Origin of the sequence: Ensifer adhaerens (genome assembly GCF_001270265.1) — a bacterium.
GTDB classification, from domain to species: Bacteria; Pseudomonadota; Alphaproteobacteria; order Rhizobiales; family Rhizobiaceae; genus Ensifer; species Ensifer adhaerens_B.
Window position 1 is genome coordinate 1 of the sequence record NZ_LGAP01000044.1, and the last position, 43,793, is coordinate 43,793.

At 56.4% G+C, this 43,793-nt stretch carries 40 protein-coding genes, 4 pseudogenes and 1 riboswitch; of the genes and pseudogenes, 30 read left to right on the forward strand and 14 right to left on the reverse strand.

The features are described 5' to 3' along the window. Window positions 1–340 precede the first annotated feature (340 nt). The 7 genes and pseudogenes from fcl to AC244_RS32415 form a co-directional block, all read left to right on the forward strand. Window positions 341–1,285 carry a GDP-L-fucose synthase gene (gene fcl / locus AC244_RS32385; RefSeq protein WP_053252932.1) on the forward strand — a complete coding sequence of 315 codons (945 nt, stop codon included), beginning with the start codon at window positions 341–343 and terminating at the stop codon, window positions 1,283–1,285. Window positions 1,286–1,345: 60 nt separating this feature from the next. Further along, a complete protein-coding gene (gmd, locus tag AC244_RS32390; RefSeq protein WP_053252933.1) occupies window positions 1,346–2,323 on the forward strand; it encodes a GDP-mannose 4,6-dehydratase in 978 nt (325 codons plus the stop codon). Between the two features lie 27 nt (window positions 2,324–2,350). Next, on the forward strand, window positions 2,351–3,313 hold the full coding sequence (locus AC244_RS35960; protein ID WP_082367308.1) for a GDP-mannose 4,6-dehydratase: 963 nt from the start codon (window positions 2,351–2,353) through the stop codon (window positions 3,311–3,313). Window positions 3,314–3,500: 187 nt separating this feature from the next. Continuing rightward, the gene (locus tag AC244_RS32400) at window positions 3,501–5,540 is read left to right on the forward strand and encodes a glycosyltransferase family 4 protein (RefSeq protein WP_234717101.1); all 2,040 of its coding nucleotides are present in this window, start codon (window positions 3,501–3,503) and stop codon (window positions 5,538–5,540) included. Continuing rightward, window positions 5,537–8,212, forward strand: coding sequence for a glycosyltransferase (locus AC244_RS32405; protein WP_053252936.1), 2,676 nt, complete (start codon window positions 5,537–5,539; stop codon window positions 8,210–8,212). Before AC244_RS32400 ends, AC244_RS32405 begins: the two co-directional genes overlap by 4 nt. Before the next feature lie 112 nt (window positions 8,213–8,324). Further along, window positions 8,325–9,029, forward strand: a complete 705-nt coding sequence (locus AC244_RS32410; RefSeq protein WP_053252937.1) for a class I SAM-dependent methyltransferase — start codon at window positions 8,325–8,327, stop codon at window positions 9,027–9,029. Window positions 9,030–9,051: 22 nt separating this feature from the next. Beyond that, window positions 9,052–9,267 (forward strand): annotated as a pseudogene (locus AC244_RS32415) (integrase core domain-containing protein); the annotation flags it as partial. A 157-nt stretch (window positions 9,268–9,424) separates the two neighbouring features. Here the strand turns inward: AC244_RS32415 and AC244_RS32420 are convergent. Beyond that, window positions 9,425–10,075, reverse strand: a complete 651-nt coding sequence (locus AC244_RS32420) for a class I SAM-dependent methyltransferase (RefSeq protein ID WP_053252939.1) — start codon at window positions 10,073–10,075, stop codon at window positions 9,425–9,427. Window positions 10,076–10,143: 68 nt separating this feature from the next. Beyond that, window positions 10,144–11,283 (reverse strand): hypothetical protein, encoded by a 1,140-nt coding sequence (locus AC244_RS32425; protein WP_152976207.1) that lies wholly within the window; start codon window positions 11,281–11,283, stop codon window positions 10,144–10,146. A 719-nt stretch (window positions 11,284–12,002) separates the two neighbouring features. Between AC244_RS32425 and AC244_RS32430 the strand changes: the two genes are divergently transcribed. The 6 genes and pseudogenes from AC244_RS32430 (at window position 12,003) to AC244_RS32450 (ending at window position 17,160) form a co-directional block, all read left to right on the forward strand. Further along, a complete protein-coding gene (locus AC244_RS32430) occupies window positions 12,003–12,830 on the forward strand; it encodes an ABC transporter permease (protein WP_082367309.1) in 828 nt (275 codons plus the stop codon). Window positions 12,831–13,278: 448 nt separating this feature from the next. After that, a complete protein-coding gene (locus tag AC244_RS32435) occupies window positions 13,279–14,493 on the forward strand; it encodes a hypothetical protein (RefSeq protein ID WP_152976208.1) in 1,215 nt (404 codons plus the stop codon). A gap of 2 nt (window positions 14,494–14,495) precedes the next feature. Further along, a complete protein-coding gene (locus AC244_RS32440) occupies window positions 14,496–15,149 on the forward strand; it encodes an ABC transporter ATP-binding protein (RefSeq protein WP_053252943.1) in 654 nt (217 codons plus the stop codon). 21 nt (window positions 15,150–15,170) lie between these two features. After that, on the forward strand, window positions 15,171–16,439 hold the full coding sequence (locus AC244_RS32445) for a hypothetical protein (RefSeq protein ID WP_053252944.1): 1,269 nt from the start codon (window positions 15,171–15,173) through the stop codon (window positions 16,437–16,439). A 20-nt stretch (window positions 16,440–16,459) separates the two neighbouring features. Beyond that, a pseudogene (locus AC244_RS35965) lies at window positions 16,460–16,600 on the forward strand (transposase domain-containing protein); the annotation flags it as partial. Continuing rightward, on the forward strand, window positions 16,597–17,160 hold the full coding sequence (locus AC244_RS32450) for a UPF0149 family protein (RefSeq protein ID WP_053252945.1): 564 nt from the start codon (window positions 16,597–16,599) through the stop codon (window positions 17,158–17,160). The pseudogene AC244_RS35965 and the gene AC244_RS32450, both read left to right, overlap by 4 nt. Before the next feature lie 125 nt (window positions 17,161–17,285). Here AC244_RS32450 and AC244_RS32455 read toward each other — a convergent pair. Further along, a pseudogene (locus AC244_RS32455) lies at window positions 17,286–17,615 on the reverse strand (IS3 family transposase); the annotation flags it as partial. Between the two features lie 25 nt (window positions 17,616–17,640). Between AC244_RS32455 and AC244_RS36970 the strand changes: the two are divergent. Further along, window positions 17,641–17,772 (forward strand): annotated as a pseudogene (locus AC244_RS36970) (YecA family protein); the annotation flags it as partial. Between the two features lie 231 nt (window positions 17,773–18,003). Here AC244_RS36970 and AC244_RS32460 read toward each other — a convergent pair. Both AC244_RS32460 and AC244_RS32465 read right to left on the reverse strand, forming a co-directional pair. After that, a complete protein-coding gene (locus tag AC244_RS32460; RefSeq protein ID WP_063934185.1) occupies window positions 18,004–18,975 on the reverse strand; it encodes a glycosyltransferase family 2 protein in 972 nt (323 codons plus the stop codon). Next, a complete protein-coding gene (locus AC244_RS32465; protein WP_152976209.1) occupies window positions 18,975–20,177 on the reverse strand; it encodes a glycosyltransferase family 4 protein in 1,203 nt (400 codons plus the stop codon). The genes AC244_RS32460 and AC244_RS32465 overlap by 1 nt, the downstream gene beginning before the upstream one ends. A 507-nt stretch (window positions 20,178–20,684) precedes the next feature. Then, a riboswitch (TPP riboswitch) is annotated at window positions 20,685–20,787 on the forward strand. A 142-nt stretch (window positions 20,788–20,929) separates the two neighbouring features. On the opposite strand from AC244_RS32465, the gene AC244_RS32470 reads away from it, so the two are divergent. The 8 genes from AC244_RS32470 (at window position 20,930) to AC244_RS32505 (ending at window position 28,818) form a co-directional block, all read left to right on the forward strand. Continuing rightward, window positions 20,930–21,673 carry an ABC transporter permease gene (locus tag AC244_RS32470; RefSeq protein WP_053252948.1) on the forward strand — a complete coding sequence of 248 codons (744 nt, stop codon included), beginning with the start codon at window positions 20,930–20,932 and terminating at the stop codon, window positions 21,671–21,673. A 37-nt stretch (window positions 21,674–21,710) separates the two neighbouring features. Beyond that, window positions 21,711–22,655: an ABC transporter substrate-binding protein gene (locus tag AC244_RS32475; protein ID WP_053252967.1), complete on the forward strand. Its 945-nt coding sequence runs from the start codon at window positions 21,711–21,713 to the stop codon at window positions 22,653–22,655. Then, window positions 22,652–23,389: a hydroxyethylthiazole kinase gene (locus AC244_RS32480; RefSeq protein WP_053252949.1), complete on the forward strand. Its 738-nt coding sequence runs from the start codon at window positions 22,652–22,654 to the stop codon at window positions 23,387–23,389. The genes AC244_RS32475 and AC244_RS32480 overlap by 4 nt, the downstream gene beginning before the upstream one ends. Then, window positions 23,376–24,038: a thiamine phosphate synthase gene (gene thiE / locus AC244_RS32485; RefSeq protein WP_053252950.1), complete on the forward strand. Its 663-nt coding sequence runs from the start codon at window positions 23,376–23,378 to the stop codon at window positions 24,036–24,038. The genes AC244_RS32480 and thiE overlap by 14 nt, the downstream gene beginning before the upstream one ends. Further along, a complete protein-coding gene (thiD, locus tag AC244_RS32490; protein WP_053252951.1) occupies window positions 24,035–24,844 on the forward strand; it encodes a bifunctional hydroxymethylpyrimidine kinase/phosphomethylpyrimidine kinase in 810 nt (269 codons plus the stop codon). Before thiE ends, thiD begins: the two co-directional genes overlap by 4 nt. Next, window positions 24,834–26,720: a TRAP transporter large permease subunit gene (locus AC244_RS32495; protein ID WP_053252952.1), complete on the forward strand. Its 1,887-nt coding sequence runs from the start codon at window positions 24,834–24,836 to the stop codon at window positions 26,718–26,720. The genes thiD and AC244_RS32495 overlap by 11 nt, the downstream gene beginning before the upstream one ends. Window positions 26,721–26,741: 21 nt before the next feature. Next, window positions 26,742–27,743, forward strand: a complete 1,002-nt coding sequence (locus AC244_RS32500) for a TRAP transporter substrate-binding protein (RefSeq protein WP_053252968.1) — start codon at window positions 26,742–26,744, stop codon at window positions 27,741–27,743. A 151-nt stretch (window positions 27,744–27,894) separates the two neighbouring features. Then, the gene (locus AC244_RS32505; protein WP_053252969.1) at window positions 27,895–28,818 is read left to right on the forward strand and encodes a nucleotidyltransferase and HEPN domain-containing protein; all 924 of its coding nucleotides are present in this window, start codon (window positions 27,895–27,897) and stop codon (window positions 28,816–28,818) included. A 49-nt stretch (window positions 28,819–28,867) separates the two neighbouring features. Here the strand turns inward: AC244_RS32505 and AC244_RS32510 are convergent, their stop codons facing one another. The 4 genes from AC244_RS32510 to AC244_RS32525 all read right to left on the reverse strand — a co-directional run bounded on the left by AC244_RS32510 (window position 28,868) and on the right by AC244_RS32525 (window position 31,007). Further along, window positions 28,868–29,200, reverse strand: a complete 333-nt coding sequence (locus AC244_RS32510) for a hypothetical protein (RefSeq protein WP_210168149.1) — start codon at window positions 29,198–29,200, stop codon at window positions 28,868–28,870. Beyond that, complete coding sequence (locus tag AC244_RS32515; RefSeq protein ID WP_053252954.1) at window positions 29,194–29,790, reverse strand: mobile mystery protein B; 597 nt, start codon at window positions 29,788–29,790, stop codon at window positions 29,194–29,196. Before AC244_RS32515 ends, AC244_RS32510 begins: the two co-directional genes overlap by 7 nt. Continuing rightward, window positions 29,787–30,248: a mobile mystery protein A gene (locus tag AC244_RS32520; RefSeq protein WP_053252970.1), complete on the reverse strand. Its 462-nt coding sequence runs from the start codon at window positions 30,246–30,248 to the stop codon at window positions 29,787–29,789. The genes AC244_RS32515 and AC244_RS32520 overlap by 4 nt, the downstream gene beginning before the upstream one ends. A 420-nt stretch (window positions 30,249–30,668) precedes the next feature. Further along, window positions 30,669–31,007, reverse strand: coding sequence for a hypothetical protein (locus AC244_RS32525; RefSeq protein WP_152976212.1), 339 nt, complete (start codon window positions 31,005–31,007; stop codon window positions 30,669–30,671). Between the two features lie 182 nt (window positions 31,008–31,189). Between AC244_RS32525 and AC244_RS32530 the strand changes: the two genes are divergently transcribed. Together AC244_RS32530 and AC244_RS32535 are read left to right on the forward strand one after the other, a co-directional pair. Beyond that, a complete protein-coding gene (locus tag AC244_RS32530) occupies window positions 31,190–31,912 on the forward strand; it encodes a response regulator (protein ID WP_053252956.1) in 723 nt (240 codons plus the stop codon). Continuing rightward, window positions 31,909–33,300 (forward strand): ATP-binding protein, encoded by a 1,392-nt coding sequence (locus AC244_RS32535; RefSeq protein WP_063934186.1) that lies wholly within the window; start codon window positions 31,909–31,911, stop codon window positions 33,298–33,300. The genes AC244_RS32530 and AC244_RS32535 overlap by 4 nt, the downstream gene beginning before the upstream one ends. A gap of 89 nt (window positions 33,301–33,389) precedes the next feature. Here AC244_RS32535 and AC244_RS32540 read toward each other — a convergent pair whose 3' ends face one another. Then, window positions 33,390–33,785 carry a hypothetical protein gene (locus AC244_RS32540; RefSeq protein WP_053252957.1) on the reverse strand — a complete coding sequence of 132 codons (396 nt, stop codon included), beginning with the start codon at window positions 33,783–33,785 and terminating at the stop codon, window positions 33,390–33,392. Between the two features lie 163 nt (window positions 33,786–33,948). On the opposite strand from AC244_RS32540, the gene AC244_RS32545 reads away from it, so the two are divergent. The 3 genes from AC244_RS32545 to AC244_RS32555 all read left to right on the forward strand — a co-directional run bounded on the left by AC244_RS32545 (window position 33,949) and on the right by AC244_RS32555 (window position 37,568). Then, a complete protein-coding gene (locus AC244_RS32545; protein WP_053252958.1) occupies window positions 33,949–34,503 on the forward strand; it encodes a hypothetical protein in 555 nt (184 codons plus the stop codon). 110 nt (window positions 34,504–34,613) lie between these two features. Further along, on the forward strand, window positions 34,614–35,510 hold the full coding sequence (locus AC244_RS32550) for an FTR1 family iron permease (protein ID WP_414735986.1): 897 nt from the start codon (window positions 34,614–34,616) through the stop codon (window positions 35,508–35,510). A gap of 342 nt (window positions 35,511–35,852) precedes the next feature. Then, window positions 35,853–37,568 carry a GMC oxidoreductase gene (locus tag AC244_RS32555; protein ID WP_053252960.1) on the forward strand — a complete coding sequence of 572 codons (1,716 nt, stop codon included), beginning with the start codon at window positions 35,853–35,855 and terminating at the stop codon, window positions 37,566–37,568. Between the two features lie 290 nt (window positions 37,569–37,858). Here AC244_RS32555 and AC244_RS32560 read toward each other — a convergent pair whose 3' ends face one another. Beyond that, on the reverse strand, window positions 37,859–38,266 hold the full coding sequence (locus tag AC244_RS32560; protein WP_053252961.1) for a type II toxin-antitoxin system VapC family toxin: 408 nt from the start codon (window positions 38,264–38,266) through the stop codon (window positions 37,859–37,861). Further along, entirely contained in the window at window positions 38,266–38,520 is a 255-nt protein-coding gene (locus tag AC244_RS32565; protein ID WP_053252962.1) for a type II toxin-antitoxin system Phd/YefM family antitoxin, read from the reverse strand. The genes AC244_RS32560 and AC244_RS32565 overlap by 1 nt, the downstream gene beginning before the upstream one ends. 386 nt (window positions 38,521–38,906) lie before the next feature. Here AC244_RS32565 and AC244_RS32570 point away from each other — a divergent pair, with 386 nt between their 5' ends. The 3 genes from AC244_RS32570 to AC244_RS32580 all read left to right on the forward strand — a co-directional run bounded on the left by AC244_RS32570 (window position 38,907) and on the right by AC244_RS32580 (window position 42,243). Then, a complete protein-coding gene (locus tag AC244_RS32570; protein ID WP_053252963.1) occupies window positions 38,907–39,422 on the forward strand; it encodes a tyrosine-type recombinase/integrase in 516 nt (171 codons plus the stop codon). Continuing rightward, window positions 39,422–40,861, forward strand: coding sequence for a DUF6880 family protein (locus AC244_RS32575; protein WP_053252964.1), 1,440 nt, complete (start codon window positions 39,422–39,424; stop codon window positions 40,859–40,861). The genes AC244_RS32570 and AC244_RS32575 overlap by 1 nt, the downstream gene beginning before the upstream one ends. Window positions 40,862–41,019: 158 nt before the next feature. Continuing rightward, window positions 41,020–42,243, forward strand: coding sequence for an NAD(P)-binding domain-containing protein (locus AC244_RS32580; RefSeq protein WP_053252965.1), 1,224 nt, complete (start codon window positions 41,020–41,022; stop codon window positions 42,241–42,243). 225 nt (window positions 42,244–42,468) lie between these two features. Here the strand turns inward: AC244_RS32580 and AC244_RS32585 are convergent, their stop codons facing one another. Together AC244_RS32585 and AC244_RS32590 are read right to left on the reverse strand one after the other, a co-directional pair. Next, complete coding sequence (locus tag AC244_RS32585; RefSeq protein ID WP_161807930.1) at window positions 42,469–42,804, reverse strand: transposase; 336 nt, start codon at window positions 42,802–42,804, stop codon at window positions 42,469–42,471. Window positions 42,805–43,011: 207 nt separating this feature from the next. Next, complete coding sequence (locus AC244_RS32590; protein WP_053252966.1) at window positions 43,012–43,620, reverse strand: hypothetical protein; 609 nt, start codon at window positions 43,618–43,620, stop codon at window positions 43,012–43,014. Window positions 43,621–43,793: the final 173 nt, after the last annotated feature.

The following is a 43,793-nucleotide window of genomic DNA, read 5'->3' on the forward strand; positions in this document are numbered from 1 at the left end:
TGGTGATGCGTCCGCCGTCGAACGCGGCGGTGATCTTCTTGCGGCCAACGGCTGGAAAAGCAAACGGCAGCAATGTATCGTCGGTCATGGCGGGTGTGGCTCGCAAGATGTGGTCGACAGGACTGGCTTTGACAACCGAATCCTACGCCAAATCAATCGCTTAAGCTACACCCGTCAGCCCATCACAATGACCGTCGTGCATAAGACGGGCTAGGTTGTGTTTTCACTAAAGCGTCAGAGAGAGAAGACGCTCAGAGCGCGTTCTGCGCTTGCATAAATGCCCGACATTGCATAACAACTGGCCCGAAACGCGTTGTTGAAACAAATCTGAGTTGAGCAGATGATAGATAACAGGATATGGATTGCCGGACACAACGGCATGGTAGGCTCAGCAATAAGGCGGCTTCTCCAGGAGCAGGGCCAGGAAGTCCTGACAGTGGATCGGGCAGAACTGGACCTGCGGGATCAGGGCGCGGTAACAAGCTGGCTTAAGGCGAATAGACCGACCTCTATTATATTTGCCGCCGCCAAAGTCGGCGGAATTTACGCGAACGATCAGTATCCGGCTGATTTCATTTATGACAATTTGGCGATCGAATCCAACATAATTCACGCGGCTCACCTTGCGGATGTTGACCGATTGGTTTTTCTCGGCTCATCCTGCATCTACCCGAAATTTGCTCCTCAGCCGATTCCGGAAAGCGCTTTATTGACAGGCCCACTTGAGCCCACGAATGAGTGGTACGCGATAGCCAAAATCGCCGGCATAAAGCTTTGTCAGGCTTATCGCAAGCAGTACGGGCGGCGCTATATTTCGGTGATGCCGTGTAATCTCTATGGCCCTCGGGACAACTATAATTTGCAAACCAGCCACGTTATTCCTGCGCTGATTCGGAAGTTTCATGAGGCGAAGCTCACTGGTGCGGCAGAAGTTGTTGTTTGGGGAAGTGGAAGTCCGCTCCGCGAGTTTCTTCATGTTGACGATCTGGCTAAAGGTATCGTGTATTGTCACGATCACTATGACGAGTATGAGCACATCAACTGTGGTGCCGGATCTGAAGTTAGTATTCGGGAGCTCGCTGAGTTGATAAAGGACGTTGTCAACTACGGAGGGGAGCTTACGTTCGACGTGAGCAAACCCGATGGTACCCCCAGGAAGTTGATGGATTCGTCAAAGGTTACAGCACTGGGTTGGCGTCCGGAAATCGATCTTCGTACGGGACTCGTAGATTCTTATAGGTGGTATATCGAGCATGCTGCGGGTAATGTCGCACGATCGGTGTAGAATAAGTCGCAGCTCGCTTAACTATAATTGCCGATACAAAAGGCATTTTCTGGAGTAAACATGTCAAAGAAAGCATTGATCACCGGTGTTACCGGGCAAGACGGCGCATATCTGAGCGCCCTCCTTCTTGAAAAGGGTTATGAAGTCTTCGGGATGGTGAGGAGATCGTCTCATGCCGGTGTCGCTGATCATAGGCTGAGGTGGTTGGGTGTAGCAGATGATGTGCAACTGGTCGATTGCAACCTGCTTGATGCTGCCGCCCTCATTCGCTTGATGATGGATATAAAGCCAGATGAAGTCTACAATCTCGCGGCGCAATCGTTTGTTGCGACGTCTTGGGCGCAGCCCAGTTTGACGGGACAAGTGACAGCTCTAGGGGTCCTTAATGTGCTGGAAGCAGTGCGTACGGCCGCGCCTGGTGCGCGCTTTTATCAAGCGTCATCATCGGAAATGTACGGACTGATTCAGGAACCTGCGCAGAGCGAGCAAACGCCATTCTACCCACGTTCGCCGTACGCTGTTGCCAAGCTGTTTGGGCATTGGGCAACTGTCAACTACAGGGAAAGTTTTAATCTTCACGCCTCGTCCGGCATTCTGTTTAATCACGAGAGTCCGCTACGCGGCGTGGAGTTTGTGACGCGCAAAGTCACCGATGGAGTTGCAAGAATCAAACTGGGCCTGGCAAGCGAGCTTGCCCTTGGTAACATTGACGCCAAGCGCGATTGGGGGCATGCAAAGGACTACGTCCGTGCGATGTGGCTGATGTTGCAGCAGGAAACCGCGGATGATTACGTCGTAGCTACGGGACGCACCACGACCGTCAGAGATATGTGTGCTATAGCGTTCGCGCATGTTGGCTTAGCAGTGGAGGATCATTTGCGAATTGATCCGGCCCTCTATAGGCCGGCTGAAGTTGATATACTTCTTGGCAATCCCGCGAAGGCGAAGCAAAAGCTTGGTTGGGAACCAGTGATTGGTTTGGAAGAGTTAATTGCGGAGATGGTTGAAGCGGATTTGACGCGCTTGGCGCGCCGCTAATTTTGAGAATTAGCAGGCGCGGGCAGGATGACTAATAGCTCTAATCCCACCATACTCATGACTGGAGGCGCGGGGTTCGTTGGCCGCGTATTATGCGGAGAACTGCTCGAGTCGTTTGCGTCGTCACGTCGCGTGCTACTAAGTCGGAATGCCGAATTTATCAGCAGCGGCTGGGAAACAGCCGCTGCTGATATTACAGACTTCGATGCTGTCGGGAAGTTGGTTGCCGACGTAAAGCCTGATATAATTCTGCATTTGGCTGCTCAAGCGTCGGTAGCGAATGCACAGAACCAGGCAGAGCAGACTTGGCGAACGAACGTCGTTGGGACGATGTCGATAGGGTCGGCCGTCGCGCGATGGGCGCCCGCCGCCACCGTTCTTTCCGTATCCTCAGGCGAGGTCTATGGGGCGAGTCTCAGTGCGACGCCTGCAACGGAGGCAGTTCAGCCTAACCCTCAAAATCCATACTCATGGTCAAAATTAGTAGGTGAACGAGTTCTACGCGACATACTAACACCAGAAAATAGGCTTATTATTGCTAGGCCGTTCAATCATTCTGGTGCGGGTCAAGATCGCAGATTTGTGCTGCCAAGTTTTGCTGCGCAAATTGTTGAGGCGGAATTGGGTTTGCGCGAGCCTCAACTTCACGTGGGGAATCTTGAGGCGAAGAGAGACTTTCTGCACGTTAATGATGTGGTTGCTGCCTATGTCGGTTTGCTGCAACTGTCTCCGGGGCTCCCACGTTTGACGGTAGTGAATATCTGCTCCGGCAACGCGCTTCCGGTAAGTTATTACCTGTCTGAAATGCGAAAGCTGGCAAACTTGGAAGTGGATATAATAGTCGACCATGAGAAAATGAGGCCTTCTGATATTGCTTGCTCTTGTGGAGACAATTCATTGCTTCGTTCTCTGATAAATTGGTCGCCTACGATATCTGCGACCGCGCTAGTTCAGGAATTGCTTACAAGTTGGCGAAATAAATATGGCTAAAATTAGTAAGATTACTAATATAAACTTCAGAAAGACCACTACTATATTTAACATGAGGCCTATCCGGGGGGTGAGGATAGTCGATAGAAGTAAAAACATTTGGGTCGTTACGGAAGATGATCCGCAATTCGCTCTCAAATCGCATTTTAGATCAAGCATACCGGCCGGTCACTACCGATTGAGTTTTGTGGGTGGTCGACATATCAACCGGCTCGACAATGCGTCACTGTATTATGACGCCGGTCGCGGACTCAATGAGAGAGACCGATCGCGTCTTGTTTTTAGAGAGGATGCAACCGGTAACCATGCAGCCTATATCAAGATCGATGAAGACGTCCGCAACCTCCGCTTTGATCCGACGGAAGGCGGTAGGCTCACGTTCGCTGCCCAAGCTATTCTCCTCGAACGCCTGGAAAAGAGGAACTGGGACGCAGCGGTGGCCCAACCGATCGTTAAACGTGAGCTGAAGTTGGGTGCAGATGGGAAATTGAGATTGCTCGTCAATCTTTTCCGGCTTCTGCCGGCCCACAAAGGCGCAGGGGGGGCGGGACGGCTTGCGTTGGCCTTCTTAAGGTATCTGCCGGAGTTCGCGAATGTTCGAGTAATCATCGCTGACCACAATCAGACCCTGGTCTCCGAATTTCCCGACGTCGACTTTGTGTTGGCAGGCGCGGAAAGCTACTCCGAATTAGAAGATCACTTTAGGTGGTCCGATTGCTACTTTGATTTTTTGAATGCGCTGCGCCCCACTTTCATACCGAGCCACGTTGTTGTTCTGAGCTGCCTCTTAGATTTGCAACATATGCGGCTTCCAATGTTATTCTCTAGTTCTGAACTGTCCGCGCGATTGCGAGAATATGGGTACGCGGTAGACAGAGCTGATCGCCTAATAGCCATCTCCGATTACGAACGTGAGAATCTTGAGTTCTTCTACGGTAAGAAAAATGTTAGCGTAGTGCCACTTAGCGGTTTTGCCGCTGAGGACTTTGTAGAAAATAACAGCAAAGTGGTCGCACGCCGAGCGCCTAACGTTCAGACCTACCTGCTCTACCCAGCCGTTCCTTGGGCTCATAAGAATCATGAAACTCTAATCCAAGCGGTTGCCGTTCTTAAGAGAACTGGCCGGCACGTCCGGTTAGTGCTTACGAACACGGATTCCAATCCAGGAAACAAACGTAAGTTGCAACGGCTGTGCGAGAACTTTGATGTTAGCGATTGCATCGAATTGAAGGGATATGTGTCGGAGCCGGAACTCATTGACTTGATGCGTGAAAGTTCGGGGCTCGTTTTTCCCTCGCTGTACGAGGGTTTCGGTATTCCGCTGGCAGATGCGATGAAACTGGGTGTGCCAGTGCTTGCCAGCAAGATTCCGGCGATCCTTGAAATCTGCGGGCCGGCCGCCGCGTATTTTGCGAACCACAGAAATGCTCTCTCGATGGCTGATGATATTTGGAGCTTCTGGTGTTCCAGGGATGAAAAAGTGGAGGCGATTGCAGCTGGTACAGGCCGTGGCGAGCTCTTCTCGAGTCGCCGCATGGCAAGGGAGGTGGTAGAGGCTGCCGGTTTGGCAGTGGCGTCTCGAAACACGAGGTTAAACCCAGTTGGTTTCCCGCGTCCACGCGAACCGCAAAAGAACGTGCTGTCGCTCCTTCTCTTGATCGAGAAACGCGATGTTTGCGCAGTTGGTGATCTGGCGCGCACGATCGAGCAGATCGGATCCGTATTGGGTGCTGAAGTTGACCTCACCGTAGCTTTGGACGCTGCAGTGATTGAGCATGAAGACTTTCTACCGGCGCTCAAGCGTGTATCTAAGCTGATTGTTTTCGATGCTAGTTGGCCGACATCCAGGCAGGCGGCGGTAGAAGAATTCGCGAGAAGATACAATAGTAGTGAATTTCACATGGTTGTTGATTGGGTAGATCATGAAATGATCTCTCCGGCGCAAATTATCGCGCTGGTCCATGGCCTTCGCCACAATCCAGAGGCAAAGTACGCCGCTCCGGAAGCGGATCTAAGAGAAGTAGCGGTTGGCAATGTCTTTTCAGAGCTGGATGTAATTGCTCGCTTTGAAAAGATGCGAGCAAACGACAATGTCATCACGGGCGTTATGTTTAGAGCTGAAGGCAATTTTCGCGACTCCCATCATGGCACCACGCAATTCTTAAGCGCCTATTGTTCTGAGAACTCATTTGTGCGCGTTCCGGCAATCAGGGCGGACTATGTATGAATACCAAGGCTATTAAACGCTTCGCTCAGTTTGTTCAGGGCAGAAAGGCGAACTTTGGATCTGTGAAGCCTAAAGCTTTGGCTGCAAAGTTCTCGGACACCATTTCCCCTCAAGATACTCTGCCTATGTGGCAACGGGGCCCCCTTCCTGTGGTTGGGGTCGTCACGCCCGTTCGCAACAGACTCACGTGGAGTGTTTCGTTTGTTCAGCAGATGTTGGCGCAAACATACCCGTTTTTGCGGATTTACATCGTGGACGCGGCGTCAACTGACGGCACTGCACTTGCCATCAGGACGCTGGGGCATTCTGCTGTCGAAGTGCTCCCGGTTGATTCCAGCAATTTTTGGACCGGTGGGACGAATGAGGGAGTGCGGCGTGCTCTCGAGGATCGCTGTGATTATATTTTGACCCTGAATGATGATGCAGTTGTACCTTCTGAATTTGTTGAGCGGCTGGTGTCTGCAGCTACGGCAAGTAAACGCAGGATTGTCGGCAGCATGATCTCTTACGCGGCCGAACCTGGCCGCATTTGGGGCGCTGGTGCATATAACGACTGGTCAACAGGAAACTTCCTTCAGACGAAGCACGCGAATGTTTGGGCTGATTCGGTTGATGAACTCAGAGAAGATCTCGTTGAAGCAGAATGCTTGTGCGGTAACGGCACCTTGATCGAGGCATCAGTTTTCGATGAAATTGGCCTTTATGATGTGAAGTTCACTCCACACTACCACGCGGATACAGAGTTTACGCTGCGGGCAAGGCAGCACGGAATAAGCTCATATGTCGCTACCAACGCTTGGATATACAACCGGTTCTATGAGGCGACGGATGGAGCGATGACCGCTCGTAATCGCCGCTATTTCTCGCTTCGATCGGCAAACTATCTCAAGCCAATCCTGTATATCTTGGCTAATTATTGCCCAGAGAACCTCCGAGTTATTGCCTTTTGCCGATATATAGAAAGGTATTTGTTCGACGCCAATGAACGAACGCTGTCTCTATTCGCGAGGATTGTGTTCTTATCGGCGGGATTGCTAGGCGAAGGAGATCTTAGAACCCAATATTTCTATACCTCGGGAAGTCGGGAGCTCGACCTTTGCCGAGACCTGAGTTTCGCTTTGAAACTCGAAGGACGTTCGTTCCTGATGGTAGCAGCCATGCTGCTCCTCCGGCGCCTGCTGAACCAGATGGAGGAGGATCACTATCTTCAGTATGTTGGAACAGAGGATTCGCGCCGCATAGTTCTACTCGATCTGATGAAGCGCCCGGAGTTTGCTGCGTTCAGAACGAAGGCACCTGAGATTTCGCTGTTGTTGGGAGAATGGACTCATGAGGTTCCGCATCAGCTTCTTCGTATGTGCTCAGATTCCTCTTTCGCAATCAGCGTCTTTCTGATCACCGAGAAGGAGCTACCAACTACACGACGCTTCAAGCAAAGCCTATCATTATTGGAAACGCAGTCCAGGGGAGAAGTGTATCCAAGCCTGGAGTTGGGTGAGGGTCGTCAGAGCCTAGCAAGTGAGAGTAAGGAGAAATCCGTACGGGTTTCAGTCACAAGCGGAAATGAAAAGCCGACAATTTATGTAAACACTGACGTTTTGTGCATGGCCCAACTCGACAATCGTGCCAAGACAGGGGTCTTTCGATACGTTCAATCATTCGTAGAGCGTGTCCGCGATGATGGGAGAGTGGCGACAAGGCTGTTTCATTCGCCGAGTTTGGAGGGTGCCTGGGAAAGTGTGATCCAGAAGTACTCAGATCTAGCAGAACTTTACGTGGATGGCCCTATGCAAGCATCCGCCGAGGGCGGTAAAGACATTGCGTTTTACCCATATTTTCCATTTGAACCGTTCGACGCGCGCTTTCTCAAGTTGAGGAGCGTCTTTACTCTTTGTGATCTTTTTCCGGTCACAAATCCCGAATGGTTCACCAGTGAGGCGACAACGAATTTTAGGCGCCAGCTACGTCATCTGACGTCCGCACGGCACATATTCTGTATCTCAGCGGAAACGGAAACGAAGCTAAAGACGTATGCACCAACACTGAGGGGAACGACTTCTGTTGCCCATCTCGGCGTTGCTGTTCCTGCGCTTCAGCCGGCTGGGATGGGTTCACGGATCTTGAAACCACGACCTTCGCAGCGATACATGCTTTGTATCGGCACCCTCGAGCCTCGTAAAAACCTCGCGACCGTTATCAAGGCGATGCGGCGCCTTAAGGGGAGTGAGTTTAGTGATGTACAACTCGTTGTTGTCGGTGCTTCTGGTTGGAACGTTGACTTTGCAGAAGAGGCTAATGATCTTGGTGACCGCGTAAATTTCCTCGGGCACGTTGAGGACCATGAACTTTGGTCTCTTTATGAATCGGCCATTTGCACGGTCTTCCCATCTCTGGCTGAGGGATTCGGCTTCCCCATTGTGGAGTCTTTCGCAAGTGGCACTCCAGTGATTACATCAAATCGTTCAAGTATGCGGGAAATCGCAGGAGATGATGCGCTTCTGGTCGATCCATTGGATGACAACGCAATTTATGACGCGATGACGAAGATCTTGCGTGCTCCGGATTTTCGGGAAAAGCTCTCAAGGCGAGGGTTGGAGCGGGCGAAAAGCTTTACATGGGAGAAGTGTGTTTCATTGCACGTTGAGGAGTTTCTAAGTATCTATCACCATTGATATTCGGTTCGGTCTAGATGGAGTGAAGATCTAGGCGGGTGGCGAGGAAGAATTGCTTGTTCGCCTAGATACCGCTAATGCGACATAATCAATCGATACGGAGCTAGTTTAATTGGCACATGATCTTTCCTTCCATTCGGGCGAGCGGCAGATTGCGGGGCGCTACGAGGACATCCGTGCTGACCATCGCTTTCGGTACGAGTGGGCCGACAGATTGATCCCCCCGAGTGGGTTTGGATTAGACGCGTTCTGCGGGAACGGCTATGGCGCCTGGCTTCTGGCGACGCAGCGGCAAGTCTTGGCATTGGACGGCTCCAAGGAAGCGGTCGCCTTCGCCACCGAGCACTTTAGCGGCCCGCGGGTCCATTTTGCCCACTCATACTGGCCGTTTGAACTCCCTCGGGAAGCTTTCGACTTTATCGTTTCTTTGGAATCCGTGGAACACGTCCAAGACGGCGCGACCTTCTTTGCTGCATTATCTTCCGCCCTGAAGCCCGGCGGAACGCTCATATACTCGACCCCGAATGAAGACCTACTTCCCCTGACAGCAACGGGCAACCACTTCCATCATCGTCACTACACGATTGACGAGGCTAAGAACCTTGCGGTGGCAGAAGGATTGGAAACCATCGCTTTTGCAGGTCAAAATACGTACAACATGACACAGGAGGGTAAGCAAGGGAGCTTGCTGACCGAAGCCGAGATGGCTCTGCAGGATGGCGTTGCTGGTCAGTTCAACATCTTCGCCTGCCGCAAGCCGATGCCCGAGTTCGAGAATGGGTGGTTCAAAAAGATGCTCCTGAAAACCCTTGGCTAGCGCGCTTTGTTGGGCAACAGCTTTGAGCCACATCCAGCCCGGAAAGCCGCAACAGAATGCCTATGTCGAGCGCTACAACCGCACCGTCCGACATGAATGGCTCGACCAATACATCATTGAAAGCATCGAGGAGGCACAGGAATTCGCGACGCAGTGGCTATGGACGTACAACAACGAACGGCCCAATATGGGCATCGGCGGCATCACGCCCGCACAGAAACTGAAAATGGCCGCGTGAATTCTACTGCGAAGCCCCGTTAAAAACGGGAGGATTACCCCTTTTCCACGTCCACGGGAGCAGTTCATGCAGGCGTGAGATGGACGTTGAAGCGCGATCCGCACACCCGGCAGATTTCAACCGTTGTCGCGGCCGATCCGTGCAACATGCAGATTACTTAGGGCTTTTGAAGAATTGTTACACAATCAAGGTCGGCGACCTCGCCCCAGGCGTGCATGGTTTGCTCAGCTACAATGAAGCCCGCAGCTCTGGAGATATTGGCAAACATATCCACGGACATGTAATTACGCCAATGCGGGTTGGCTTTAAAATCCCCATTGGGACCACCTGCAGTATAGTTGGAATGATGAACCAACGCATACCCACCAGATTTGAGTACTCTAAAGAACTCCGGAAGATACGCCTTCAAAATCTTCGGTGGAAAGTGAACCATACTGTCGAAGGTGTAGAAGAACGAACAGTGTTCTCCTGGAATTTTGCCGAGGTCATACCCATTGCATTGTTTCACGTCGACTTTGGGATTTCCGGCATATTTCTCCTGACAGTATTGTAGATTGTGCTCATTTACGTCGATCATTGTGACGTGCTCGGAAAAGGGCAGTAGGAAGTCGGTGTTGCGTCCATACCCACACGCGAAATCAACAACGCTGGTGTAGTCGATTGGGTGGCGTCTCCTTGCGGGTTCGATAAACTGGTTCCAATGCGCTTGCATGTCGCGGGCGGCAGCACCGTGATAAGCCTCAGCAACGTCCTCGCCCCAAAGAAGGCTGTTCCGTTTGACAAGGTTTTTCAGGCTGGTGAAGAACATGGTGGACTCTCAGGGCTGCAGATCACGAATTTCGAACGCGCATAGCACATCCGACATACTAAGTGAACTCAATCACCTCTATGCGCACGCTGTTGCGCCTTTTGGATAAAATGGAACAGAATCAAATCGGACTCCAGTAAATGCGCGGCCGTGCTAATTTCCCGTAGGATATCAGCTAATTGGTGTACCGCCTCAAGCTGAGCCCGCATTTGTACCGAACCCTCGGGCAATCCGAGCAATTCACTAATATTTTTGGCGTAACTCGTATCATCCTGGCCGGAATCAAAAAGGGTGAATTGCGACAACGCATCAAGCGCGCCGACGACTGAATCAAGCTGGGCGGGTTCTGAGGGATTCGCGGCTACCAATTGCTGCGTAAACGGCGAGGATAAGACGGCGAGGGTGTCCTTCGGCGCTTGACGGATCGCCCGGCGAACAACCGCTTCATCACGAGTGTCTAGACCATTAAAACACTCTATTATTGGCTTGAATATAGACTTATCCCGCTCCGATACGAACGCAAATTTGTGCTGGCTATATCGGCTGAATATGATGAGCCGCAATGCGAGCTCGTAGAACGGGTCGCGCAAGCCGATCATGGTGACGTCTATGTTGTAATCGATGTAGACCCGGAAGTTTTTTAGCAGGATTCTCCCCGCTATATAGATGGATGGTTGATGTAAAATCTCGAGCATTTGGCGTACAGTTTCAAATCCATAGCGCTCTACGCGGTGTTCGAAGAATTGGAAGTGCTTCTTTAAACTCAGGTCCAATTCGCTGTGTGGGACATATGAGGTCTCGACACGTAGAACCTTCTTTGGGATGTCCTGCGGTGCGGCGCGGCGGTAAAAAATCAGTCCGGTTTCTGGGTCGGAAATTTCTACTTTTGGAGCGGTACTGATGCCGGGCACGTTCTCGTCGTTGAGCACAAAAGCAACATCGCCGGTTTCATGCAAGCCCTGTGCATATGCACCATCGACGTGGATCCAGCAGTCGATTACAATCGACTCAGCCGACCCATTGAGTCTCACGATTATTTTTGGTTTTGTCGAGAATCCATCCGGCACTAGGTAGCCGTGGATTTCCGCTCCGGAATCTTTGTGAACGCTAAAGTTCATTGCGCTGTGCTGAATCGTCCATGGAACCATGCTTATATGCTGAGCGGAACGGCAAGCACAAGATCGCTGACGGTCGCCGTCCTCAGTCACCGAAATAGATCCCGCAGGACAGCGAAGGCCGCAGAGGAAAAGCGAATCCTCAGCGATGGAAGCGTCTGTTTCTTAATGGTGCCAAATATGTTTGGTGGGCCTGGCCCAAGTAAATGGCGAACACAACAACGAGTGGACCGAGCCGCTGGAAAGAGCTGGATGCAGCCTTCAAGCAGCGGGCATCGGGCTCAAATCCGAGAATAGCGGCTCAGATCAATTAGATTCCGTGCGAGATGAATTCCAACAGCCATCGCGGCCATCGCCGCACCCGCGTCGACAAACTAAGAGAGATCCGAAATACATCGCCAAACACTGAGACGGACCGCGTCTTGGTGACCGGACGCTGCATGGAGTTTGAAAAGACGACGTCGAAAGACCCGTCCCCCGATTGTCCTCAATCGGATGAACGGCCTACTTTCAGGCCACGCGCCGGAGCGGAAATTAAGCGACCATCGCCTCGCTCGTTGCGGCCCGTCAATTCAGCGCTATTGATCCGCACGCTTACAGGACTAATACGCTCGATTGCATCCTCAATGGTCACGAACGGAGCCAGATCGATGAGTTGCCGCCTTGGAACTATCCCGCAGAGGTAGAGTGAAACAGCGGCCTTGATGTCGCTAAATTTATAATGGTATGCGCGTATTCTCGAGCTGCCATCCAATGCTACTCTTCCGCTATAGTTCGGCAGGACCGCTTGAGGACATAGAAAAGGTTCCCTAATGCAGCGTGCGATAGATAGTACTGCCCGTCAGCCATCATTTTCTGGCAAGGTGCCGGTCAGCGTAGCCCTGAAAAGACTATGCAATGTAATGCATGCGGTGATCCTCCGCGATATCCGAAGTCGCTATTTCAATCACGGCCTCGGCTTTTTGGTCGCGCCGCTTTTCCCTGTCGCTCACGTCGGCGTTCTGCTCGCCATCTATTCATTCACTGGCCGTACCGCCACCTTCGGCGATGACATGGTGCTGTTCTTCGCAACCGGCTTGATGCCGGTGCTGACCTTGACATATGTGTCTAGATTCATGTCCTCTTCGATCGTTGCGAACAAGAACATGCTTTCGTTCCCGGCCGTCCACTTGATGGACATAGTGCTCGCAAGGTCCCTTCTGGAATTCGTCGCAATCGTTATATCACTCATCATTCTGGTGGTGATCCTACTAAGCCTCGGAACAGACCCATTCCCCTATAGACCCGAACAGGCGTTGGCGTGTATGGCTGTAACTGCGATGCTCGCAGTCGGTATCGGGATCATCATAAGCGTGATCTCAGCGATGGTTCCTACCATGTCGATGATCTACGCCCTTTTCACAGTCGTCATTTATCTTGCGTCCGGGGGGCCTATCTATCTGGATACCCTCCCAGAAGAGGTAGTATATCTGTTCTCGTTCAATCCTGCGTTTCAGTGCGTTTCTTGGATGCGTCAAGCTTACTATCAAGGATACCCGGCCCCATTCCTAGACAAAACCTATTTGTTTCTGTGGGCGACAGCCAGTTTAGCTGTCGGCTTGCTTATGGAACGCGCGCTTCGCAGATATGTGATGCAATAGCTACTGACCAGTAGTGGTTTTCACCAAGCCAACATAGGTCCTTCTGTGATGTTAGATTACGTGTTTTTACTTCGTATGTCTTTTGGGAAGACACAGAACTTGAACAAGCTATTGCCGTCTTGGAGCCCTCGGATCGACTCGTAAATCGATTTGGAGCGTCGTTCTGGAAGAGAGGCGAATTGTCGTGAATAGGCGGCATCCGGGCCGCATGAGTATGAATCGAAGCAACCTTCGGAACCACGTGCCATGCTAAAGCCATATCTATCATGAATAGCCACCGAGTGGTAAAGGGGCGCTCGTATTTTGCGTGGATGCTTGGATGGTGCCGATTCGGGAGAATGAACCGAACGGTTGGCCTTTCGCTTGTCGTTGCTAAGCTACGATCGGAGGCGCGTGGCAGCGAATTCTGTATCGCTAGCTCACCCCTGACACTTCAACGGGAAGAAGTATGAGTCTGCAAGTTGACTATGCCAATCGTGCGCCAGATATAACGGCAAAAGACGCGACAGCCAATCCGAGAGGCTTAACCGCCCCAGGCAGGGTAGGAAGATTATTGGGAGTTTTCTTCACCAAAAGGAACTCGCTTGTCTGCTTCGTCCTGTTCCCAAGTATGATCGTCGCGGTCTATTGTTTTCTGATTGCGAGCGGACAGTACATTTCCGAAACGCGTATGGTTGTGCGCACAATTGGCGTTAGCGAGCAATTTGATGCGTCGGAGAAGCGCGAGGGGCGATCCATCATCGGCGGTGATTCTCTCACACAGGATTCGTACATCGTCGCAAACTACTTAAAGTCTCCACAAATCGTCAGGAGACTTGATGCGGAAATTGGGCTGCGCGGTTTCTTTTTGAAGGATGCTATTGACACGTTGTCACGGCTTCGGCGTGAAGCTTCATTTGAGGATTTATATAAATATTGGCTTAAACAAGTTGACACGTATGTCGACGGTCCCTCAGGCATTATAGTGTTCACGGTGCGCGCATTCTCACCGGAAGATTCGGTCGTTATTTCGTCAGCCGCGTTGGCTGCCGCCGATGAGATGATTGACAAGATATCGGAGAAAGCAAAGAACGATCTGGTCACCCGCGGCGAGCGCGATGTGATGCTACGGCTTGATGAGTACCGGAACGCACTTGACGAACTGCGAGACTACCAAAACAAGACGGGCATCCTTGATCCAATTTCATCGGCAAAGATGGCAAATGCCATTATTGCGAAATTGACTGAGGAGAAGCTCGGCTTGACGGTTGCACTTAAGTCCTTGGAGGCGGCGAAAGCGGGGGACACTGCACGAGGCCGCCAACTGCGTAGGTCCATTCAGGCGCTTGATGAACAGATCGAGCTTCGCCAGAACAATGTAGCGGGCAAGAAGGCAACAAACGAAACCCAGCTATCAAGTAGCATGACGGAATTCTCGCGTTTGGAAACCCGGCGAATTGTAGCACAGGCTCTTTACGAAGCGACAGTTCGAAATTTGGATACAGCAAAGTCGGCTGCGCTGAAACGAACAACATTCATGGCGGTCTTTTCGAATTCTCATACGCCAGAACAATCCGAGTATCCCGACCGCTTTTCGGAATGGGTGATCATTACGGCCGGCCTCTTCACGCTATGGGTCACCGGTACTCTCATATGGATGTCGATCGAGGATCATCGGGTTTGAAAATGATCGCACTTGAGAACGTAACTAAATATTACAGGACGGCCGCACACCGCCGCTACATCCTTAGGAATCAATCAGTGAATTTCACCGCAGGAAGATCCTACGGTCTTCTCGGGGTAAACGGCGCCGGGAAGTCAACGACGATGCGCCTTATTGCCGGCGCGGAACTGCCAAATGCGGGACGTGTTCACCGAGAAGTTCGGGTTTCCTGGCCGCTTGGTTTTGCTAATGGCCTGAATAATCAGTTGAGCGGAAAGGAAAATCTCAAGTTTGTTGCACGCGCTTACGGCGAAGATCACAACCGCGTTCTCCGTTTCGTTGCTGACTTTGCCGAAATCGGCAGCTACATAAACGAGCCACTTCGGACATATTCGTCGGGAATGATGTCGCGCTTTGCTTTTGGCCTTTCGATGGCAATCGAGTTTGACTGTTATTTGGTCGATGAGATCACAGCAGTTGGTGACGCCAATTTCCAAAGAAGATGCCGAGACGCCTTCCGCGAACGTCGCGCCAAATCAGACGTCATCATGATCTCCCATGACATGGTTACAATTAAAGATTATTGCGATGTCGCAATCGTATTGATTGACGGGCATTTGGTCCAGTTCGACAACGTTGAAGAAGGCATTGCAACATATATGCGCCTTAATCGCTAGCAAACCGTGCCGGAGAAGACCGTGAGAGACGACAATCAGCTCATTGTGAAGTCGGACGCGTCGGCCGTTGTTGGCCGAAGCCTGAAGATGGCTGCTGCTTTGAGTTCCTACGCCCGCGCTTTAACTTTTGAGAACAGAAGCCGCCGTAACCTTTACCGCTTGGCTGGTCTCGCACCACGTGCACGTGACCGGGTATTCTCGGTTCTTCTAATGGTAATCGTAGGAGTGACATTCGTTTTGCCGATGGGCGCGAGCATCGTTTACTATGCCTTCATCGCAAGTCCAGGCTACGTTTCTGAAGTGCGTTTTATTGTACGGTCATCAGCGCCGATGTTATCGCGAGATAGGTACTCAAGCAGCACCGTTGAGCCAAAAGCAAAAATTGTTCAAGATACCGCCGTCTTGCTTAACTATCTTGGAAGCCCCTCTGTAATACAGGACCTCCAAAAGAACATTGATCTGCGACAAGTATTCGGTCGCGACGATATAGATTTTTTTTCGCGACTTTCCTCCGATGCGACGCAAGATGAAATCCTAGAATACTGGAAAGACCGATCTTCCGCATCTGTCAATCCTAAAAGCGGAATCGTAGAATTGGAAGTGACTGCGTTCACTCCAAAGGAAGCACATGACCTCGTCAATCTAGTTCTACGGCTTTCTGAGGGACAGATAAACAGGCTCAGCTCCGGTATGTGGGATGACCTTCTCGTGTCCGCGCAAGGAGATGTGGACACGGCAACAGGAGAAGTTGCGGATCTCCGGGGAAAGTTGAGGGACACTCAAAATCGGACGGGTATCTTTGATGTGGATCTGTCTGCAGAAAGTATAATTACCGTCTTGACGGGCATTGAGTCGGACATTGCTCAGCTGAAGAGCCGCCGGGATGCCTTGAGCCAGAGTCTCGAAAGAGGAGCGCCGCAACTGTCTGACATGGACAGAAGGCTTGCCGCACTCGAGGAAGAGGCACGGAAACTCGGAGCAAGAACTGCAGGTTCATCAAGCGATGATGCTGGCAATCTCGCAGACTATTCGCGCGTTTTTGACAAGTTAAAGCTCGACCTGAAGATCGCTGAAAGCAAACTTCAATCGGCAATCAGTGAGCTGGAAAAGGTTAAACTTGTAAGCTCCCTCCAGTTGGTTTATGTCGACAATTTCACTGACCCGACCTTGCCGGATAAGAGTACATTCCCAAATGTTCCTCTAGCACTTCTTCTATGGTTTCTTCTGTGGACAACAGTCTGCGGCAGCGCCTGTGGTGCCGTTTTACTTATGCGTAATAAATTGGACTAATACGAATTCCCATTGATCAGAACCCAGAGGTCTGGCTTGCCGATGTGCTGGAGCGGATCATCTCCGGCAGAGTGACAGCCAATGAGATGGAAAGTCTCTTGCCGTGGAACTGGAAGGCTGAGCGTGAAGCGATGACACAGCAGGAGCGACGGGCGGCATGACACAGAACAGTCAGCAGACGACGGAACGACCAAAGCTCGACGACGAGGCGTTCGAAGCCTTTATCAGGGGACGTCGTCCGGCATCGCCAATCTGGTCCATGAGCGGTCTCGATGGCTACCTTACGGCGCTCATCATCGGTCCGAAGTTCATCGACCCACGCCAATGGATCCCGGAACTGACCGGTCCGGATGCCCTGAACCTGCCGATGGAAACAACCGAACATCAAGCCGTGCAGACGATCGTTGCAGAGTATAACCGCATCTCGGCGAGCCTTTCCGAAACACCGAAAGACCATCGGCCCAGGTTCATCAGGGTCGATGATCAGACCTTTGATATCTTCGATTGGGACCTCTGCTTTCTGCTGGCAACAGGGTACGCGCCCAAGCTTTGGAGGCCCGTCCTTCAAGGTCATGCCGTCACTGGGGATATCATCGCACCCATCCGCAAGCTCGGCGAGGCAAAACGCAAAGCGACCAGCCAGGATGCTGCTGACGTCGCCGAGGCACTCGTCAATATCCGAACCTACTTTATGCCGAAGCGCGCAAAGCAGAAGTTCTGACCGAGCGCCAAAAACCTATCCGTCAATCATGAAAGCCGTGGGCCATTCGTTGCGCTCACACGTGTTTTAGGCGAGGTATGGGATGCGTGTCGAAATTCTTGGTCAGGAACGGCGGCGGCGTTGGGGACTTCGATGCCCAGCCCCTCGCGGTTGAAGTCGTCCAAGACATTCAACAGCCGGAATTGCCTACCGTCTTCCAGACGATCCGCCATGAAATCCATGGACCAAACCAGGTTCGGCGCTTCCGGCACGGCCAAGGCATCGGGCTTGTCCCGCTTCAACCGCTTGCGTGGCTTGATCCTGAGATTCAATTCCAGCTCGCGGTAGATGCGATATACGCGCTTGTGGTTCCAGCGATACCCCCGGACATTGCGCAGGTAAAGGAAGCACAAGCCGAAGCCCCAAGTCTTCTTCGCCCGCGTCAGACCGATCAGCAGGTCGGCGATCTGTTCGTTCGTGAGCGCAACGAATGGCCCACGTATCATCGCACCCATCCGCAAGCTCGGCGAGGCAAAACGCAAAGCGACCTGCCAGGATGCTGCTGATGTCGCCGAAGCACTCGTCAATATCCGAACCTACTTTATGCCGAAGCGGGCAAAGCAGAAGTTCTGACCGAGCGCCAGAAACCTAACCGTCAATCATGAAAGCCGTGGGTCATTCGTTGCGCTCACGATCACCGCGCCTGTTGGCGTATTCAAAACCGCCGAGGCTCTAATCGCCGCTGGATGAAAGTTCAGTGGCAGGTCAGCTCGACACCGCAGGCGCGACAGGTCAACATTGAAACTCTCTGGCGTGCACGCTTGATTTACTTTCAGCGGATCGTCTGCCAAGAATTGACCGGCGTTAAGCCTTAAATAGCCTTTGATCGAGCGACAAAGAGTTCAAAATAGACAGAGGGAGCCTTTCGTAATTGGCGCCCAGACAATGGCCGGCAACCAGCGCCGCTCGATGCGCAGCCCTCTGCAGCCGATGACCGAAGGTGACGGAGCCAAAGCTTATGTCCACCTCCTGCTGAAATGCCTCAATTGTAAATCGTGCCATCGTCGCCATCGCATGAAGCGGCCGGGGTGAGAGTTTGTACCCGAAATACTTCCTAAAATTGCGAGACTCGTCGAAGGCCCTTCTTAGTTGCTCCGTGAAGGTATAATCATGAGAATGGAAAACCACCGCGTTCGGTGCGTAAGCCTTACTGTAACCTGCTTTAATAATGCTCTGTGCCCACAGTTGGTCTTCGGCAAACTCGACGTCGGGGTAGGGAAATTTCTCCCAAACCGATCGGCGCATTATTGAATTATTATCGGAATAAAAATGCAAAAATTGCCGCCAACCTTCGTCCGACTCGTAACGCTCTGGGTCGAGATCGCGGTGTACGATCAGAGGTTGCTTCAAAAATCCGCGAAAATGTAAATCCAGGTCCCTCTTTGTGAAAGGTGAGGCTGAGTCGTAAGCAACGTGACGGCCAAAAGCACCTGCGATATTCGGATCCTGCCCCAACGCTGCAACTAGGCTGCCGAGCCAATATTCATCAATAGGCTCCGCATCATGAGTGAGGAATGCCACGAGATCCGCATCTGCCGATGCGATTCCTAGATTTCTGGTTTTTCCGTGGCCGAACTCTTGTGGCGTAATTTCGATCAGGCGCACTTGGGTCAATCCGCGGAGATATTCTTTCGTGCCATCAAGCGAACCCGAGTCGATCGCAATGATTTCATAGGGCCATGGTGTTTGCTGAGCGAGCACCTTATTTATGACCCTTGGTAGAAAAGCCATCGCGTTTTTCGTCGGAATGACTACAGCACATCGATACTTCGCCATCATATGCCTCCTTTAATGGCGTAGCTCACGCGCTTCTGGATTGCTGCTTCAACGAGGCGAGCCGACTTCTCCCAGGACAGGTCACTGACATATGCAAGCCCTCCGTGTCGCAGGCGTTCACGTTCCTGTGGTTGCTCGAGCAAGCGCTTGATTTGAGCGGCAATCCCTTCCGGAGTCGGTACGGCGAACGCCATTGCATTATCCGGAAAGATCGATCTGACAGTTTCCAGGTCAAGATCAATGACTGGCAAGCCGCAGGCCATCATCTCTTTGTTGACTAGAGAGTGATTTGTTGCCGAAAAGACAACCCCAATTGCCGCCGCCCGGTAAAGCCTCGCTAACTCCTCACCCCTAAGGATCCCATGGTCGCGATACGGAAAGGCGACGTTGAGTTTACCGAGCTTCCAGCCAAAGAAGTCGACCTCGAAGTCCACATTTTGCTTCTTCAATATATCAAGGGCTAAGAAGGCGAGTTCGACCGCGCGGCGGGGGGTCACATATCGAGCGTATAGCGCGATACGGTTGGAGTGGCGGTTGGTGTTGTCTAGGTCGAAATTGTAAATACCCGCGTCGTACGCAAGCGGCCACGACATAGACCAACGTCCGAATTTCTCGGTCATACGCCGGTGGAGCCAATCTCCGGCGCAGAGGCAATCGAAATCGAAATGATAGGTCGCTTCCGTCAAGAGCGCTTCTGCCCCAGCAGGATAAAACGCAGACTCGTAATCCTGAACGAAGTAGAATTTACGCGTAAATCTTTGCATGGCGTTGACCGCGTAGCAGGTGAAGCGGTCTGTCGCGATCAGTGCATCGCCTTCAGCGTCGGGAGTTGCGCCCTGGAATAGTTCTACGGTTCCAGAAAACGGCTGAAAATGCTGATTTATAGTCTCCAGAGCCGCTGTGCCGGACTTATGAATAGTGGGGTTCTGCACAAGGAAGCGTACCTCGTGACCGAAGCGCTCGAGATAGCTAGCTATCCGAAAGATGGTCATGTGGCCGCCTGCTCCAGGCATGAAGTCGGGAACAACCCAGGTAATGCGAAGCCTAGCAAAATCGGTGTCGGCGACTGGGGGACTTCCACCAGACAGTTCATACCTTGTCAATTTTTCGAGGTGAGCAACCCGCCGTTCGATCTGGCTTTTGTAGGACTTCGCCGGCCTTAGAAGGCGCGTCATCCGCCGGGCCACTGCGAATAAGGACACTGACGATCTCCTTGCGTCTGTTGTAATAAAGCTTCGTCGGCCGAAGCGAACTCTCTTTACTCGCTTCTATTGTTGAGACACAACGCACTTCAAGGCAGCAAAGCTAAACTGATGGACGCGCACCCGCGTGCTTGCGTTGCGTTTGCCGTGATCCTGGAAAGAGTGTCAAGCGCATGTTCAAGACAAAGATTGGAGCCATTTTCAGCCGATTCGAAATATTGGCTATCGACCGTACTACTGCCGCTCTTTAAGAGCCTCTCAACGTGTTCAATCGCCAAATTCCTAAATCTTCCCGTCATATGTGGCTGGGGACCTCGCTCCTCGATATAAGCTTTTTTGTCATTTATATAGGTGACTTGAACAGATCACGCCAGCCGGGACATGCGTCAATTCTTGCAGCCAATCCTCAGCGGTTGGATTTCGGTCAGGTTGTCCGCGATCGCTGGTTCCGAAGCTTGGCTTTTCGGCTTGCTGTTGACAGCTATTGGAAACTCTCTCATAGATTTAGGTCATTCCGAGGGGAGCACTCGACAGTGCTGAGATGGCGGTGAGCCGGACCCTTGAACCTGATCCGGGTCATGCCGGCGTAGGAACGGGAAAAGAGCCGCTTTCGGCAAACTAGTCGCGTCTTCGCTTTCACCTGGGTCTCCGTGATGTTTAAGTCTGGAGGTCGATCGATGCTGCCTTTTGCCACGTTGCCGCCGGATGGCGGGTTCGCATCTCGTCCGGGTCGCTGCGTCGGCTGATCGGCGATGCGTCTGGCATTCACATTCGTTCGCAGCCTTGTTGTGCTAGCGATCCTCTGGCAGGCGGTGGTGGCTGTCTTTGCGCTGCCGCGTTATCTACTGCCGGCGCCGCTTGAGGTGTTGGCCGTCTTTGGCCGGCAGCCAGAATTTCTGCTTGAGCAGAGCCTGGTGACGATCGCGGAGATGTTGGCCGGCCTCGCGGTCGGCACGGGATTTGGCGTAGCTGCCGCAATCGGGGTGGCTGCTTTTCCGCGGCTCGGAAAGCTCGTCTGGCCCTTCGTGCTGGTCCTCCAAGCCTTTCCCGTTTTCGTCATCGCGCCCTTGCTTGTGCTGTGGTTCGGCTTCGGCATGGTTTCGAAGATCGTGATGGCGGCCATCATCATCTTCTTTCCCGTTGTTTCGGCATTCTCTGACGGTCTGCGCCGTACCGATGCGCAGATCCTCGATGCTGTCGCGCTGACCAAGGCGAGCCACTGGCAGGCATTGCGGCTTGTGCGGCTGCCGCTGGCGCTGCCCGGGCTGGTCACTGGCCTGCGCGTTGCCGCTCCCCTGGCGCCGCTGGGTGCCGTCGTCGGCGAATGGGTCGGCGCCTCGGCGGGTCTCGGCTTCGTTATCGTCCAGGCGAACGCCCGCATGCAGACGGATGTCGTCTTCGCTGCCATGGCCATTCTCGCCGTTCTCGCCGTCGGCCTCAGGCTTCTCGTCGATGAGGCAACCCGTCCACTCGCGCATTGGGCGCGAGAAATCTGAATTTTTGAGATCGATTGGGAGAGTTCATAACATTATGATCCGCAAACTTCTGCTTTCCGCCAGTGTTACACTCGGCGTCGTCTTTTCAACTGGCTCGGCGAGAGCCGCCGAAAAGCTGACCGTGATGCTGGAGTGGTTCGTCAACCCCGATCATGCTCCGATCGTCGTCGCCAAAGAACTCGGCCTGTTCGAAAAGGCGGGGCTCGATGTCGAGTTCATCCCCCCGGCCGATCCCTCCAGCGTGCCGCGTCTCATTGCAGCAGGGCAGGCTGATATCGGCGTACACTATCAGCCAAACCTTTACCTTGATCATGCCGCCGGTCTGCCGCTCGTTCGCGTGGGTACTCTGGTCGAGACCCCGCTCAACACCGTCACCGTCCTTGACGACGGTCCGATCCGCAGTCTTGCCGACCTGAAGGGCAAGAAGATCGGCTTTTCCGTCTCTGGTTTCGAGGATGCGATGCTCGGCCGAATGCTTGCCTCGGCCGGTCTCAAGAAGGAGGACGTCGAGCTCATCAACGTCAACTTCGCCCTGTCCCCGTCGCTGATCGCTGGCAAGGTCGATGCAACGATCGGCGGTTTCAGGAATTTCGAGCTGACGCAGATGCGGCTCGAGGGACATGAAGGCCGATCCTTCTTCCCTGAGGAACACGGTGTTCCTGTTTATGACGAGCTCGTCTTCGTCACCGACAAGGCAAAGGTTGGCGACAAGCGCTTGCGGCCCTTCCTGGCTGCGGTCGAGCAGGGGGCGATTTTCCTCACCAATCATCCTGATGATGCCTGGAAGCTGTTCATCAAGGCCTATCCGAACCTCGATGACGAGCTCAACCGCAGCGCGTTCACCGACACGCTGCCGCGCTTCGCCAAAAGGCCGGCGGCGCTCGACCGCGGCAGATACGAGCGGTTTGGGGCTTTTCTCGCCGAAGGCCGATTGATCGGCCAAGCACCGGCGGTCGACGAAATCGCGGTGGAAATCCGATGATGGGCGAAACTGGATTCGTCGAAAATGCTGCTGCATTGCTGGCGCGTGTCCGGCAACAGCGTCCCCGTGTACACTGCCTGATGAACACGGTGGTGCAGAAGTTCGTCGCCGATGGCCTCGCGGCGCTTGGCGCGATCCCCTCCATGACATCTTCGACAGAAGAGGTCGAGGCCTTTGCCCGGCGCTCCGATGCGCTCGTCGTCAATCTCGGCACGCTTGACGAAGTGCGGCGCGCGGCGATCCGCTTGGCCGCCGTTGCGCGCGGCGCCGGCAAACCGTGGATCGTTGATCCCGTGCATTGCGATTATTCGCCATCGCGGCTTGCGTTTGCCCGGGAACTCATCGCATCCGGGCCTTCCGTGGTTCGCGGCAATGCAAGTGAGATGGACATCGTCGGTGAGGCCAACGGTGTCTTGAAAATCAAGACGGGACCTGTCGATGAACTCACGCTGGGTCGACTTGCGACCCGGGTTGAGAACGGCCACCCCCTGATGGCGCAAGTCACGGGCACCGGGTGCCTCTCGGGCGCCTTGATCGCCGCCTTTATGGCCGTCGAGCCGGATCGCCTGAAGGCGGCCACGGGTGCGCTGCTGACAAGCGGCATCGCCGCGGAGATTGCCGCGGAACAATCGAGCGGTCCCGGAACCTTCGAGGTCGCCTTCCGCGATGCGCTCGCAGCGCTCCGCCCTGAGGATATTATCGCCAACGCCAGGATCTCCCATGCCCAAGGTTGATTGCCGCTTGAATGCCATCGTCGATGCGCGCCTTGCAGACAAAGCGAACCTGGCTGATCTGGCGCGTACCGCTGCGCTCAATGGCGCGACACTCATCCAGTATCGCGACAAGACGAACTCGACACGAGAGATGATCGAACAGGCTCGGCCAATCGGTGCTGCCCTTGCCGGAACCGGCGTGCCTTTTGTCATCAACGATCGCGTCGATGTGGCGCTCGCGGCGGGCGCCGATGGCGTCCATCTCGGGCGGGACGACATGGATGCTGCTACGGCCCGCTCGATGATGGGCGATGCTGCGATCATCGGCTTGACGGTCAAGAGCGAAATGGATGCCCAGGCTGCCATCGGTTCACCGATTGATTACGCCTGCATCGAAGGGGTCTACGAGACGCTGTCGAAGCATAACCCCGATCCGCGAGTCGGCCTCGAAGGGTTCGCCAGACTTGGTGTGACGCTTCTGGCGGCCAAGCCGGATCTGCCGGTGGGTGCCATTGCCGGCATTAACGTACAGCGCGCCGCGGACGTCGATGCTGCGGGAGCTGATGGCGTCGCGGTCATCTCGACAATCTTTGCTGCTCTGGACCCGGCAGCCGCCGCGCGTGAATTGCGCTCTTCTGTTGATAAGGCTCTGAGGGAGGCTTCGCAATGACCTCCATTGCAGTCACCATAGCTGGTTCCGATTCAGGCGGCGGTGCAGGTATCCAGGCGGACCTGAAAGCTTTCTCGGCGCTCGGCGTTTTTGGCGCAAGCGTGATCACGGCGATCACCGCACAGAACACCCGAGGTGTGACGGCGGTCGAGGATATCTCGCCGGCAATGGTCGAAGCACAGATGGATGCGGTGTTTTCGGACCTTGCTGTTGGAGCCGTGAAGATCGGCATGGTGTCTCGCCAGGAAACAATCGCCGTAATCGCCAAGGGGCTTCGGCGATATGACAAGATGGCAGTGCTCGATCCCGTGATGGTGGCCACATCAGGTGACGCTCTGCTGCGCCCGGATGCCATTGCGGCGCTTCGCGAGGAGTTGCTGCCCATGGCGCTGGTCGCAACGCCCAACCTGCCGGAAGCGGCGTTGCTGACCGGGCGTTCGATCGCGACGGATGAGACGGAGATTGCCCATCAGGCCGGGATCATTCTGAAAGCTGGGGCGCGCTCGGTTCTCATCAAAGGCGGGCACGGGGGCGGCCCCGAGGCGACGGATATCTTCTTTGATGGCGGAGAGCCTGTTCGGTTGACGGCGCCGCGCATTGAAACGACGAATGACCACGGTACGGGCTGCACTCTATCGGCGGCGATCGCCGCCGGGCTGGCACGCGGGCTTTCCTTGGCGGATGCCGTCATCGCTGCCAAGGAATATCTGCATAGCGCTATCGTTGCCGCCGGAGATCTAAAAGTCGGGCAGGGGCGGGGACCGGTCCATCACTTCCACCGCTGGTGGCAGCCCGATGCTCGCTAGCATGGCGCAGGCTCTGTCGCTGCGGCTGGAGCGAACGCTCGAGCTTGCCGGGGCGTTGACGCTTGCGGTCCTGCTCGCGACTGTGACGGCTTCCGTCGCTCTTCGGTATTTTGCTGCAAGCGGCTTTACCGGTGCGGAAGAAGCGGCAAGTTGGTTGCTGGTAACGCTTGCCTCGATTGGGCTACCGCTCGCTTCGACGGCGAAGGGCTTGCGGATCGATTTATTCGAGGGACGGCCGGCGCCTAGTGATGGCCGTGATCAAAGACCATCCGCGCGCGGCGAGCTCATCATCGACAACAGAGGCACCAAGCCTTTCTCGTCGGAAAACCGGTTCGTGCCCCAAGACCTGCGCACTATATTTTCCGGCGCCATCACTCTGGTCGCCTGCATCGTCGTGATATCCGGCAGCGGAAAGGCGGCGCTGGACCTCGGCGGTGTTTCGCCCTCGCTCGGCCTTTCCGAGGGACTGCGCCCGGCCATGCTGAGCGCCGGAGGAGTGCTGGCGATTGTCGCGATCCTGCTCCGCCACGTCGCGGACGGTCGGCTTGTCGCGTTCGTCTCGATGCTTGCGATTGCCGTCGGATTGCATTCGGCAGACGGGGCGGTGCCACCGATGGACCTGGAGTCGCCTAGCTTCATGCTGTGCTGCCTCGCGCTTCTGACAATTCTCGCCGGAACGCCGCTCCCCCATGCTTTCATCGCTCCGGCCTATGTTACCGTCGCTTTCGGCGCGCCGATGCCGGAGGAGGCGATGGCGGCGGCCACATTGTCCGGCCTGTCGCGTTATCTTCTGACCGCCATCCCATTCTTCCTGCTCGTCGGTGCACTTTTGACAGCCTCCGGGATCGCCAGTGACCTGGTTTGTTTTGCCGCCGCCCTTGTCGGCCACCGTCGCGCCGGGCTCGGTCAAACCGTGCTGCTGACAGGTGTTCTGTTTTCCGGAGCCTCCGGATCGTCGATAGCCAATGCGGCCTTCGGCTCCGCCGCTTTCATGCCGCAGTTGACTGCGCACGGCACTCCGCCTGAGCGCGCCGGCGCGCTGATTGCTGCCGTCTCGGTGCTCGACAATATCATCCCGCCATCGATCGCCTTTCTGATTCTGGCGGCAGCCGCAGACCTGTCGACCGGCAAGCTTCTGGCCGGGGGCTTCGTGGCGGGTCTGCTCATGGCAGCTACGCTTGCCATTGCCATCCACGTAAACGGCGCGACGACGGCGCGCACCGCCAGGGCATCCGCCGGAGAGTCCCGACGGTTCGGCGTACGGGCGCTGCCCGCCTTCGGTCTCGGCATCATTGTTGTTGCGGGCATTCGCGCCGGCGTGGTCTCACCGACGGAAGCCGCAGCACTTGCGGCCGCCTATACCCTGGTTGCAGCCTTCTTGAAGCGAACGGCCGGTCAAGAAATCGGCGCCGCCTTCGGGCAGTCGGCGCGCGAAACCGCGGCAATCCTGCTGTTGATCGGTTCGGCCGCGCCTTTCGCATTTCTCATCGCGGTTGATGGCGTTGCGGCTCAGGTTTCTTCTTTGGCGGGTTGGCTCGGATCCAATCCGTTTCTCGTGATTGCTGCGCTCAACCTTCTGCTGCTCGGCGTCGGACTTTTCCTCGATATCGGCGCAGCGATCCTGCTGTTCGCGCCTTTGACGCTGCCGGTCGCCGTTTCCGCCGGCATCGATCCGATTCATTTCGGCGTGATCCTCGTCGTCAATCTGATGATTGGCGGTTTGACGCCACCCGTCGGCATCCTCGTGCAGACTGTCGGCAACGCTTCCGGTGTTCCCGTGGTCGCGCTGTTTGCCGCGTCGCGGCCCTATCTGCTGGCTCTGTTGTCGGCGTTGGCACTCCTCAGTTTTTCAGCGGCGCTTGTCGCCTTCTTTTGAACCCTAAGGGAAGGAATGGAAATGCTTCGCCTCAACCGCCGTGCGTTCAACCTGAGCCTGCTTGCCACCGGCGCCGCAACACTTGCCACCCCGGCTTTGACGGGTCGTGCCGCGGCCGCACGCCCGGTGCTCATCGCTTCGCTGCTGGGCGAAAACAAACCGGAAACCAAGGTCTGGCTCAAGATCCGCGATCTCGTCGACGCCGCGCTTCCAGGGCGGTTTGCCTTCAACATTGTCCCGAACGCGGCCCTCGGAGGCGAGAAGGATGTGAACGAGGGGCTGCGGTTGGGCGCCATCCAGGGGAGCTTGTCCACTCTGTCGGCCCTATCTGCCTGGGTGCCCGAGAGCCAGCTCTTCGATATGCCGTTTCTCTTCCGCGATGCCGACCATGTCCGTGCGGCAGTCACTTCGAAGGCTGGTGACGCGCTGAAGGTGAAGCTTGAGGGTGAGGGCTTCATCGTTGGAGATTATGTCAACTACGGTGCGCGGCATCTGCTTGCCAAGGAACCCCTGATGCATCCCGGCGATGTTGCCAGAAAGAGATTGCGCGTCATCCAGAGCCCGCTTCATGCGGCGCTCTGGGAGAGCTTCGGCGCCGTCCCGGTCGGCCTGCCGATCACCGAGACATATAACGCGCTTGCAACGGGCGTCGTCGACGCCATGGACCTGACGAAGTCGGCATATGCCGGATTCAAGCTCTACGAAGTCGTGCCTGACGTGATCGAGACTGGCCACATCTGGGCATCCGGCGCCATCGTCTTTGCCAAACCCTTCTGGAACAACCTGACATCTGAGGAGCGGGACGTCTTCCGGGATGCAGCTATAGAGGGCGCACGGCATTTCAACGCATTGATCGTTGCCGATGAGGCTGCCTCTGTCGAAACGGCGAAGGCTGCCGGTGCGCGCTTGCATGTCGCCGAGGATCGTGATGGTTGGGTCGCCGGCGCTCGGAAAGTCTGGGTGGCATATGCGGATAAAGTGGGTGGCATGGAGGTGGTCGAAGCCGTGCAGGCAACGGGTTAAGATAGATTGGCTGGTGAGGCGCCAAAATTGAAATCCTCCTGCTGTTTCATAATATTGTTAGGGTTCTCACTCCCTTGCCCACGGTTTAGAGTGTCGCGAATCGCATCCCACAGGTTGACGAATGCAGGATCCACAACACAGCCACGCGCCGATGAAATCCAGCATCGTTCATCTTCCTGAGCGTAAGCAGCGCGAACTCGCTCGCATCGTCGAGGTTCTGCATGAGGAGTTCGAGGACGCGCTGAAGGACGGCACCGCCGACTTTAAGAAGCGCGGCCGCATTCTGAAGATCATTTTGTTCGGTTCTCACGCGCGCGGAAACTGGGTCGATGAGCCGCACACGAAAAAGGGTTATCGTTCGGACTACGATATCCTTGTTGTTGTGAACAACAGTAAGTTGACGGATTTCACGCGCTATTGGGCGAAGGCGCAGGACCGATTGCTGCGGCTGTCTGGGATCGAAACACCCACTAGCCTGATCGTGCACTCCCGCCGCGAGGTGAACACCTCTCTCTACGAGGGCCAGTACTTCTTTATCGAGATGCGAAACGACGGGATCGTGCTCTACGAACTAGATGACGAACCACTAGCTCTGCCGAAACCGCTTTCCAAAGTCGATGCCTTGCGGATCGCGACGGGGTACTTCGAAGACCGTCTCCCGCATGCAAGGGTATTTTCTAAGACGGCTCGATTCTGCCTGAGCGAAAACAACCTGAAGGAGGCCGCCTTCCTCCTGCATCAATCGATCGAACAAGCATACGCCACACTTCTTTTGGTCCTGACGAACTATAGTCCTGCATCCCATAATCTGAACTTCCTGCGCGGTCGCGCCGCAGAGCAGCACAGGGAGTTGGCGGAGGTCTGGAGGGTTGATCAGCAACGTTTCGTTGCGTGGTTTAACATCGTCAACGAAGCCTATGTAAAAGCAAGGTATTCTCGGCATTATGAAATTACCGAGGAAGCATTGGTGTGGCTACTGGACCGGACCGAGACGCTGATCGATCTCGTAGAAAAAGCCTGCCGTAACCATCTCGAAAGACTCAAAGCAGAAGTCGAAAGCGCTAAAAAGATCTGAGAATAGAAAGCGATATCAGATAGTTGCGATGTGATCTTGATATTCTTCCTTAGTTTTTCGATCGAAACGCGGGTAGGGCGCTAAACAGCGCTGAAGCGCGAAGCGGCCTTACCATCACGTAGTTCCAGGGTGTCGAGGCGTCGGTGAAACCGCGCGCCTGTTCGCCCGGCTGCACGCCGACCATGACCAGATAGATATCCTTCTTGTTGCCGCCACTGAAAACAATCATCAGGGCGATACCTATGCCGAGCGTATTATCCTCGCCATCACGCAGGAGACTGGATGCCGCCACGCCCGATTGAAACCACGCGCGGAAGTGGAACGAGGAGCTGCAGGCCCCGCCGCGGCAGGGGCACTGTAGCGATGGTCGGCTGCTCAGCATCGCGCGAATTCCAGGAGCGGGCCGATGTCGTGATTATCAGCCGCTCGCAAAGCAGCCACATAGCGCGCGCGCAGCTCGCCAACGTCGGCCAAACTGCCACCGCCCCAACTGAAAGGCTCGCCTCCGAGCCGCCCGACGAGGAGGTCGGCAGCCTGGCGGGCGTGACGGCCATTGCCGTTAGGAAACGGGTGGATCGCGACAAGGCGATGATGAAATCGGATCGCGATCTCGTCACGCGGGTAGGTCTGGTGATCGACCCAGTATCTGACATCGTCGAGCAGGTTGATGAGTTCCAACGGGATACGGTAAGCCGCAACGCCGATATTCCGTTCCGTGGTTCGGTACGTGCCCGCCCACCGCCAGACATCGCCGAACATCCGCTTGTGCAGCGTTCGCATGAAGTCGTCGGTGAGCAAACTGTCGATCGAGATGCGCCGGCGCCCGCGCGCCCAGGCCGCTCCCTGGACGATGTTCTCCTGCTCGGCCTCGTTGAGGTCCCTCCGGTACGTGATCCAGCTCTGAAGCAGGCCCTCCCGCTCCTGTGGCTCCAGAGGTGTCGCATCGTCCGGCTCCTTGAAGAGATCCGTCACGGTCCGTTCCAGAGATCACGTCCGGAGAGAACGTCGCGGATATAGGCTTCGATCCGCGCCTCCATGTTCACGTCGTCAGTCCCCTGAGCCTCGAGCCGCATTGTGTGCGCGACGCGCTGTAACTCCCGGATGGCGATCTTGCGCGCTCGGACGTTGACCGCGGCTTCAAGCGAGGTGTTCGGGACAAGGGCGTAGACGAGCGTGCAGTCGAGGGCCTCCGCCGCCCGGCGCAATGTGTTCAGTTGGATCGTCCCGGACGCCTCCGATTTCTCAATTGTGTCAACGGTCTGCGGGCGGACGCCCAGCCGTGAGCCCAGCTGAGCGCCTGTCATGCCGAGCGCATCGCGCAGCGCCCGGATCCATCCTTTCGGCGGCGGCCTGAACCGGTCTGTCGCTCGCAGTACGCCGAGCCGTTCATCGAGACGATTTCGTGCCCGTTTGAGTGTGTCGTTCTTCATTTTTCTTTCCGCGACGCGCTTCATATTTTCAGCCTGTAGGCTGATCACTTCCCATATATATCATTCTATGGCCTGATTTACGATCAATTTCTAACAGGCTATAGACTGATCCAATGCTAGTCTAAGTCAGCCTATGGCCTGAAGTGACCGTTATGTCACGCGAGAGAGGCAGAAGTGGAATGGGAAGGCGAGAGGAGGAAGCCCGTGCTGCCGCATGCCCCCGAAGTGGCGCCCGTGGTGACGGTATGCTGCCACTAGTCACAAGCTGCGTAGCTGTGGAAAGGGGTCTCACTGGCCGGCCTTGGATGTCGGAAAGGTCACTTCGCGTTACCTCTTGGGCCTCCCCGGAGCGTCGCGCCTTTACTGATGTTGCCGATCAATGTCTTGTTGAAGTCGTCTTGGGTGGGAGCGCGAGTGTTCTTATCGAACCAGCATCACTGCTCGGTCAGCCGTTCGTGCGGTGGCGTATTTGCTCCAGGCGGCTTCCTGCTCCGGCTTGATAGCAAGGTCGGCCTTGAGCGCATCGACCCGCGCGGGATCGGCGAAGGTCTGCTCGCCGCCCATCATTCCGTGCATCATACCGGGGCCCATTCGGCCACCCATCATTCCTCGCATCATTCCGGGACCCATGCCGCCTGGTCCGTGCATGAACATCGGGCCGAAGCCGCCGGGGCCATAACCGGTCGATTGCGCGTAGGCCCATCCGCCAGCGAGTAAGATCGCGGCGAGACCACCAAGAACAACAGTTCTCTTCTTCATGTCTGTCTCCATCATTGAGGCAACAGTCAGTTCCGTTGCTGGGCGCATTCAATCCGGCGGATGTCACTGAACTTTTTCGGGTCCCCACAATATTGTGACAATCTGTGACGAGAACCGCCGTTGGCACATTCAGGCACAACAATTTCGGGACGAGACGCGCCGCTCTGAGCTACAAACCTCTCATGAACGCCGTGCCTCACATCCTTGTCGTCGACGACCACCGCGAGATCCGCGATCTGGTTTCGCGCGCGCTCACCCGGGAAGGCTATCGCGTCAGCGCAGCAGCCGACGGGCGCGCCATGCACAAGGCGCTGGCTGACAGCCGGATCGATCTTGTCCTGCTGGACCTGATGCTGCCGGGCGAAGACGGTCTGTCGCTGTGCCGCGCCCTGCGCGCGGAATCGAACATCCCGGTCATCATGCTGACGGCCAAGGGCGACGAGGTGGACCGCGTCATCGGGCTGGAGATGGGCGCGGACGACTATGTGGCCAAGCCGTTCGGCAGCCGCGAACTGATCGCGCGCATCAGGGCCGTTCTGCGCCGCTGTGAGGCGCCGGCAGCAGTGCCTGGCCAACGCCCCAAGCATTTTCGCTTCGACAGGTGGGTGCTCGACACCGGTGCGCGCGAGTTGCTTCGGGACGATGGCGTGACCATCCCGCTCAGCACCGGCGAATACGATCTGTTGATTACGTTGGTCGAACGACCCCAGCGGGTGCTCAGCCGCGAACAGTTGCTCGACCTGGCACGGGGACGTGCCGCCGCGGCCTTCGACCGCAGCATCGACACCCAGGTCAGCCGCCTGCGCAAGAAACTGGAGCGCGATCCCGGCGAACCGAAGATCATCAAGACCGTGTGGGGCGGCGGCTACATGTTCACGCCAGCGGTAGCGGTCGAGCACCTATGATGCGGTATGTTCCGAAGAGTCTGTTCGGCCAGACGCTTCTCGTTCTCGTCACCGGCCTTGCCGTGGCGCTCATTGCCGGCTCTTGGATCTATTCGCTTGATCGTGGCCAGGCCATCCGCGCTGCCGGTGGTTTCGCCGCCGCTCAACGCATTGCCAACCTCACGCGACTTGTCGAGGAGACGCCGGCCAGCTGGCGGGATCGGATTGTCACCGGCATCAGCGATCAAGCCTTTCGCGTCACCCTTTCGAGCAACGCTCCCGCATTCGACCAGGCGGAAAGCGATCCAGCGGTCACGCAAGCGATAAGCGACTTCCTCACTGAACAGTTGTCGCTCGGGTCAGAGCGGCGGCCACTTGTGGCGGCGACGGCAAGCGTCGGACGGGGCCCGATCATGGGTCATGGACCCGGTCCGATGATGCACGGCATGGGTCCGTTTGGCGTTTTTGGCGGATTCCGAGAGTTGCAGGTCGCGCTCCCCCTCGCCAACGGCCAGTGGCTCACCTTCGCAACGGTCTTGCCGGAGAGCGGACCGGGTTTCTCACGCCAGTTCCTGGTGTCGATGGGGATCATGGCCGTAGTGGTTCTCACCGCTTCAGCCTGGGCGGTACGCCGCGTTACAGCGCCACTCGGCGAACTGTCGGCGGCCGCCGAACGATTTGGCAGAGATCTGGACGCGCCGCCCTTGCCGGAAACGGGCACCATGGAAACGCGTCACGCCGCGCGCGCGTTCAACGTGATGCAGGTGCGCTTGCGTAAGTTGATCGAAAACCGCACGCGCCTGCTCGCCGCCATTTCGCATGACTTGCGCACGCCGCTCACCCTGCTTCGGTTGCGTGCCGAAAATGTCGAGGATGCTGGCGAGCGCGAAAGAATGCTGTCGGCCATCGCCGAAATGGACGCCATGGTCGGCGCCGCGCTCGATTTCGCGCGCGATGAAGCGCAAACGGAGCGCGCGCGTGCGACGGATGTCACCGCGCTCATCCAAAGCATCGTCGACGATATGGATGACGCCGGACTACCGGTCGAAATGGAGCCGTCGGAACCGGTCGTCCTGCACTGCCGGCCGCTGGCGCTCAAACGCGCGCTGACCAACCTGATCGACAATGCGATCAAGTACGGGAAAACCGCCCGCGTTGCGACCAAGATGACACCAACGTCGCTCACGATCATGGTCGATGACGAGGGGCCGGGAATTCCGGAAATTGAGCTTACCCGCGTCCTCGAGCCCTTCTACCGTGTCGAGGAGTCACGCAGCCGCGACACCGGCGGCGTGGGTCTTGGCCTCGCAATAGCCCTGTCGGCGGTTGAGGCCCATGGTGGTCAGTTGACACTTAGGAATCGGCCGGGAGGTGGACTTTCCGCCGTGGTGACACTGCCGCGGACCTGACATTGATCGCGCTCAGGATGCCTCCCACCTCATCACGCCCATCGCTTTTGTTCCGGCTGGACCAGTTCATGCCTGCGCTCGGGGTTGCATCAGTGAGGCGATTGCCCGGTTGCAATGGCCAGGTGGTGTTCCTGGTGATGCATGCCAACCGTCATCACTCCGATGAAACCGAGGCCCCGGATCTTGTCGAGATCGCTTGCCTGCGCCGGCGTCACCGTCAACGTCGCGCCGCCAGGGATTTCAGCGGCCTCAAGCCGCCAGCCGTTGACCCCGTCCATGGTCATGACATGGGCGACCACCATCCGCCCGATCGAGGCGGCAACCGCCGGCGTGTCGCTTGTTGCCTCGAAACGAAGTCCGCCGCCGAATTCGCTCGACGAAACCTGCGTGGCGAGGGTTACATTTTGCATGTCGATCAGATGCTGGCGCAGGCCTTCGACGTCGACGCGCGACCAATCCGTCTTCCGATCTGCCTCCAGCAGCACGACGATTTCTTTCCCTCCCGAAATTGTCTACATTTTCGCTGGCGCAAAGATCCGCACAATTGCGTTCAGTAGTCATTCGCAACTGGTTGTTCCCGCAGCCGGGAATCATCTCCCACGGACGTTTCTCGGTCTCCGTTGTTTCAGTCGTTTCGAAGGATTTGCCATGAACATGGATAAGACAGTCATGACACTCGTGTTTGCTGCAACCCTTCTCGGGGCGGTGAGCAACGGGGAGGCGGCGGATGCAGAGGCCAGCGGTCTCGCCAATGTCAAGCAGTTCACCCTCGAGCATAATCACCAGCTGGTCGTGCAGGCGGAACTTCTGGAGGTCGCCGTTGCGGAGTCGCTCGAACGCGTGGCGATAATTCTGGCGGAGATGAAGGTGCTGATCGAGCGGAAGGGCGAGGCCGCTACCATGCTGCTCCTTGCGAACGAGGCCCAGGTTCTGATTGCAGACGCCTACGGGAAGAACCTCACTGACGGCGGATACGAGGCTGCGCTGTCGCTGCTGCCGGAAATTCTGGATGAGATACTGCTGGTGGTGGAATCTGGTGACTGGGAGGGAGGCGGAGCTCAAACGGCTGGAAGCATATGCGCTTTTCGACCCGGATACCGAACAACGTCTTATGCCGCGCGCGCCAGGCCTTGCTTTGAAGATGGAGGTAGGTTTCTGGGAGGGCAGCGTCTCTCGACCAGGACTTGGGAGCCTCATCGTTGATCGAGGCCCCATCCATGCGTTCAGGCAGACGGTGATGGAGATGAAGGCGGCAACCGAGGAAGCGGGAAGGGTGCTGAGCACGCGGCTCTGCCTTCCTGCAATCCCTGGCCATCCTTTTGCGGGAGGGACTGGAAGCGGTGCTCGTACTTGCATGCATGATCGGCGCACTGAAGGCGAGCGGCGTTCCGGCTGGTGGAGTGGACGGCTGGCGTAGGCCGGCAATCAGTGGAGTCATGGCGGCGCTGGCTGGATCGTTCATCCTTTGGCTCGCCGTCGGGAAAGTGTTCGCCATGACCACGCTACAACGCGAAATGCTTGAAGGCACTACCGCGCTAACAGCGGCTGCGGTTCTTATTTACGTAACCCACTGGATATTTCGGAAAGCCTATGTCAGCGACTGGGTCAGGGACATCCGGCGCAAGACCGCCGCGGCAGCCGAAGGAGGCATCGACGGAAAGAGCGCCTACCTCGGTCGCTTTACCCTCCTTTCCCTAGCCTTCCTGGTGGTTTTCCGCGAGGGTTTCGAGACGGTGTTGTTCTATGAAGCATTGCTGGTCGATGCTCCCGTTCTCCCAGTTCTTGCTGGACTTTTGGTCGGCGGGCTGCTCGCCGGAGCCGCGGCATATGCGATGCTCGCCCTTGAGGTGAAGCTGCCAGTTGGAGCCTTTTTCCGGCTCACCGGAGCCTTGCTTGCAATTCTTTGCGTCACTTTGGTTGGTAGCGGCGTCCGCGGCCTGCAGACCGCAGCTCTCGTGTCGGCGACGCCGGTGGCCTGGTTTCCGGATGTTCCCTGGCTTCAGCTATATTTCGGGCTCTATCCGGAGTCAGAAGCCTTGCTGGCGCAAGCGATTGTGGCGAGCCTGCTGATATGGTCGGTCGCATGGCTTCTGTCGGTCAAAACAAGAAGGTCGCTCGACGGCTCCGCCTGGAGGTGGCCGCCCGCCATCGCTGCCGATCGTTCCGTCTGCGACTTAACCTCTCAAAGGCCGGTCCTTGGAAAGGGGTGAGGTTCTAAAGCGTCCTGGCAGTGATCCAGAGTTGAGCAGCCGCTTCCGCAGTGGCAAGCCCTTGTCTGCGAAGCGGTGCAACAACCAGCACCCACTACCTTCAGCAAGTTGACGCGAACGGCTTTGATCCAGCGCAACGTTCTCTCCGTCCAGGGCTGTAAACTGTGAGGTATCGAGGACGGAGGAGCCGATGCGAAAGAGCGTCCAGGATGGGGTTAGCCGCAACTGCGTAGTTACTCGCAAGCCAAAAGGGATGCGCTTTGCCGATAGGGTTCAGCGCTTCGCTCATCGATCATTGTGCACAGGTTGGACTTCCGTCTCCTCGAAGAGAACTTCCCTTAGATGAGGATAAGGCGGCTTTCGGAGTTCGACGACAACTCTATCATCACGGCGGATATCGTAATCGTGGGGGCTGGCCCTGTGGGCCTGACAATAGCCGAGGAGTGTTCCAGGGCGGGAAGGAAGGTCGTCGTCGTCGAAAGCGGGCTTGAACTCGAAAGTCCCGAGCATTCTGCGCTCAATGAAGTTGAGAACGTCGGTGAGCTTCAAACCGAGGCACAGATCCGCAAGAGGGTAGAATTTCATGGTTCGCAAGCCAAGTTCTGGACGCCTGACGTGCAGCGCTTTGGCGTTCGGTGCAGAGCGCTCGGCGGGTCCACGCACGCATGGGCGGGAAAATCAGCCCCCTTTGATGCGCTAGACTTCCAGGCTCGAAGCTGGGTGCCCTATTCCGGCTGGCCAGTCGATCACGAACACATCGTGCCCTATCTCCTTCGTGCAATGAAGGTCCTCAACCTATGCCCAAAGGCACCGCCGGAACGCTTTGACAACGAAGGGCTACGTTCATTCTACTGGCAGTTTGCTCGCTCTCGCGTCGATCGCCTTGACATAATGCGGTTCGGACGAGAGTTCCTGGCCCGCCGGCCGGCCAATACCGACGTTCTTCTCGACGCGACAGTGAGGCACGTGGGTGTGAACGGCGATGGATCCCAGTTTTCTCACATGGATGTCGTGAGTGTTGGGGGCAAGCGCGCGCGCATTGAGGCCACGATTTGCGTGCTGGCTGCTGGCGGAATTGAGAATGCCCGGTTGTTGCTAGCGTCCACTGATGTCTTTTCGCAAGGAATCGGCAATCACTACGATGTCGTCGGGCGATTTCTTATGGACCACATCGCAGCGCGTGTGGGTAGGATCCCGACCGATCGAATGGCCGTGCTCACAAAACTTTTCGGTTTCTATGGAGTTCACCACGAAAATCGCGCGCACATGTTCGCCCATGGTCTTGCTCTAACCACTGCTGCCCAGGAACGCGAACAGATATCGAATGCCGCTGTCTTTTTCTCGACAGAACGTGCACCAGACGATCCATGGGTCGCCTTGAAGAGGCTGTTGCGTTCGCGCAGCGACAATGTCGGACGTGATGTTCTCTCCGTTGCCGCCGGTTCGGGATTCATCGCCAGGGGGATTGGTATGAAGATCCTCTCGGACCACCGCACGCCCAAGGTCTTCAAGGATCTTATCGTCAACACGGCGATTATGCTTTCGCCAAATCTCGTCGCCGACGAGTTCCAGTCCCGGGGTCTGCCCCACAAGTTGTCTGGGTTGCGCATAGAAGCGATCTGCGAACAGGCTCCAAATCCGGCGAGCAGGGTCAGCCTTAGTGAGCGGAGGGATAGGTTCGGTGTGCAGCTTGCCAGGATCGACTGGCAGATTAGCGATATCGACCACAAAACTTTGTTTAAAATTGCCGAGTTATCGCATGAGGCTCTCTCGCGCGCGGATCTGCCTACCCCGACACTTGAAGGCTGGGTAGCAGAACGGCGAACACAGGATCTCGTCATAATCGATATGGCGCATACGCTTGGCACGACACGCATGTCGGCGAACCCTAAGACGGGGGTCGTTGACATAAATTGCAGGGTTCACGGCATCAACAACTTATACATTGCCGGCGGCTCGGTGTTCCCGACCAGCGGTCACGCCAATCCGACGTTAATGATCCTGTCGCTTGCAATCCGGTTGGCCGATCATCTGAATTCGGAACTGGAGCGAGGCTAAAGGCAAAGAAATGCGCTCAGGCTCCGCCGCGGGCGCATATCGCTTTTGATAGCGTGACACCTATCAACTTTACGCTTTCCCAGACGTCCCCGTTTGCCCCCGGCACCGCTCGACAGCCGTCCCGTAACCCCACCTGCGCCGCCAACATCACGGTCAGAACAGGTCCGACCAGATGAGACGGGCGGCAGTTCGTTGGGGGGGGGAGTGCCGCCAGGGTTCGTGTCGACCGCAACACTACTCGGGTGGGAGACGTTCGACTTTTCGCGGTTCGGAGCCCGAGACTGAACTGCTCACGCCGGTGTCTCCCACGGATTGATCACAGATGCGTCTGTGTCTTCGAAATCCTTGACGTTGCGTGTGACAAGGATGAGATCGTGGACGATCACGGTCGCGGCGATCAACCCGTCGATATCGCCGCGGGGGCGGATTGCCGCGATGCGGCCCCATTCGACCGCGATCTGGTCGGCTATCGGCAAAATGCGGTCGCCATGGTCGTGGCGCAGCTTGCGCAGCCATTCGGTGAGGTGCGCTGCAGTCTTCGGATCCGACCTCTGTTTCAGAGCAATGCCGCGCATGATGTCGCCGAGGGTGAGCGCACTCAGGTGGATGCTGAGCGGATCGACAGAGCGCAGCCAGGACACCGCCTGCGGCGTGCCGCGTCGCGCCTCTGAGACGATGTTGGTGTCAACCAGATACATCAGAAGGCCACATCGCGGCTCGGCGTCTTGGCGCGTACATTCAGCGCATCAGCGAGCTGATCGTCCCAAGCGGGACCGCCAAGCAGATCATCGACCAGCGTTGGCCGGCCGGCGCGCAGAGCGTCGTCGTCATGAGCGGACAGCACGACGGCCGTGCGCTCACCGCGCAGCGTGACAATCTGCGGCCCTTCATGGCGCGCCTTCTGCACCACCTTCGAGAATTGGTTCTTGGCGTCCTGCAGTTGCCATTCCATCCGATTGCTCCAACATAGCTAGCCTGTCTAGCTATGTACTCTGACTTGCCGGAGAATTAAAGGGAAGCCGTTTCAGCACATTCGATGATTCGCCCCTCAATTTATGTGGCGTTCGCCCCATGGTTGTTTTATGCAAGTGCGCAAGGATGATCCTTTTGGGTGAGGGATCGCCAAGGAGACAATTGGAGGAACATGCCGACGGCCGCCCGACGTGCGGCGCTTCTCGACACCAAAGAACCAACCGACGCCACTTGCTCTTGCGCTCAATCGTGCAGCGTTTCCCGCAAGCTGAGCGAAGCCACTGAAATCTTAGTTTGGTTTGCCGGGCGTACGGTAGGATTACGCCGGTACACGAAAGCTGTTTCAAAAAATCGAGAGTGATAAGCATGGGCGATGCCATTGAGCCTCGTGAGGAACTGGAAGGCACGACAGCGACCGAGCAGGAGCGCGGCCTCAGAGTGCGCCTTCTTGAAGAGCGCGACACAGCAGTGGTGCGTGACATGCGGCGGGAGCATGTTAATCTCAAGGAAGCGCGGATCTGGATTCCGCGCCTCAAGAATGGGCTGTCCGTGGAACAGCCGATCGCCGGTGACGAATTGCGGGCGATCAGACGGTGGCTCGCTACACGTCGGGACCACCTGCCATGGCTCTTCATCTCCGAGCGCAAGCAGCCATTCACCCGTCAGGCCGTCAACTACATTGTCGCCAGCGCCGCAACGCGGGGCGGCCTCGTGAATGTCCATCCCCACACGCTTCGGCACTCTTGCGGCTTTTCGCTCGCCAATCGCGGGCACGATCTACGCCTCATCCAGGACTATCTCGGCCATCGTGACCCGAAGCACACTGCCCATTACACCCGCGTCGCGGCCAGCCGCTTTGATGGTCTGTGGGGAGCGCACTGATGGCCGGGCGCAGAGCAATTACCGCCGAGAGGCTGACGGCGCTTGGTGCTGAACGCATGGCCGAAATTCTTGTCACGCTCGCCGAGGAAGATCGCGACATCAAGCGGCGTTTGCGGCTGGAACTCGCCGAACAGGATGGCGGAGATGAACTTGCTGCCGAGATCGGCAAACGCCTGGCCTCGATAAGGAAGGCTTCTTCGTTCATCGATTGGCAGAAACGGCGGGAGTTCGAAAAGGATCTTGATCTGCAGCGCGAGATGATCACCGAGCGCATCGCCAAAACCAGACCCGACCTGGCATTGGACCTGATGTGGCGCTTCATGGCTCTGGCGGAACCGGTCATCAATCGGGTCGACGACAGCAATGGCGTCGTCGGCGAGATCTTTCGGCAGGCCGGTCATGAGCTGGGGGAGGTCGCGGCCAAGGCCAGGCCGGAACCGCTGCTGCTTGCCGAGCAGACATTCGATGCCGTCACCAGCAATCACTACGGCGAATATGACCGGTTGATCCCCGCCATCATGCCAGCGCTGGGCACGGAGGGCATCGATCATTTGAAAGCCAAGCTTCATGATGCCCTTGATCGACGGCCGCGACGAAATGGCGAATATGATCATGGGGCGGCCGCCATTGCCCGGACCCTGCGCGAAATGGCCGATGGCGAAGACGATGTTGACGCCTTCATCGCTCTGACCCCGTCGAAAGCACAGCAGACGCCGAGGGGCGCCGCCGGCATTGCGCGACGGCTTCTCACGGCAGGGCGCGCGCAAGAGGCGATGATCGCGCTACAGAAAGGCGCGCCAAACCAAGAGGCCGTCGCCACGCATGATCTCTGGGTCGACGGATACCATGGTCATTTCGGCCATTCCGAATGGGAAGATGTCTATATCGATGTGTTTGACGCGACCGGCGAGCCTGAAAAGGCACAGCAGATACGTTGGGACAGCTTCGAAAAGCACCTTCTGGTCGATCGCCTACGAGACTACCTGAAAAGGCTCCCCGACTTTGACGATGTCATCGCCGAGGAAAAAGCCATGGCTCATGCGCTGACCTTTTCCAACATGATGTCGGCATTGGATTTATTCATCGAATGGCCGGCGTATGATCACGCCGCCAAGCTCATCGCCCAACGGCACACGGAGATCGATGGCAATGCCTATTATCTGCTCACTCCAGCCGCCCGCGCACTCGAAGGGAACCACCCGCTCGCTGCCGTGCTGCTACGGCGCGCGATGATCAACGACACGCTGGACCGCGCGAAGTCGACCCGGTACCGCCATGCCGCCCGCCACCTTGCGGAGTGCCAGTCGCTCAACAGCGCGATTTCGGACTATGCAGATCTTGGCGATCATGCAGCGTTCCTCGCATCGCTACGGGACAAGCATCGACGCAAGGAAGGCTTCTGGGGAAGGGTCCGGGAATTCTCGGGCGAAGGGAAATAACGTTCTTTATACGTTCTAGCTGTTGTCGTTTTTGAGCAGCTATGAGGTCATTGGGCCTTCCTCGTGCGGAATCAGAAACATCGACGCCAGGGCAGCCCGGATGGATACCGCGGCTTCAACGTGGTAACTTGTAATCTCTATAGCTGAGGGCTTTTGCCATGGGCGAGACCGTCGAAACGGTGGTCGTGGGCGGCGGGCAGGCAGGTCTTGCACTCAGCTTCCATTTAAAGAGGCTCAGGCGAGAGCATCTGATTTTTGAGCGGGCCCGTATCGCGGAGCGATGGCGCAGCGAGCGTTGGGATTCGTTGATGTTCCAGTTTCCCAACTGGTCCATCAACCTTCCGGGCTTTGCTTATCCCGCCGCCGATCCCGATGGCTTTTCATCGAAAGGTGATGTGGTCGGGTTCATTGGCGACTATGCCAAAGCGATTGAAGCGCCCGTCCGGCAAGGCGTTGAAGTCCGGTCTATTCAGCAGGACGAAACCTCGGAGCGCTTCCTCGTCACGACTGGCGATGGCGCGGTGCGAGCCGTAAACGTCGTTCTGGCCATCGGCCCATATCACGCTCCAGTCGTTCCGGATTTCTGCCGATTCATCCCGACCAGGATTTTTCAAATCCATTCGCGAGACTATAAATCCCCGAAGCATTTGCCGGCAGGTGCTGCATTGGTGGTGGGCTGTGGGGCGTCCGGTCTCCAGATCGCCGAAGAACTGAATGCCAACGGACGTCGGACATACCTGTCGGTCGGGCGGCATCAAAGGACTCCGAGGCGGTATGGCGGGCGTGACGTCTATTGGTGGCTCGACGTCCTGGGGATCCTTCATCAACCGGCTGGAGAGACTCGCAACCGGCGCTTCAGCCCCCATGTCACGGGGGTCGGTGGCGGTCACGACATCCATCTTCGGAAGTTCGCAGCCGACGGCATGGTTCTGGCCGGAAAACTGCGGGGCGCTTCCGACAACAAACTGTTCTTCGCTCAGGACCTACAGGGCAATCTCGATTTGGCCGAGGCTTGCTGCAGCGAGCTTACCAACATGATGTGGGATTATGCTCAGGCAAATGGCTTGAGTTTGACTGCTGAAGACCCGCCCGAGGCGATGATGTCTTCCATGCCCGAATTGGCGAACCCCATTGGGGAACTGGATATGGCGGGCGCGGGCATCACATCGATAATATGGTGCACCGGCTTCCGGTATGACTTCGGAATAGTAAAGCCCAGAGTTCTCGATGAATTGGGGCGACCGGTCCACACGCGGGGGGTGACCCGCTGTGCGGGGTTCTATTTTCTTGGTCTGCGTGACATGTATACCATGAGGTCCTCGCATCTTTCCGGTGTTGGAGATGATGCCGCCCACATCGCCAGACATATCGGAGGAGAATAGGGCATCTCGCCTGCCTTTGCCTCAGCGATGAGCTGAGTTACGCGGAAGGCCGGAATCCACCCTTCCGCGACATTGACGTGCCGTATCGCACGGCCTGCTCAAGCCCACCACGGTTCTCTTCTGAATTTGACCCTGATTGCGCTGGTGACGGCCATCTCCTCAACAAGGGCCGTATCGGCGTCGGCACCCACATGGGCTTTGAAGCCATGAACCGATGGTCGACCCTTAATGCTTGACCCGATGGCCCCCTTCATCATCCTCACTGGCCGAGGCGATGATCGTCGCATCGACAAGCGTGCCGCTCTTCACCTCGATCGCTTTGGCCTTGAACTGGCGGGTGATCTCATCGAACACGGTCTTGTCCAGACCATGGGCCACAAGGGCTTTTCGAAAACGCACGAAAGCCGTTCGCTCAGGTGTCGGCTCTGAAGCTGAGAACCCGCGGTACCGTCGAAACGTTCCTCTGCCGTCCAGCGCCTCGGCAAGCTTGACGTCGGACCAGTCGTACCAGATCGACAGCGGGCCAGGCAGGCTCGCCCTTCGCAGAGCAGGAAATAACACAAAGGACCCGATCGACCGGCACCCAGTCAATCAGTCTGGCAAGCTCATCCAAAGACTAATGCTGGCCGCGATCAGCGGCAAAACCGAACTTTTCCTGACCAATGCGCCGACGTGAGATCGCATCCCTCAATCCATTGTTCAGATTGATAGAATCATAGTTGTTCGCTTCGGTCCAGGCACCCTCGCACGGGTCTCCCTTATACTCGATCATACTCCGGATTGCTGTTCTGTCGATCGCTCGATGCCCAGATCGATTTGGTCTGGTTCGGCTGGCGGTTCCACCTCCGTCGCCTGCTGTGCCGCGAGCTCCTCGCGAACCTGATCGATCTTGCCGATTGCCGAGCCGACCCCCAGCACGTCCTTTGCCCAGGTCAACACCTCCGAATCAACAGCTTTACCTTCGATCGACTGCCCAGTGCTGATGTTCTTGTTTGCGGCCGAAATCAGGGCCGCGCTCAGGGCCTCATCGCTGAGGGCTGGATCAATCGGCTCGGCGCCGGCGCCGTTCTCCAGTTCGAACTGCGCATAGGCCATTACATAGGCGCGGATCGCGGCGATCTCAGGGCTCTGCGAGTTCATGTAGGCGTGGTAGTCGCGCTTCAGCGAATTCAGGCTGCCAAGCTTCGAGGCCAGGTTCTGAGCCTCGCGTCGAACGGGATTCTGCCTGGATTTAGCGTTGGTCGCCGCCAGGTCGGTCTTCGTGCTCTTGGTGTTTTTGTTGCTTTTTTCCGTCGCTACATTTGGAGTTTGTCTTTTCGTAGGTTCGCTCTTCTTGCCGAGAAACTTGTCGAGCGCGGCAGCGATCGGATCCTTCATCGTTGCTGTTCCCGTCCCGGCATTGCGGGATTCGGACTTATCTCGGCTAGCAGCCTGTCGGACTGGGTATTTGCGAGATAGACGGCGTACGGGCCGCGTTGCCTTGGAGAACGCAGGCGATTGCTTTGGCTGGTGTTGTCGTCAACAGGCAGGTTTTAGACAGTTTGGAGTCC

Excerpts from the sequence above, each read along its gene's own strand:
- fcl (WP_053252932.1), top strand. The coding sequence starts at position 341 with ATGATAGATAACAGGATATGGATTGCCGGACACAACGGCATGGTAGGC.
- gmd (WP_053252933.1), top strand. The coding sequence starts at position 1,346 with ATGTCAAAGAAAGCATTGATCACCGGTGTTACCGGGCAAGACGGCGCA.
- AC244_RS35960 (WP_082367308.1), top strand. The coding sequence starts at position 2,351 with ATGACTAATAGCTCTAATCCCACCATACTCATGACTGGAGGCGCGGGG.
- AC244_RS32405 (WP_053252936.1), top strand. The coding sequence starts at position 5,537 with ATGAATACCAAGGCTATTAAACGCTTCGCTCAGTTTGTTCAGGGCAGA.
- AC244_RS32420 (WP_053252939.1), bottom strand. The coding sequence starts at position 10,075 with ATGTTCTTCACCAGCCTGAAAAACCTTGTCAAACGGAACAGCCTTCTT.
- AC244_RS32430 (WP_082367309.1), top strand. The coding sequence starts at position 12,003 with ATGCAGCGTGCGATAGATAGTACTGCCCGTCAGCCATCATTTTCTGGC.
- AC244_RS32435 (WP_152976208.1), top strand. The coding sequence starts at position 13,279 with ATGAGTCTGCAAGTTGACTATGCCAATCGTGCGCCAGATATAACGGCA.
- AC244_RS32440 (WP_053252943.1), top strand. The coding sequence starts at position 14,496 with ATGATCGCACTTGAGAACGTAACTAAATATTACAGGACGGCCGCACAC.
- AC244_RS32450 (WP_053252945.1), top strand. The coding sequence starts at position 16,597 with ATGACACAGAACAGTCAGCAGACGACGGAACGACCAAAGCTCGACGAC.
- AC244_RS32460 (WP_063934185.1), bottom strand. The coding sequence starts at position 18,975 with ATGGCGAAGTATCGATGTGCTGTAGTCATTCCGACGAAAAACGCGATG.
- AC244_RS32470 (WP_053252948.1), top strand. The coding sequence starts at position 20,930 with ATGCGTCTGGCATTCACATTCGTTCGCAGCCTTGTTGTGCTAGCGATC.
- AC244_RS32480 (WP_053252949.1), top strand. The coding sequence starts at position 22,652 with ATGATGGGCGAAACTGGATTCGTCGAAAATGCTGCTGCATTGCTGGCG.
- thiE (WP_053252950.1), top strand. The coding sequence starts at position 23,376 with ATGCCCAAGGTTGATTGCCGCTTGAATGCCATCGTCGATGCGCGCCTT.
- thiD (WP_053252951.1), top strand. The coding sequence starts at position 24,035 with ATGACCTCCATTGCAGTCACCATAGCTGGTTCCGATTCAGGCGGCGGT.
- AC244_RS32495 (WP_053252952.1), top strand. The coding sequence starts at position 24,834 with ATGCTCGCTAGCATGGCGCAGGCTCTGTCGCTGCGGCTGGAGCGAACG.
- AC244_RS32500 (WP_053252968.1), top strand. The coding sequence starts at position 26,742 with ATGCTTCGCCTCAACCGCCGTGCGTTCAACCTGAGCCTGCTTGCCACC.
- AC244_RS32505 (WP_053252969.1), top strand. The coding sequence starts at position 27,895 with ATGAAATCCAGCATCGTTCATCTTCCTGAGCGTAAGCAGCGCGAACTC.
- AC244_RS32510 (WP_210168149.1), bottom strand. The coding sequence starts at position 29,200 with ATGCTGAGCAGCCGACCATCGCTACAGTGCCCCTGCCGCGGCGGGGCC.
- AC244_RS32520 (WP_053252970.1), bottom strand. The coding sequence starts at position 30,248 with ATGAAGAACGACACACTCAAACGGGCACGAAATCGTCTCGATGAACGG.
- AC244_RS32525 (WP_152976212.1), bottom strand. The coding sequence starts at position 31,007 with ATGAAGAAGAGAACTGTTGTTCTTGGTGGTCTCGCCGCGATCTTACTC.
- AC244_RS32530 (WP_053252956.1), top strand. The coding sequence starts at position 31,190 with ATGAACGCCGTGCCTCACATCCTTGTCGTCGACGACCACCGCGAGATC.
- AC244_RS32535 (WP_063934186.1), top strand. The coding sequence starts at position 31,909 with ATGATGCGGTATGTTCCGAAGAGTCTGTTCGGCCAGACGCTTCTCGTT.
- AC244_RS32545 (WP_053252958.1), top strand. The coding sequence starts at position 33,949 with ATGAACATGGATAAGACAGTCATGACACTCGTGTTTGCTGCAACCCTT.
- AC244_RS32555 (WP_053252960.1), top strand. The coding sequence starts at position 35,853 with ATGAGGATAAGGCGGCTTTCGGAGTTCGACGACAACTCTATCATCACG.
- AC244_RS32560 (WP_053252961.1), bottom strand. The coding sequence starts at position 38,266 with ATGTATCTGGTTGACACCAACATCGTCTCAGAGGCGCGACGCGGCACG.
- AC244_RS32565 (WP_053252962.1), bottom strand. The coding sequence starts at position 38,520 with ATGGAATGGCAACTGCAGGACGCCAAGAACCAATTCTCGAAGGTGGTG.
- AC244_RS32570 (WP_053252963.1), top strand. The coding sequence starts at position 38,907 with ATGGGCGATGCCATTGAGCCTCGTGAGGAACTGGAAGGCACGACAGCG.
- AC244_RS32575 (WP_053252964.1), top strand. The coding sequence starts at position 39,422 with ATGGCCGGGCGCAGAGCAATTACCGCCGAGAGGCTGACGGCGCTTGGT.
- AC244_RS32580 (WP_053252965.1), top strand. The coding sequence starts at position 41,020 with ATGGGCGAGACCGTCGAAACGGTGGTCGTGGGCGGCGGGCAGGCAGGT.
- AC244_RS32590 (WP_053252966.1), bottom strand. The coding sequence starts at position 43,620 with ATGAAGGATCCGATCGCTGCCGCGCTCGACAAGTTTCTCGGCAAGAAG.